The sequence below is a fragment of the uncultured Anaerococcus sp. genome (assembly GCF_963512375.1).
Taxonomy (GTDB): domain Bacteria; phylum Bacillota; class Clostridia; order Tissierellales; family Peptoniphilaceae; genus Anaerococcus.
The window spans coordinates 57672-115342 of record NZ_CAUPMI010000003.1 but is presented as its reverse complement, the minus strand read 5'-3'; the positions used below and the strand labels follow the sequence as shown (position 1 = coordinate 115342).

Sequence of the window (57671 nt, the reverse complement as noted above, 5' to 3'; positions counted from 1 at the left end):
GCCTCTCTTTTACATACGGGAATAAGAGGACTTAGAGATCTTTTCTGGATGAGTTATATTCAGTGGATAATATTAAACTTTGGAGATTTTCTTTTGTTGGATATACTTTTATTCCAAGGAAAGTACAAGGATAGGATAGTCATACCAGGCACAGAAGGGCACGAGGAGTACAAATTTGGAAATTGGATGAAACATTTGGCCATAAAGGAACATTTTATCTTGATGCCATTATTAATTCCAATAGTAGCCATAATCCAAGCCTGGCTAGTGGTGTTACTTGGATTATAAAATAAATTTGATTAAGAAATCTCGAGGAGAAAAATTTGGAAATTAGAAAAATATCAAAATCAGATTTAGAAGAATTAGCAAAGTTAATGGTAGATGTCTATAATGGTCCACCTTGGAATGATAAATGGACAGTAGAAACAGCCCTGGAATCCTTAACCGATATTTCAGATTTTCCTAAGTTTTTTGGCAATCTAATTGTCGATGGAAATAAAATAATTGGTGCAATAATTGGTCATATAAGAAGATATGCGACTGAATCAACTTTTTATATTGATGAGTTTTTTATTTCTGAAAAATATAGGGGGACAGGTCTTGCAAAAAATCTCTACCAAAAGACTATAAAACAACTTCACCAAAGAGGCATAAGCGGTGCATTTTTTACAAGTCTAAAAAACTCTCGAGCCTATAATTTTTATGTAAAACAAGGCGCTTGGGATTTGAAAGATTCAGCATGCTTCTACCATAAATTTTTCTAAAGCTAATTTAAAAAATATAAGATGTTTGGAAGCAAGGATAAGCAGGGTCGAGAGCTGGCCTTTCACCTATATTCCATTAAGCAAGCCATCGAGGAGGGCTTTATCATTGATGTCCTCCAGTCATATGTGACCTATGAAACAATGAATATGGGAGGGGGAAGCCTAGGGGCTGATAATAAGAAAAAGCTTTCTGAAATAATTGATGATATAAATGCTAGGACTGGGTTGAATCTGGATGTGGATGAGGCTTCAAGAGCTGTTATCCAGATTAGGGACTTGATGATGAAATCTGATGACCTTAGAAAGTCTGCGAGAAATAATAGCGAGGATGACTTTAGATTTTCCTTTTATTCTAATGTAGAAGATGCCTTAATTGCAGGCTTTGATCAAAATAGGGATTTTTATAGCCTGCTTTTGGATAATAAGGATATACAAAAAGAGGTCTTAGGACTTTTTATACCAGGTCTTTATAAGAATTTGAGGCAGGATAATATTTAGGAGGACTTATGAAATTAGAAGTGTGTATTGATTCTTATGATTCTATGATTTCGGCTGTAGTGGCTGGGGCTGATAGGGTTGAGATTTGTTCAGCTCTTGACCTTGATGGACTTACTCCGTCTGTGGGCCTTGTGAGGCTTTGTGAAGAATTTGATATTGAAAAATATGTGATGATTAGGCCTCGTCCTGGGCATTTTACCTATGATGGGCTAGAAATTGCCCAGATGAAGGAGGAGATTATGGCCTTTAAGGATATGAAAATCCATGGCTTTGTCTTTGGGGTCCTTGATGCTGATGGGCGAATTGATATAGAAACTATGAAGGAACTTACCTATCTCGCCTATCCAAAGTCTGTGGCTTTTCACAGGGCCTTTGATTATTCAATTGGTGGGGAAAATCAGGTTGAAGGCTTGATTAAGATGGGAGTTGAGAGAATTCTTACATCTGGCAAGAAGGCCAAGGCTGTTGATGGACTTGATTTAATTAGAGATTTGCAAGAAAAATACGGCCATAAAATCGAAATCATGGCAGGTTCTGGAATAAATTCTTCAAATATCAAGGAGATTTACGAAAAAACTGGGATTGAGTCTTTCCATATGTCAGCCAGATCCTATTACCAAACTGAAATTGATTATGATAATTTTGGAGGGGATTTTTCTGATTATTCCTATGCAAGTGGCATAGATATTGAGATGGCTAGGGAAGTTCTCGATTCTCTTTAAAATATTTTTTCCTTTTTGTGACCTAGGTCATAGTAAGTTTTTCTATTTTTGATAAAATTATTATAGAAACGATGAGTAGAATAGATTGAAAGGAAAAATAATGATTAAAGATAGTAAGATTATATTAATTGGTGATGGAGCTGTTGGTTCATCTTTTGCTTATGCTGCTACCCTTTGGGGCATCGGCAGAGAGCTTGGAATTATAGATATCAACGAGAATAAGGCTGAGGGCGATGCTATGGACTTATCTGATGTTTTAAGTTTTGCAAGACCTAAGAAGATTTATAAGGCTGACTATAGCGATTGTGCTGATGCTGAGCTTGTTGTAATAACAGCAGGTGCCCCACAAAAACCAGGCGAAACCCGTCTAGACCTTGTGGATAAGAATTTGAAGATTTTTAAGGATATGATTGGCAAGATTAAGGATTCAGGTTTTGAAGGAATCTACCTAGTAGCTGCCAACCCTGTTGATATCCTAACTTACGCTACCTGGAAATATTCAGGAGCAGACTGCAACAAGGTTATAGGATCTGGTACAAGCCTTGATACATCTAGGTTTAAGAAGGAAATAGCCAAGCTTGTTGGTATCGACCCAAGAAGTGTGGATACCTATATCCTAGGAGAGCATGGAGATACAGAATTCCCTGTTTGGAGCCATACCAATATAGGTGGCCTTCCTCTATACGAATGGGTGTCTAAGCATTCCCAAGTCGATGAGATGGAGCTATTAGCTACTTTCGATAAGGTTAAAAATGCAGCCTATGAAATTATTAATAAGAAGGGTGCAACCTTCTACGGTATAGGAGCAGCCCTAGCCCGCCTAGCCCAAGCTATAATCAACGATGAGAAGGCAGTTTACTCAACATCATCCTATCTTGATGGCGAATATGGCCAAAGGGATATCTATATAGGAGTGCCAACAGTAATCGGCAAGGATGGGGCAAAATGGGTAATCGACGTGCCTTTAACAGATACAGAGCAAGAAAGAATGGACAAGTCTGCCGCTACCCTAAGAAAGGTAATGGAGGATGCAGGCCTATACGATTAATAGGCTCGCTAGTATTTGAAAATAGCCATAGTCAAGCTATAATTGGCAAATCCCACAAATACATTTAACTAAATATTAACTATTATTACACTATTAACCCTAGCTCGGCTAGGGTTTTTTATATTTTTTTTTATAAAATCTAATTTTTTTAAAATATTTTTTTCTTGGTCTTTTGGCTTGAATTAGGACTTTTTTTCAATAATAGATAAATGTTTTTATTTTATTAATTATAAATCATATTATTTCAAAACTTGAATATTATAATGGCGGGTGTATTATATAGCCAGGACATGAAAATTATATTTCAAGATATATAAGTTAAGACCTATAATTTCTTAAAAGATGAATTTAAAATATTTATAATATTAACTTCTTAATAAAGTGCAAATAATATATTATGAATCATAACTTATTAAATGCCTTTTATTAATAGGAATATTTATAAAAGCCAATCTTAAGAAATTTTAGGTCTTAGCTTGTGACTAAATTATTTAGTCCGATTTTAGAAAGGAAGTTAGAAATGAAAAAAATATCTAAATTTATTTCCTATCATCCAAGATTAGTTTTACTTATTATGACCTTATTGCTCATTCCTTCTTGGATAGGATATAAGGCTACTGGTGTCAATTATGATATCTTATCATATTTGCCAGCTGATCTAGAGTCTACCCAGGGCCAGGAAATCTTGGATAAGGATTTTAAAAATGCTGCTACGGGCATGCTCATCCTTAAGGGGAGCGACCACGATGCGGATGTGCTTAAAAATGAAATCCTTAAGATTGATGGAGTGGAGGATGTAATTTCCAAGTCGTCTATACTTGGCGATACGGTTCCGAATGAATTTTTGCCAGATGAAATTAGGGATGCCTTTTATGCGGAGGATTCAACTCTGCTTATGGTTAAATTTTCTGAATCATCTTCATCTATAAAGACTATGGAGGCTATTGATGCCATCAAGGCTCTTGAGTCTAAGGAAAAATACCTAAGCGGGATTTCTTCTTTGGTTAAGGATACCAAGGATTTGATTGATAAGGAAACTCCAATCTATGTGGCTTTGGCTGTTGCCCTTGCCCTTGTGGTCTTATCCTTTGCCAACGAATCAACTATTATCCCATTTTTGTTTATGCTAAATATTGGCTATGCGATTTTGTATAACTTTGGGACTAACTTTTTCCTTGGGGAAATTTCCTATATTACCAAGGCTATCGCAGCTGTTTTGCAGCTAGCTGTTACTACTGACTATTCGATTTTCCTCTATCACAGGTATGTAGAAAAGAAGAGGAAAAATGAAAGCAAAAACGAGGCTATGGCCAAGGCCATCGATTCAACCCTGGCTTCAATCTTTGCCTCATCCCTTACTACCTTTGCTGGATTTTTGGTCCTCTTACTTATGCAATTAGGCCTTGGAAAGGATATTGGCCTGGTAATGAGTAAGGGCGTGCTTTTGGGTTTGATTTCAACAGTGGTTGTCTTACCACCTATGATTTTGCTGGCAGAAAAACTTGTAAATAGGTTTAACCACAAGGTCTACCTACCTAGTTTTGAAAGAACAGCCAATTTTACAATTAAACATAGGAAGAAACTTTTTATAGTATTTTTGATTTTGTTTATACCAGCTATCTACGGGGCAAGAAATACTGACCTTTACTACAACCTAGATAGGTCCCTTCCTCAAGATTTGGACTCAATAGTTGCCCTAAATAAGATGAAAAAGGACTACAACATGGCCTCAAGCCACTTTATAGTAGTAAAAGATGACCTTTCAAAGACATCTATTAATTCCATGATCGAAGAAATTGAAAATGTGGATGGGGTTAACAATGTCCTTAGCATAAATTCTATGACTGGCCTAACCCTACCTAGCGAATATTTGCCAGATAAGCTTAAGAAGAATTTTGAGCAAGCTGGCTATCAGATGATAATGGTAAATTCCAAATATCAGACAGCCTCAGATGAGGTAAATAAGCAAATTGCAGCTATAGATAAGATTGTAAAGGCCCATGATCCAGAGGGCAAGCTCACTGGTGAGGCAGTCCTTACCAAGGATTTGACAATATTATCAGACAGGGACTTTAAGATGGTAAATATCGTATCAATCGCAGTGGTATTTTTAATCATTGCCCTAGTCTTTAAGTCACTTGCAATTCCAATAGTTTTGATTGCTGCAATTGAGTTAGCTATTTTTATAAATATGGGAATCCCATTTTATTTTGGTCACACCATCCCATTTATCACATCGATAATTATAGGGGTAGTTCAATTAGGCTCAACAATTGACTATTCAATCTTGATGATGGATAGGTTCCTCTTTGAATATAAAAAGCACAGAGACCTAGAAAAGGCCCTCGACCTTTCAGTCAGGGAAACATCAAAATCAATTGTTACATCAGCCCTAGCCTTTTTTGCGGCGACAATCGGTGTTGGTATCTATTCGAAGATGGAGATTGTATCAACTATTTGTATTTTCTTGGCAAGGGGTGCTATAATTTCAATGCTTGTAATTATTATTTTCCTACCAGCAATAATTGGAATGACCCTTCCATTTATAGAAAAAACTACTAAAGGATTAAAGAAAGGAAATGAAAATGAATAAAAAATTTACAAAGGCCCTTGCAGTTTTAAGTGTAAGCGCAATCCTTGGAGGCAATATAGCTTACGCTGCTGAGCCTAAGGCTAGCAAAAACGAGACAGTTTATGTAAGCAAGGAAGCAGGGGAGATAAAAGATAAGACTGTTTCTGTTTGGATAAATAAGGATGAGAAGGCCAAGCTTAAGGATAAATCAGACCTTAAAGATATCAAAAATCTAGAGACTGATGAAAAAATCGAGGCCAAAGATGGCCAGATTGACATAGATAGTGATGCTAAAGATTTTTATTACCAAGGTAAGACTGACAAGGACTTGCCGGTGGATGTGGAAATAAAATACCAACTTGACGGCAAGGATATAACTTATAAGGACCTAGATGGCAAATCAGGTAAGCTAAAAATCACCATAAGTGCCCATAATAAAGTAAAATCCAGCCTTAAGTCAGGAAAAATTATCTATTCACCTTACCTAGTTGCAAGTGAGATGACCTTTGCTGATGACCAGGTTAAAAATATCAAGGCTGATTCTGCAAAAATTATTAAAGATGGCAAAAACCAGATAGTTACTGGCATCCTAACACCTGGAATGAGGGATAATTTCGATGGAATCCTTGATGGAGACAAGCTTGATAAGTTTAAAGATGAGATTGAAATTGAAATGGATGTTGAAAATTTCAAACCAAGCGAGGCCTATCTTGTAATTACCAATGAAATTTTCCAAGATGGCAAGACTTTATCATCCCTTGATGACCTAGACCAAGGGATAGGGGAATTAACAGCAAATGCAGGCAAACTAGTTGATGCATCAGCTAAGCTTAAGCAAGGATCAGCTAGCCTAAATCAAGGCCTAGGAGACCTTGCTGGCGGAGCTGATAAGCTAGCAAATGGTTCTCAAAGATTAAAGGCCGGCTTTGATCAGATGAATGGTGCCTTCGCAGGACTTCCAGAAAAGATTGGCCCAATGCAAGAAGCCATAAGTGCCCTAAATAATGGAGGGGCAAGGCTAAATGCAGGCCTTGGCCAATATACAGGAGGAGTTGCTGAGATAAATTCAAATATGACCGCCCTCTTAGAAGGGGCTGATGGCCTAAATCAAGGGGCCAATGACCTAGATACTGGAATTAACGAGCTTAGCCAGGGCCTTGTAAGTATGAAAGAAAAAATATCTGAGGGATCTGATGGAAATGATTTGGCAGAATTTGCTAAGGGCATCAAGACCCTAAAGGCAGGAATCGATGACTTTAGCCAAAAAATAAATCCTATGGCTGAGTCCTTAAATAAGCTAAGTGCTGGCTTAGAAGAGGCGAGCAAGTCCCAAGCTAGTCTTGCAGGAGGTCTTGAAAAACTAAATGAGGCAAGCCAAAATACCCCATCTAGCCAAGGGGCAATAGCAGGCATAAATGAAAAGGCGGCAGCCCTTGAAAATCAAATAGCAAGCCTAGAAGGGAAAAACCTTGACGGATCATTGACAGGAGAGATAGAAAGCCTAAGGGCCATCCAAAATGGACTTTATAAGGATGCTGCAAATCTTTCAGCCAATGCAAAGGTAAATGCCGGTATAATAGATGGTTTAAATCAATTAAGCGCATCATCTAACGACCTTACAGGAGGTCTAAATAAATTAAATCAAGGCTTAGCAGAAATGGCTAGTCAAGTAAATGATTCTAAAGAAGAGTTAAACCAAGCATCAGATGCCCTAGGAGCAGGACTTGCCAAGCTTGACCAAGGCTTAGAAAAAAGCGACTTGATGAAATTAGCTAAGGCCTTCGACCAACTAGACCAGGGACTTTCTAAATTAAAGGCAGGTTCTGAAAAATTAGCAGCAGGAACTAGCCAAAATAAAGAAGGTGTAGAAAAACTTGCCCAAGCCTTAAATCTCCTTGATTCAAAATCTGAAGACTTAAAGACAGGCTCAGAACAATTGGCAGGTGGCCTAAGCGAATTTAATGAAAGATCTAAGGCCCTAAAAGACCTAACATCTATAAATGACAAGGCCTTAAATCCAATGGCCCAAGGCCTAAATGAATTAAATAAAGGAATCTTAGATCTAAGAACAGGAGCACTAAAATTAAAAGAAGGATCTGACACCTATAATGCCAAATACGAGGAATTTGACTCAGGCCTTAGAAGATATAAGGAAGAAGGCATCGATAAATTGTCAGCAAAGACTGGTGATTTAGACAAGGCCAAAGAAGTCCTAGACCAAATGTCAGACCTTGCTAGGAAAAATAATTCAATCTCAGGCACAAGTGATGAATTTGAAACCAGGTCAAGGATTATAGAAAAGATTAGATAAGAAAATTAATATTGAAAAATAGGGGATTTGTTATATAATAATATCAAGAGAAGCCACCTCTTACAAAGCAAAGTATTGATGTCGTGAGTAGACTCACCAAAAAAGACCCCGGGTATGGACCGGGGTCTTTTTAATTAGTCGTTCATAGAATCTAAAATCTTGCTTGCTAGAAGCAGGATTAGACCTACAAACAACGGAAAATAAAAATTTTCCCAAAGTATTGAGGTCATTATAGACTTCACCTCCCTCCACCTAAATAGTATAGGATGTTAGGCAAGTTTATTATATCACATCTTGATAAAAGCATACAATAAGTAAGCTTGAAAAATAGGGGATTTGTTATATAATAATATCAAGAGAAGCCACCTCTTACAAAGCAGAGTAATTGAGTAACACAAACTCACAAAAAAGACCCTAGCTGGTGACTAGGGTCTTTTTAATTATTTGTCCATAGAATCTAATATCTTGCTTGCTAAAAGCAGAATTAGGCCTACAAACAATGGAAAATAAAAATTTTCCCAAAGTAATTGAGTTAACATCAACTCACCTCCCTCCACCTAAATAATATATGGTGTTAGGCAAGCTTATTATATCATATATTGATAAAAGCATACAATAAGTAAGCTTGAAAAATGGGGGATTTGTTATATAATAAGATTAAGAGAAGCCACCTCTTACAAAGCAAAGTATAAGAGTAACACAAACTCACCAAAAAAGACACCAGTTGCTGCTGGTGTCTTTTTAATTATTTGTTTATAGAATCCCAATACTTGCTTACAAAAAGCAGGATTAGACCTACAAACAATGGAAAATAAAAATTTTCCCAAAGTATAAGAGTTAGCATTATAACTCACCTCCCTCCACCTAAATAATATATGGTGTTAGGCAAGTTTATTATATCATATATTAATAAAAGCATACAATAATAAGCTTGAAAAATAGGGGATTTGTTATATAATAATATCAAGAGAAGCCACCTCTTACAAAGCAAATGATGGTAGTCGTGATTAGACTCACGAAAAAAGACACTAGGCCTAAACTAGTGTCTTTTTGATTTAATTGTCCATAGAATCTAAAATCTTGCTTGCTAAAAGCAGGATTAGACCTACAAACAACGGAAAATAAAAATTTTCCCAAATGATGGTAGTCATTATAGACTCACCTCCCTCCACCTAAATAATATAGAGTGTTAGGCAAGTTTATTATATCATATATTAATAAAAGTATACAATAAGTAAGCTTGAAAAATAGAGGATTTGTTATATAATAATATCAAGAGAAGCCACCTCTTACAAAGCAAAGCAATAAGGTCGTGAGTAGACTCACTAAAAAAGACCCCGGTCGCACCCGGGGTCTTTTTAATTATTCGTCCATAGAGTCCAAGATCTTGCTTGCTAGAAGCAGGATTAGACCTACGAACAATGGAAAATAGAAATTTTCCCAAAGCAATAAAGCCATTATAGACTTCACCTCCCTCCACCTAAATAGTATAGGATGTTAGGCAAGTTTATTATATCATATTTATATATTTAAACACAAAAAAGCTGGTTAAGATTATTTCTCTTACCAGCTTTTATTTTTTATTCTTCTACAAAGGTGATTTTGCCTTCTTCTAGTTTTGCAATTCTTGCTAGGGAATAGATATCTACGCCCATTTCTTCTACAAGGGCCCTACCATCTGAGAATGACTTTTCTACAACTATACCTAGGCCTACAGGGTTGGCGCCTGCTTGTCTGCATAGGGCTACCATGCCTTTGGCTGCTTGGCCATTGGCTAGGAAGTCATCGATCATTAGGATGTTTTCTCCTTCTTTTAAGAAGTTTTTGTCTACTATTAACTCATTTGTGACTTGTTTGGTAAAGGAATACACGCTTGAGTGGTAGACATTATCGCTTGTTGTAAGGGATTGTTTTTTTCTTGCAAATACGCAGTTTACTTCTAGTTCTAGGGCTGTAGCAAGGGCTGGAGCTATACCAGATGACTCAACAGTTAGGACTTTGTCGATGTTTTTGTCTTTAAAGTAGGCAGCAAACTCTTCTCCCATTTTATGTATAAGTTTGGCATCTATCTGTTGGTTTAAAAATGAATCTACCTTTAGTATGTTTGGACCAATAACAATTCCGTCTTTGAGAATTCTTTCTTCTAGTTCTTTCATCATATCTCCTTATCATATCAAATCAATATTGTAAGCTTTTTATAATTATAATTCTTTTCTAAAATTAGTCAATTTTTGGAAAATTATGATTGTTTTTGATTGACTTTGAATGAATTTGCTGTTATAATATTAACATGATATTAGAAAAAAGATTAGATCTTATAATTTCAACCCTCGAGAAAGAGGAGAAGGTATCAAATAAGGTCCTAACTGAAAAGCTTAAGGTAAGCGAGTCTACTCTAAGGCGTGATTTGGATTATTTACAAAAGCAAGGCAAGATAAGAAGAGTGCATGGAGGTGCAGTTCTTAATATCAATCCTAGCGAGCTAAATTATCTTGACAATGAAAGGGTCCACACCAAAGAGAAGGCAGCAATTGCCGAAAAGGCTTCAGGCCTTATAGGAGATGCCAAATTTATTTATCTAGATGCTGGTTCTACCTGCCATCAAATTCTTGACTATCTGGATATGACAATGGATATAAAGATAGTAACAAATGGTCTTATGCATGTAGAAAAGCTGATTTCAAAAAATATTCCGACCATAATTCTAGAAGGGGAGATAAAGCCTTCGACAATGGTGATAACTGGGATTAAGACCTTAGAATCGATAAGCTCTTACAATTTTGACCTAGCCTTTATTGGGGCCAATGGTTATGATGAGGAGGGATTTTATACAGCAGATACCAATGAAGCTGTAGTTAAGGCAAAGGCCATAGAAAATGCGACTAGGGCCTATGTCTTGGCAGATTCTTCTAAGGAAAATATCAAGTATTTTGCAAGGATAGCAAGAAGGGAAGATGTAGAACTAATAAGGGAGGAAGGATGATTTATACAATTACGACAAATCCATCAATTGACTATATCATGAGATTTGATAAGTTTAGTGATGGAGCCACAATCAGGGCTTATGAAGATGAAAAATATCCTGGTGGCAAGGGGATTATGGCAAGTAAGATTCTCAAAAACCTCGGAGAAGACCCAATCAATCTGGGCTTTGTGGGTGGTTTTATTGGAGAATATATAGCAAGTGGTGTAAGAGACTTGGGTCTTAAGGAAAAATTTGTAAGGATTGCTGACAATTCAAGAATCAATGTCAAATTAAAATATGACCACGAAACAGAAATCAACGCCAAGGGCCCAAATATTACTAAGGAAGAAGTGGAAGAATTTTTTGCAAGTCTTAAGGAAATTAGTGGAGATGACATAATAGTTATCTCAGGTTCCCTTCCTTATAGCCTTGATGAAGATTTTTATAAGAAGGTTATAGAGGCGACAGGGGCAAGATTTACCATAGATATAGCTGATAAGAGGGTTTTAGACTACCTAAAATACAAGCCACTTCTAATTAAGCCAAACAAGGAAGAGCTTGGTAAGATTTTTGAAACAGAAATCACCGATGAAAATATGGTGGCATATGCAAAAAAGCTAAATGAGCTTGGAGCACAAAATGTAATAGTTTCTCTAGGAGCGGAAGGGTCTATCTTTGTAGATGATAAAATCGCCCTAAGAGCTAAACCTATCAAAGGAAAGCTTGTAAATTCAGTGGGTTCTGGAGATAGTATGGTGGGAGGCTTCGTCTACGGACTTGTAAATGCTTACGATAAGACAGATGCCTATAAGCTTGCAGCAGCCTGTGGCAGCGCAACAGCATTTAGTCCTGATATAGCTGAAAGGACAATGATTAAAAATATTTTAAGGGAAGTAGAGGTAGAAGAAATTGGAAATTAGAGATTTACTTAAAAAGGATCTGATGATCCTAGATTTAAAGGCAGACAGCAAGGAAGCTGCTATCGATGAAATTGCAGCAAAGTTTTTTGAAAAAGGCTATGTAAAAAGTGCAGAAGATTTTGCTGCTGGCCTTAGAGAAAGAGAAGCCCAAGGCTCAACAGCTCTTGGAGAATCAGTGGCCATCCCTCACAGCAAAAACGCAACAGTAATAGAACCTGCAGTTCTCTTTGCTAGAAAAATTGGAGGACTCGACTACGATGCCCTTGATGGAGAGGCGACAGAAATATTTTTTGCAATAGCAGCTCCAGATGGGGAAAATAATCTCCATGTGGCAACACTTGCAGAATTATCAAAGATGATAATGAAAGATGGCTTTATCGCTGACCTTAAGAAGGTAGAAAATCCTGATGATGTCTATAAGGTAATCGAAAAATATACAGAAGCTAAAAAAGAAGAAGTCGTTGAAGCTTCTCCAGCTGATAAAAAAGCTTGCAACATCCTAGCTGTAACAGCTTGTCCAAATGGTATTGCCCACACCTATATGGCCCAAGAAGCCCTAGAAAAGGCAGCTAAGGCCAAGGGAGCAAATATCAAGGTAGAAACAAATGGGTCTGACGGAATCAAAAATAGACTCACTCAAGCAGAAATAGATGCGGCTGATGTTATAATAATTGCAGCAGATAAAAAGGTAGAAACAGCCAGATTTAATGGCAAAAAGCTTATCCAAAGACCGGTATCAGATGGGATTAGAAAGGCAGATGACCTAATTGACCAGGCCCTAGCAGGTAAGGCCAATATCTACCACGAAGAAGGAGCAAGCAGCCAAGAATATGATGAAAAGGGCCAATCCCTTGGACAAAAAATCTACGGCGACCTTATGAATGGTATTAGCCACATGCTACCATTTGTAATCGGTGGTGGAATCCTAATGGCAATCTCCTTCCTAATAGAAAGATTTGCTGGCGATGAATCAGTGGCCTTCACCTTCCTAAATGGACTTGGTGGTGATGCTTTCAATTTCCTAATTCCAATCCTTGCAGGCTATATAGCCTACTCAATAGCTGACAGACCAGGCCTAATGCCAGGTATGGTTGCAGGACTTATGGCAAGCCGTGGAGCAGGCTTTATAGGCGGCCTAATAGGAGGTTTCGTGGCAGGTTATGTAGTAAACTTCCTAAAGAAAGCTTGCAAAAACCTACCAAAGACCGTAGAAGGCTTAAAACCAATGCTCATCTACCCAGTCCTTGGCCTATTTATAGTAGGCGCAATCATGTTCTTTGTAATAGATCCAATCTTTACAGGCATAAACACAGCTATCAATAACTGGCTAACAGGCCTTGGTGGAGCAAACATGGTAATCCTTGGTGCTCTTCTAGCAGCAATGATGGCGGCAGACATGGGTGGCCCAATCAACAAGGCAGCCTACGCCTTTGCAATAGGTGCCTTCACAGATACAGGCATTGGAACTTTCATGGCAGCTGTAATGGTTGGCGGCATGGTCCCACCAATTGCCATAGCTTTTGCTACAACTTTCTTCAAGAATAAATTCAATGAAGAACAAAAGAAAACAACAATTACTAACTACATCCTAGGAGCATCCTTCATCACAGAAGGAGCAATCCCATTTGCAGCAGCAGAGCCACAAACAGTCCTTCCATCATGTATAGCAGGATCAGCCCTTGCTGGTGCTATAGTAGGATATTTCGGAGTAAGCGCTCCAGCCCCACACGGAGGAATCTTCATCCTTCCAGCAATGTCAAGCCTAAACCAAGCCTTACTATTTGTAGGTGCAGTTGTAATAGGTGCTGTAATAGGTGGCCTAATACTAGGTGCAATTAAGAAAAAACCAGAATAATAAGCTAGCTAAGATTTTAAATTATTAATAATATTGACGGATCTTTAAAAAGTCTAAGATAGGAAAAAGACGAGGAATGAAAATGTCCTCGTCTTTTTATAATGTATTTTATTTTTCGATTGTCATTGCGTTGATTTGGTCACATGCTTGCCATACTGGTGTGATGACATCGAAGCCTTTAATCCTGTTTGAATATCCTGTGTGGAATACATTTGAATATAGTGGGATTTCTGGTAGATAGTCGTTATACCATTTTTGGAATTCTTCCCACTTATCTAGGTAGCCTTCTTTGTCAGATGGATCTGTTTTCTTAAACTTGCAGTTACTTCATCTGCCTTTGGATCGTTGACCTTGCTTCTATTAAATGGTCCTTCTGATGAGTAGTAGAACCATGGGTCAAATGGTGTAGCAAAGTCTGAAGCCATTGAAAAAGCTGTATATTGTGCATCTTCTTTTGGGAAACTCAAATAATCCATTAGGGTTGAGAAGGAGCCTGCTGTCACATTATATTCCATACCAGCTTGTTTAGCGTTTGGAGGAAGTTGGTTTGAGATTAGGCTTGTTATTGGTGATTGTTCTGCTCCATATTGGTTAACAACGAGCTTGTTTCCATTTTCGTCATACCTATAATAGTCGAAGCCTTCTTGGTTTTTGTTAAATTCATCTAGTGCTTTTGCCTTATCCCATGGACTCTTGCCGTCTTTTTCGAACTTGTAAGGAGTTTTGTCTAATAATTCATTTGCCTTATCAATATTTAAAACCCAGTTTGTAAGTTTTTCTTGTAAATCTGCTCCTCTTTCCTTATACATCCATTGGCTTTGGCCATACATACCATTTGTTACTACACCATAACCACCTAGGAAGGATTGAACAAATTCGTTCCTGTCCATTAAGCTTGCTATAGCTTGTCTTACTTCCTTGTATTTAGTTGCTCCTCTGTCTGTTAAAAAGATTATATTTCCATAACCATTTCTTTCGTAAGAAGATAAGCCTATTTTTCCAGCCTCTTGTGCTTTTTTGAGTGGGGCAATTTTCCCGCCATCAGTTTCAGCTTCCCAAATGTCGATGTCGCCATTTTCTAGTAGGTCTGGACCTATATTTCTATTTACCAATTGAACTATGATGTGAGGTATGGTAGCTTTTTGGCCTTTGAAATTACCCTTATAATTTTCATTAAGGTCAAGTTTAACCATGTTATTTTCAAATTTATTGAACTTGTAAGGACCGCAAGTTACAGCAGGATTGAACCTGTAATCGCTAGTTTCTTTTATCATGGCTTCTTCAATTAGAAGTCTTGTTGGGTCAACATCTCCGCTTTTGCGAGTTTCGAGGTCTTTTTCTTTTTGATCTAATTCTTCTTTAGCTTTTTTGTAATCTTCGCTTTCCTTATCCTCTCCTTCATTGTATTTGTCAAAGTTTTCTTTTAGGAGGGCAATTTGATTATCTATAGATTTTTTGTAATTTTCCTTGTCTTTGTCAGTCACTTGGTAACCTTCTTTAACAACAAGTTTCTTGCCATCTTTTGATACAGCCAAGTTTTGACCGATATAGTGAAGAGGTGTTGGGCCTGCATTCGATAAGGCTTGGGCTTCAAAATATGGTAATTGTGAAGCATCAACTGTGATAGAGAAAGTATAATCATCAATCTTTTCTAGACCTTCAAATGAGTCTGTATCACCCTTTTTGAAAGCCTCGAATCCTTTAAGAGAATCACCACCAACATTTAAAGAGCCTGTAAGAGTGTTAAAGTCCTTATCAGATTCTAGTAGGATTCCAAAAAGATAATCATCAGCTGTAATAGGCTCGCCATCTGACCATTTCAAATCTTTTTTGATTGTGTATTTAGTAGTCATAGACCCATCTTCATTCTTGATAAGCTCAGGTTCTTTCTCTAGGGCTGCGGTATTTGTTTGGAACTGGCCATATTCATCTATAACATAGCAATTATAGCCATTGTTTCCTTCAATACCCATAAACTTTCTAACATTTACATCATTTGCGTCATTATTGAAACCTTGGATGAAGTCTCCATTAATGGTGCCAACACCCAAAACTATAGTATCATCAGCTGTCTGCTTCTCAAAATCATCAAGATTTTCTTCTTGACCATCTTGTAAAGCTTGTGCACCCTTGTTTTCCTCTTGTCCACTTGCTTGCTTTCCCACATCGTTTGTTGAATTTGAATTGGATCCACAAGCCGAAAGACTTAGGACTAAAGTCAAAGCCAATAGGGATGAATAAAGTTTTATGTTTTTCATACTAAGCTTCCTTTTTTCTATGTATATTTTTTAAATATTTAAAACTCTACTCTCATTATTCATTCGGGTCAAAGATTTGTGTATATATATTAATTTCCTTTTTTTTATTTAGTAGATTTCCGGGTGTGGCAATATCAGGATAAAGGGCTTCGCACTTTCGGTTTTTTCTTTTCCGAAAGCGTTTATATTCATCTTTTATTCGTATTCTTATCTTGGTATTTATAATATGTTTATATATAAATATATTTATGTAGATTTTTTAATTTTTAAGTAAAAGTTAATCTTGATTAATTTACTAGGTATTGTATAATGCCTATATAATAAAATTGACGTTAAAAAGAAGAGAACACAAAAACTATTATTACAGAGAGGTTTGTTTGCTGAGATTGACCATAAAAAGCTTGTGTTTATGCATCTTTGAGTCGGGTAGGCGAAAATAGTAGCTTATCCCAGGTTCGCCTGTTATAGCGAGCGGAGTTATTTGACTCCCATGAGCTTTTCTATTTATTTATAGAAAAGGAAGAAAGGTGGAAACACGATTGCACTCGTCCTTTATTTGGGGACGGGATTTTTTTTATTCAATTTATGTTGGAATGTTGCAATAAACCTCCATTAAGAGGTGAATTTATAGAAAGGTGATATATGAAATATCTAGCATTAGTAGTAGCCTTGGCCTTGTTTTTTGGCCTAAGCCTACTTAAAAAACGTGGATCAAAATTTTCCACAAGAGTAATTTTAGGATCAATCCTAGGACTTGGAGTAGGATTTATCTTTAAGGGAGAGACAGAACTAGTTGGAATCTTTGGAGAAATCTATGCCAATCTCCTCTTTGCTCTTGTAATTCCATTACTTTTGACATCTGTTATAAAGGTAGTGGTATCAAGCGAAAACCTAGCCAAGCTTAAGAGCTTGGGTCTTAAAACAGTTGGAATTTTAAGTCTTCATAATGTCTTAGGCTCTCTAATTGGTCTAATTTTAGCTCTTAGTTTTTCAATCGGAAGTGGGGCAAATATTCCTTTGCCAGAAGCGGCAGAAGCCAAGGAAGTACCAAGCTTTGCAGAAGCAGTAGTAGGTTTTTTCCCAAAAAACATCATAGATGATGCGGGAAATGGTAGGGTTATACCAATAATTGTCTTTGCAGTCCTTATTGGTCTTGCAGTTTTACAATTAATAGAACGTGGTAAGGAAGAAGAAACTAAGCCATTTGTAGCCTTTATCGATTCGTTTTCTGAGGTAATTAATAGGCTAATCGGTTTTGTCACAGACTTTACCCCATATGCAGTCCTTTCCCTAATAGCAAGGGCTGTGGCAAGGATAGACTACACAGCTATTAAGCCTTTGGTCTTTATCCTGCTTCTAACTTATCTGGCAAGTGCGATCCATTCCTTTGTGACAACTGGAGCCCTTTTAAGCATCTTTGCTAAGGTAAACCCAGTCCACTTTTTCAAAAAGCACTTCCCAGTCCAAACCATAGCCTTCACCACCCAGTCATCAGTAGGAACAATTCCTGCCAATGTCGCAAACCTTGAAGAAGAACAAGGTGTGGCAGAAGAAATAGCATCCTTTGTAGCCCCAATAGGAGCAACCATGGGCATGCCAGGATGTGCAGGCTTTTGGCCGGTAATGACAGCAGTTCTTACAGCTAATGTCCTAGGCCTTAATTGGGGAATATCAAATTACGCAAGCCTTGTAATAGTAGCCCTTCTTGTATCCCTAGGCACAGTAGGAGTTCCAGGCACAGCCACAATCTCCACAACAGCAGTCTTTGCAGCTATGGGCCTACCAATAGAAATGGTAGTAATTCTTTCCCCAATCTCATCTTTAGCAGACATGGGTAGAACTGCTACAAATGTAACAGCAGCAGCCTCCTCAGCAGTGATTGTTGCAGCAAGTGAAGGCAAGCTTGATAGGGAAAAATATAATAAATAAGAAAAAGCTATTGCGGGAATTTTAAATCCTGCAATAGCTTTTTTAAAAATTCTTAAACAATTATTAATTGAACGGCGTGTTTTTCAAGCATTTCAATAGTTTTTCTTTCAATATTATCATCAGTAATTACTATATCAATCTTATCTATATCTCCTATTTTAAAGTTGGCTGCCTTGTAAAACTTTGAAGAGTCACATACAAGGATGTTTTTGCTAGTAGATTCATTAATCATGTACTGATTAATCTCAACCTCATCCATAAGAGAAGTTGTAAGTTTTCCGTCAGGTGTAACACCCGAAATACCTATAATTGTAATGTCAGATGCCAGATTTTTAAGATTATTAATTGTAAAAGGACCAGTGAGGGCATTTTTAGGATAAGAAATCTTACCTCCAGTAAGGGTCACGGTTACGTGAGGGTCAAGGTCTAGATTAAGGGCCTTGCCATTGTTAGTAATAACATTTATTCTCTTGTTTTTTAGATATTTTAAAACAAGGAGAGCGGTAGATGAAGAATTTATAAAAATATCATCGTACTCCTTAATAAATTCGGCACATTTCTGGGCTATTCTTTCCTTTTTTTCCTCTACAATAAGGTCTTGGGGATCTTCTTCAGTGTTAACCTTAGCTCCACCATAAAACCTGTCGATTCTTCCTATAGATTGAAGGAAGTTTAAGTCTCTTCTAATAGTAATCTCAGATACATCGAACTCATCTACTAGTTCTTGGGTAGTTACTTCTTCTTTATTTTTAATATAAGCTAGGATATTATCCCTGCGCCTATCCACAATTGATTTTTTAATTTTCATAAATACCTCTTTTATTTATCTACCTATATGATATTGCTTTTCATTTAAAAAATCAAAAAAATCATATAATTATGTCTAAAAAAGTAAAAAATAACATATAATGACTGGGAACGGTCGGATAATATTGAATATTTTGACCGTTATTTTTTATGTATATTTGGAAATTAGGACTAATCAATCAAATTTTTCTAAAAACAATCAAATGATTCATAAAATATGACGGAAAAAGTCAAATTAATGCTTGACCAATCATATAGGATGTTATATTATATTATCAGATAGAAAGTTATTATATATTTTAATGAGGAGGCAACATGAGTCAAATTGATGAAATCACCAGAGAAAAGTGGATTTTGGGTGCTTTTCCTGAGTGGGGAACATGGTTAAATGAAGAAATTGATGAAGAAATAGTAGAAAAGGGAACTTTTGCTATGTGGTGGATAGGTTGTACAGGTATTTGGTTTAAGACTGAAAATAACACCAATATAGCAATAGACCTATGGTTTGGAAATGGTAAAAGAACTAAAAAAGTAAAGGAAATGGCTCCTTATCACCAAATGAGAAATATGACTGGTGGCAAGGCTTTACAACCAAACCTTAGAGCAAATCCAATAGTTTATGATCCATTCGCAGTTACAAAGGTAGATGCAGTTTTATCTACACACTATCACAACGATCATATCGATCCATTCTTCGCTGCAGCTGTACTTAAAAACTGTGCTGATGATGTTCCTTTCATAGGTCCAAAAGAATCAGTTAAGAAATGGTTATCATATGGAGTACCAGAAGAAAGATGTATAACTGTTAAACCTGGTGATGAAATAAAGATTAAGGATACAACAATAATTGCCCTTGATTCTTTTGATAGGACTTGCCTAGTAACTACAGAAGTTGGCGAGGATATAGAAGGTGTTTGCCCAACAAATATGGATGAAAAGGCAGTAAACTATTTAATTCAAATGCCTGCAGGAACAGTATATCACACAGGTGATTCACACTTTTCAATCGGATATGCAGAAGTTGGTAAGAAATATGATATAGACATAGCCTTTGGTTCTTATGGTGATAACCCTGTAGGCAACCAAGATAAAATGACCTCTATTGATATCTTAAGAATGGCTGAATCAGTAGGATGTGAAGTAGTTATTCCAATCCATCACGATGTTTGGACAAACTTCAAGGCAGATCCTAAAGAAATCAAATACCTATGGAACTACAGAAAAGACAGATCAAAATATAAATTTAAACCATATATTTGGGATGTCGGTGGCAAATATGTATGGCCAACAATGAAGGATGAGCTTGAATATAGGTATAGACCAGGATTTGAAGATGCATTCGAAAATCCAAGAAACGTACCATTTAAGTCGATACTATAAGAGAAAAATCAAAGTAGGTTGAGATTAAAGGTTATCCTTTAATCTTGGCTACAAATAAAAGAGGAAATTATGTTTAATGAAATAATTGAAAAAGGTTTATATGATTTTTGTGATGAGTTTGATTCTTGGGAAGATGCTATCAGAAAGTCATGTGAGAAGTTGATTGAGAAAAATATTGTTGATGAGAGATACCCACAACAGGTAATAGATACCGTTGAGAAATACGGACCTTACATAGTTTTAGTTCCAGGAGTGGCTATGCCACATTGTCAGGAATGTGCAGAAGGTGTAAACGATACCGCTATAGCTTTTATGAAGGTTAAAAAAGCTGTAGTTTTTGATGAGGATGATAGGGATAAGGATGCAAAGTTGTTTTTTACAGTTGCAAGCGTTGACCCAGAAAAACACCTTGAAAACATAGGCAAGTTGTCAGAAATCTTGTGTGATGAAGATGTTATCGCTGACTTAGAAAAAGTAGAGAACCTTGAAGACCTTAAAAAGGTTCAAGAAAAATTTAATATCTAGGGGGAGTTATGAATATAGTTTTAGATATTTTAATGGGTTTTGTAAAAAACGTTCTCACTAAACCAGCGTTTTTTATAGGTTTTTTAGTATTAATTGGATATCTTTTAGATGGTAGAAAATGGTACGATTCCTTGGCTGGCTTTATCAAGGCAACTGTTGGATATATGATCTTATCTGTTGGTTCTGGTGGCCTTGTTAAGACCTTTAGGCCAATACTTACTGGCCTTAAGGATAGGTTCCAGATATCAGCTACAGTTATTGACCCATATTTTGGTCAAAATGCAGTTACTGAAGGTATGGAACATTTAGGAAGGTCTTTCTCCCAGGTAATGCTTCTGTTACTTATAGCCTTTATTGTAAATATAGTACTAGTTAGGGCAAAAAACATCACAAAGATGAGAGCAGTCTTTACAACAGGTCACGTTCAAATGCAACAAGCTGCTACAGCTTTTTGGTTAGTTATATTTTGTTTCCCAAAACTTGGTCAAACTCCAATTTTGATTATAATGGCTGTTTTACTAGGTCTATATTGGGCAGTTGGTTCTAACCTAACTGTTGAAGATACCCAACAACTAACAGATGGGGCAGGATTTTGTATAGCCCACCAACAAATGTTTGGTATAAGATTTGCTTGCTGGTTATCTGATAAATTGTTCAAAAATCACAAAGAAAATAGTAAGAGCATTGATGATATTGAATTACCAGGCTTCTTATCAATCTTTAATGAAAATATGGTTGCAACAGCCATCCTTATGACAGGATTTTTTGGAATAATCCAATTAGTTTTAGGCAAAGATTATCTAGTAGCTCAAGAAGCGTTGAAATTAGAAGATAACTTCTTCTTCTATATACTAGAATCATCATTCTCATTTGCTGTAAACCTTGCTATCTTACAACTTGGAGTTAGGACCTTCGTTGGTGAATTAACAGGATCTTTTGATGGTATCCAAAATAAATTACTACCAGGAGCTCTTCCAGGAATCGACTGTGCAGCAATATTTGGTTTTGGTTCAGCAAATGCTGTAACAATTGGCTTTATGTTTGGTGCCCTAGGACAATTTTTAGCTATAGCTATACTTTTCCTAATGAAATCACCTACCCTAATAATAGCTGGTTTCGTTCCACTATTTTTCGACAATGCGGTACTTGGAGTTTATTCAGACAACAGAGGTGGCTATAAGGCAGCCTTCTTGATTCCATTTATATCAGGTCTAGTTCAGGTATTTGGTTCAGCTTTCATAGCTTCTTATACAGGACTTGCCCAATACGGTGGATATCTAGGAATGGTAGACTGGGCTACAGTATGGCCAGCTGCTACAGTAATCATGAATAATCTTGGTTACATCGGTGTGGCAATAGTTGCAATAGTATTTATTGCTATACCACAAATTCAATACAGAAAGAACAAAAAAGGTTACTTCCTAATCGCAGAAGATTACGAAGCTTATAAAGAAACAATAAATAAATAATATAAAGGAGACAAATATGAAAATTATAGTTGCGTGTGCTAATGGTGCTGGAACATCTTTAATGATGATGAATAAGATTAAGCAAGCTTTTAAAGAATTAGAATATAAGGGCAAATTGGATATTTCTCACTGCTCCTTATCAGAAGGTAAGTCTACAGGTAGGACTGCAGATGTAATATTCTGTGCTATCAACTTTATGTCTACCTTTGATGATCTAAAGGCAAAGGGCGTACAAATAGTAGGCATGAAAAATATTCTTTCAAAAGATGAAGCCAAAGAAAGAATTTTAGAAAATAATTTATTAGAAAAATAAGAAAAAGAATAAGAAGAAAAGTTAGTAGGAAAATATGTTAGAGGAATTAAAAGAAAGAGTATATAGAGCAAACTTACTTTTGCCTAAGTATGACTTAGTAAAGTTTACCTGGGGCAATGTATCAGAAATTACAGAAGATAGGAAATATATAGTTATAAAGCCATCTGGAGTTGAATATTCTTCTATGAAAGCTAGCGATATGGTAGTTGTAGATATGGAAGGAAATGTCGTTGAGGGAGATTTAAATCCCTCAAGCGACACCCCAACCCATATAGAGCTTTATAAGAATTTCCCAGAAATATCAGGCATAACCCATACCCACTCAAGATGGGCAACCATAATGGCCCAGGCTAAGCTTGATATTAAGGCATTCGGCACAACTCAAGCTGATTATTTCTATGGATCAATTCCTGCAACAAGGGATATGACAAAAGAAGAGATAGCAAGCGAATATGAGAAAAATACTGGCCTTGTAATAGTAGAAACATTCAGGCAAAGAAATATAAAGGCTGACCAAATACCAGCAGTTTTAGTAGCAAATCACGGACCATTCACCTTTGGAAAGGATGCGGAAGACTCAGTATTTCATTCAGTAGTTCTAGAAGAAGTGGCCTTTATGAATTGGCACTTAGAAGCTCTTAAAAGACATGAAGCAATGAGCCAAGACCTCTTAGATAAGCATTATCTAAGAAAACACGGAGAAAATGCATATTATGGACAAAATTAACCTAGGAATCTATGAAAAGGCCCTACCAAATGAATTAAATATCCATCAGAAACTAAAATTAGCCAAGGAAATCGGCTTTGATCAAGTTGAAATAAGCGTAGATGAGACCGATGAAAAGCTAAATAGGATATATAATGGCTTTGCCTATGACCTAGCCAAGGCTCAAAGAGATGAGGGAGTTAGAATTAGGACAATGTGCCTATCAGGCCATAGAAAGTATCCATTCGGTTCCCTAGATACTTTTAAGAGAAATAAAAGTTTATCAATGATGGAAAAAGCCATCGAATTTGCCGATATAAACGGAATCAGAATCATCCAATTAGCTGGTTATGACGTTTATTATGAAGAGTCTTGCCCTGATACAGTCAAATATTTTACTGAAAATCTAGCTAAGGCAGTGGAAATGGCAAGCAAATACGGTGTGATTTTAGCCTTTGAAACCATGGAAACAGAATTTATGGATACAGTCGAAAAGGCCATGAAATATGTAAAACTTATCGATAGTCCATATCTAGGAATTTATCCAGACATAGGCAATTTAAAAAATGCAGCCGTAAAATATGGGACAGATGTAGTAGAAGATTTAAAACTAGGCAGGGGTCATATATTTGCAGCCCACCTAAAGGAAACAAATCCTGGCATCTATAGGGACATGACCTTTGGTTCTGGTGGTCATACTGAGTATGAAAGATGCATCAGCGAGCTAAAAGACCAAGGTGTAAATCTCTATACTGGAGAATTCTGGAACCACGGTGAAGAAAATTACAAAGAAATCATAAGAGACGCTTACAAATTTTTGACAGATAAATTGAAATAAAGGAAAGAATAATGACAAAACCAAAATTACAAATAGCTTTAGATAGCCAAAATTTAGCGGAAGCTTTAGAAACTGTTAGAGAAGTAGGAGATGTAGTAGACATCTTAGAAGTAGGAACTGTTTTATGTTTGCAAGATGGCATGGAGCCAGTTAGAGCAATTAGAGCCCTATATCCAGAAAAAGATATCCTAGCTGACACAAAATGTGCAGATGCAGGTGGAACAGTAGCTAAAAACTGCAAGGATGCAGGGGCAAATATAATGACAGTAATCTGCTGTGCAACAATCCCAACTATGCAGGCAGCAAAAAAAGAGCATGATCGTCTTCAAGTAGAGCTTTACGGAGATTGGACCTTTGACCAAGCAAAACAATGGATGGAAATAGGAATAGACGAAGTAGTTTACCACCAATCTAGAGATGCCCTCTTAAGTGGTGAAACTTGGGGAGAAAAAGACCTTAACAAAATCAGAAAACTTATAGACATGGGCTTTAAAGTTTATGCTACAGGTGGCCTTGATGTAAATACCCTAGAGTTATTTAAGGGAGTAGATGTATATGCATTTATAGCCGGCAGAGGAATAGCAAAGGCAGAAAATCCAAGACAAGCAGCTATCGATTTTAAAGAAAAGATAAACGAAATATTCTAAACTTTAGCAGTGGATTTAAAATCGGGGCAATTATTTCCTAGATAAAATTCACTGCTATTTTAAAAAGCATAGAAAAGAAGGAGTAAAAATGAAATTTTTCTTAGACACAGCAAATGTAGATCAAATAAAAAGAATAAACGACCTAGGCCTATGTGATGGGGTAACAACCAATCCATCCCTAATCAACAAAGAAGGCAGAGACTTCAAAGAAGTAGTAACAGAAATAGCTTCCTTCGTAGACGGACCAATCTCAGCAGAAGTAACAAGCTATGATTACGAAAATATGGTCAAAGAAGCAAGAGATATAGCTACTTGGGCAGACAATATAGTAGTAAAAATCCCAATGACAGAAGATGGCCTAAAGGCAGTAAATACCCTATCAAAAGAAGGGATCAAAACCAACTGCACTCTAATATTTTCAGTAAGCCAAGGCCTAATGGCAGCAAAAGCAGGTGCAACCTACATATCACCATTTGTCGGAAGAATCGATGATATGGGAGAAGATGGAATAAGGCTAATAGCAGAACTTAGAGAAGTTCTAGACATCTATGGCCTAGAAAGTGAGATAATAGCAGCATCAATAAGAACCAACAAACACCTAGAAGGCTCAGCCCTAGCAGGTGCTCACATAGCAACAATCCCAGGCTCAATCTTTGAAAAACTATGGTCTCACCCACTCACAGATGCAGGCATAGCAAGCTTCAAAAAAGATTGGGAAGCATTTGAAAATAGAGGAAAATAGGTAAGAAAATGACAGCAAATAAAGACATAAAAGCCATAGCAGCCATAAGAAGCCTATCCCTAGCTCAGATAGAAAAGGCAAACAGTGGCCACCCAGGCATCTGCATGGGAGCAGCCCCAATGATTTATTCTTTATGGAATAAATATCTGAATGTAAATCCAAAAAATCCATCATACTTCAATAGAGATAGGTTTGTCCTTTCAGCAGGCCACGGCTCAGCCCTACTTTACTCAATGATCCACCTAGCAGGCTACAATCTTCCAATAGAAGATTTAAAAAACTTTAGGCAAATAGGGTCAAAGGCCCCAGGCCATCCAGAAAGACTAGACACAGAAGGAGTAGAAGTAACAACAGGCCCACTTGGTCAAGGTATAGCAAATGCTGTAGGTATGGCCCTAGCAGAAAAACACATGGCAGCAGTCTATAACAAAGAAGATTATCCAGTAATAGACCACAAAACCTACTGCTTATGTGGGGACGGAGACCTAATGGAAGGCGTATCCTACGAGGCGATGAGCCTGGCAGGTCACTTAAAATTGTCAAAATTAGTAGTACTCTATGACTCAAATGACATCTGCCTAGATGGAAAACTAAATACATCCTTCTCAGAAAATGTAGAAGCAAGAGTCAAGGCCCAAGGCTGGAACTATATAAAAGTAGAAGATGGCGAAGATTTAGAAGCAATAGGCAAGGCCATAGAAAAAGCCAACAGCCAAGATGAAAAACCAAGCCTAATAGAAATAAAAACAATCATAGGATATGGTTCAGCAAAGCAAGGCACAAACAAGGTCCACGGGGCACCACTAGGTGGCGACGACTTTGCCAAGGCCAAAGAATTTTATAAATGGGAAAACAAGGACTTTGAAATCCCAGAAGAAATTTATGAGACCTTCAAAGAAGACCTAGGCAAGAGAGGCCAAGAAGCAAATAAGGACTGGGATGATTTAATGGAAGCCTATAAAAAAGCCTATCCAGAAGCTTATCAATCTCTAATAAATGGTATAGAAAGAAAATTAGACGATAATTTCTTTGACAAGATAAGAAAATACTCAGCAGAAGATAAGGCCCTAGCATCAAGAGCATCAGGTGGAGAAATCCTCCAAGACCTAGCCAAAAATAACCAAAATATCTGGGGAGGATCAGCAGACCTCTTTTCATCAAATAAGACAGATATAGTAGGCTCACCATCCTTTAAGGATGACCCAGCAGGAAGAAATGTTTGGTATGGAGTAAGAGAATTTGCCATGGCAGCTATAGGCAACGGAATCATGGCCCATGGGGGAAGCTTCCACCATGTATCAACTTTCTTCGTATTTGTAGACTATGTAAAGGCAGCACTAAGGCTATCAGCCCTATCCAAACTACCTCTAACCTACGTCTTCACCCACGACTCAGTAGCAGTAGGCGAAGATGGACCAACTCATGAACCAATAGAACAACTGGCCATGATAAGGGCAATACCAAATGTAATCGATCTAAGACCAGCAGATGCCAACGAAGTAAGACTAGCTTGGAAAATAGCCCTAGAAAGTAAGGAAAGCCCAACAGTCATTGCCCTATCAAGGCAAAATCTAGAAAATCTAAAGTCGACAGAAAATTTAGAATCAATAGATAAGGGAGCCTACATCATAAAAGAAGCAAGCAAGGAAATACCAGATGGAATCTTTATAGGAACAGGTTCAGAAGTAGCCCTAGCCATCAAGGCTGCAGAGGTTCTCGAAAAAGAAGGTCAAGCCATAAGGGTAATATCAATGCCATCAATGACCCTCTTTAGAAAACAAGATGCAGCTTACAAAGAAGCCCTTCTTCCAAAAGAAGTGAAAAATAGGGTATCTATTGAAATGGCTTCATCCTTTGGTTGGGCAGAATGGATCGGAGATAAGGGACTAAATATTGCCATAGATGACTTTGGAATCTCAGGCCCTGGTGACTTAGTAGCAGAAAAACTAGGATTTAGCGTAGAAAATATTGTCGAAAAATATAAGGAAAAATATTTATAGGTAAATCACTCCTTTCAAAATGACCTCAACCCCAAAATCCGCAAGGCGGATGGAGGGGTTTTTCCTTTATAATGAAAAAATCTCATCCTAGCATATAATTATATAAATGAAAGAGAGGATTTATGAATAAAAGTGCAATTTTACATTTAAGTGAAAGCTTTATGGCCTATGCCATAGGTGAAGACGAACTAAATATAAGGTTGAGGGCTGGTAGGGAAGATGAAGTCGATGTAAGCCTGCTTTACACATACAAATTTGACTACCCGCACAGCTGGCAGGAAGCTAATATGGAGAGGACCTTTGTCGATGAGCTTTTTGCTTACTATGAGATAAATATAAAAATAAAAGATAAGAGATTTGCCTATATTTTCAAAATAGAAGAAGCTAATAAGACTTATTACCTAAGTGAATATGGACTCGAAGAGACTTATGATCTTGATAATTTTTACTTCACATCATTTCACATGCCATATATCAACGAGGCAGATATTTTTAAGCCAGTCGAATGGATGAGGGATGCTGTATTTTATCAGATTTTTGTCGAGAGATTTAATAGGGGGAATTTTGACAAAGATGATACCTATATCAATCAAAAATGGCTAGACTTGCCATCTCCAAAGTCTTTTGCAGGTGGCGACCTTAGGGGAATTACTGAAAAACTAGACTATATTAAAGAATTGGGTATCAACTGCCTTTATCTGACTCCGATTTTTAAGTCACCGAACAACCACAAGTACGATATAATTGATTATTTTGAAATTGATCCGCATTTTGGTGATAAAAAAGACTTTAAAAAGCTTGTCAATAAGGCCCATGACTTGGGTATAAGGATTGTCCTAGATGCAGTTTTTAACCACATGTCCCACCTAAATCCTATCTTTGAAGATGTGAGGGAAAAGGGAGAAAAATCTAAATATTACGATTGGTTTTATATTGATGGAGATAAGGCTGATATAGAAAAGATAAATTACCAGACCTTTGCCCATGTTTATAATATGCCCAAGCTTAGGACTTCAAATAAGGAGGTCCAAGATTATTTAATAAAGGTAGGCAAGTATTGGATTGAGGAGTTTGACATAGATGGCTGGAGACTTGATGTGTCAGATGAGGTTAGTCATGATTTTTGGAAGAGATTTCGTAAGGAAATCAAAAGTGCCAAGGCTGACGCTGTAATAATTGGTGAAAATTGGCACAACGCTGAGACTTTCCTAAGAGGTGATGAATTTGATTCTATAATGAATTATGCCTTTAGTAAAATAAGCCTTGATTATTTTACTAAAAAGATTGATGCAAAGAAAGCAAGTGATTGTTTTAATATGGTTCAGATGAGAAATAGAAATCAGGCAAACATGATGATGCTAAATCTACTTGATACCCATGATACACCTAGATTTATTACAGAAATAAATGGGTCTAGGGATAAACATTTGGCAGCGATAGCTTTAAGCGTTGTGTATATGGGAGCTAACTTAGTCTATTATGGAACAGAAATTGGCCTAGAAGGCAAGGGAGACCCAGATTGCAGGAGATCTTTCCCTTGGATTAGTCTAGAAAAAAACATATCCTATCTGGAAAAAATCAAGGAAATCCTAAATATAAAGGGCCACAGGGCCATAAGAGATGGTAAGATTAAAATTTCAAGCAAGGATGATATTTTATTAGTAGAAAGATTTGATAGTGAAAATAAGCTAAGCCTTGCTATAAATTTAGGCGATGATCTAGATTTTGACCTAGGCGATTCAAATATTCTAGCAGCTAATAAGTATGAGGATAAAAAGTTAGGAGAAAATTCCTTTGTAATTTGGGACTAAGGTAAAATTATTTTATTTTTTAAAAGATAGGCTTAGGCTTGTCTTTTTTCTTTGCCTAGAAAAGGTAAGATTAATAATTAATAAGATAAAAAATAAGGAGTATTTATGGAAAATGATCTAAGCCCTGATAAAATTTTACCAAGGGCGATTGATACTTATTGGAAAAAATCTCAAATGCCGATCAAGAAAACAATGATTTTATCCTTTTTTGCAGGCATCTTTATAAGCCTAGCGGCAGTGGCTTCTAGCCTTGCCTCAGCCCACTTGCTTGCAAGTTCTGAGACCTTGCCTATGGGTAAATTTATCCAAGGCCTTGTCTTTACACCAGGTCTAATCTTTGTCATGGTCGCAGGCGGTGAGCTTTTTACTGGCAATTGCCTGATGGTCTTTGCTCTCTTGGACAAAAAAACCACCCTTAAGACCATGCTAAAATCATGGCTTTTAGTTTATTTGGGAAATTTTGTAGGAGCCCTTTTTATAGTGATTCTGCTCGCCCAATCTGGTCAATGGCTACTGGGAGATGGCCTTGTTGGAGCAAGGACAATTTTAATAGCCCAGGCAAAAATAGACTTATCCTTTAGCCAGGCCCTTATCCTGGGGATTTTGGCCAATTTTTTGGTGTGCTTGGGTGTTTGGATGGGACTTGGTGCCAAGTCTTATGGGTCAAAGCTAATAGCTGGATTTTTCCCAGTGCTAATATTTGTTCTTTCAGGTTTTCAACATAGCATTGCCAATATGTATTATATACCAGCAGGAATTATGGCTAAAAATATAGAAAGTCTTGCGGCAAAATCTGGCCTAGGTCAAGAGGCTCTAGCTAGTCTTAATTTATCTAACATGATTTTTAAAAACCTCCTGCCAGTTACAATTGGAAATATTATAGGTGGGGCCATCCTTGTTGGATTTTTGTACTTTTTAGCCTATAGGAAAGAGGCTTGATATGGAAAAAGATATAAGATCAACTAGGAGATTCTACCACACAATAGCAGAACCAGGATTTTTGGAATTTAGGACCACAATTAACATCATAAAAAACCTAAAAGAAATCGGGGTCGATGAGATAAGATTTGGAAAAGAAATCCACAGCCCTGCCTACATGTACGGCAGGCCTAGCCCTAAACAAACAAAAGCCTACGCAGCCACAATAGTTGAAGAAGTAGATTTCGATATAAGAGAAATCCTAGAAGGTTACACAGGGGCAGTGGCAAAAATTTATACAAATAAGCCGGGTCCAAATATTGGCTTTCGTTTCGACATAGATGCCCTAACAATCAGAGAATCAAAGGAAGAGGCCCACAGGCCAGCAAAAGAAGGCTTTAGGTCAAAGAATGATAAGACCTGCCATGCCTGCGGTCACGATGGCCACCTGTCAATTGGCCTATTTTTAGCCAAGTGGCTTGTAGAAAACAAGGAAGACCTAAAGGGAACTTACACCCTAATTTTCCAACCAGCCGAAGAAGGCCTAAGGGGAGCAAGGTCTATGACAGAGGCAGGAGTAGCTGACAACCTAGATTATCTATTTGCAGGCCATTTGGGAATGGGAGTAGAAGATGGGAAAATCTGCGTTGGGACAGGAGGCTTTTTATCATCTATCAAACTAGATATAATATTTAAGGGCCATGCCTCTCACGCAGGTGCCCTCCCAGAAGAAGGAAAAAATGCCAACCTAGCCGCAGCAACAGCCACCCTAAATCTCCACACCCTAACCCAATTTTCAACCGGCATGGCCAGGATAAATGTAGGAGTAATAAGGGGAGGTTCAACCAGAAATTCAGTATCAGATAGGGCAGTCCTAGAAATGGAAACCAGGGGAGAGACAGAAGCCATCAACCAGACTCTGGTAAAAAGAACCTACGACATAGTAGAAGGAGCGGCCAAAGCCTTCGATCTAGCCTATGAAATAAAAACAGTAGGATCGGCCCCAGCTCTTTTAAAGATAGAAAGTGAATTTTATAAAGAAATAAACGATATGCTAGGAAAACGAGGCTACAAGACCTTCCTAAATGGCAAATTTAAAGCCTCAGAAGATGTAGTCTACTTCATAAACAAAGTAGAAGAAAATGGAGGCAAGGCAGTCCACTTCATATTCGGAAGCAAACTAGCAGCAGGCCACCATAAGGATAGTTTTGATTTTAATGAGGATACTCTGGATGAGGCCTTGGGAGTTTTTAAAGAAGTTATAAGATATTTAAACTGAGATTTATCCAAGATAAAGGGATTTTAGGGGGGGCCCTAAGACCCTTTTTTTATTATCCAAGATAATATTATTATTTACTTTAATTCTTCGTAATGTAATCTCATAATTAATTATATTTATATACTATTGAATCTTCGTAGTAAGGGGAGGCCCAAGGACCCTTTCGCATGGGTCCTCATCGGCCTCCCCTTAAACCCCTCCCCGTTACACCCCACAAGCGACTCCTTAGCGGAGTGCGGATAGTGAAGCTTGCCTTCGGCAAGCCACTCTTTTTAGACAGAACTCTTCGTAATACCTATTCTAATTCTAACTGATTTTGACATTCCGATGCCTAAAAATCTCAATCTAGTCCACATTTATGTTTTGTATATACTCTACATCTCAGTAGTTACAGAATTTTAATTTTAACTCGTGCGTCAGGAGATTTTCTTAACGGCATCTCCATTTACAAAATCTCCCGGCCTTGGGAGATTTGTTCTGTATTCTGAGAGGATATTAACGTCATAGTAGTTATTAGGCTCGTTTGCTTTCGCAAACATTGCGATAAATGGGTCTAAAATACTAATCTATTGGGAGATTTAAAATAAAAAGTCACCGTAAAGAAAATCACACTGACAGCCATACTTAAATAATAATTTTGTTAATACTAAGATGACAAGTAATTACAAAAATACAATTTGGACTAGATTGTGATTTTTAGGGGACTTTTTATTTTAAATCAGTATGAATAAAGCTAGATGAATACGAAGTAATCCACCATAATAAAGAAGATTTTTGAAAAAAATCTTCCTGTTTCGCACTCCGCTAAGGAGCCGCTTGGAGGGTGTAGCGAAGAGGGGGGGTAAGGGGGAGAGCGGTGAGGGAACATGCGGAACGTTCCCTTGGCTCTCCCCCTTTGGCGAAGTCATCAGCTTGATGACAATCATTTATTATGTGATAAAATAACGAAGAAAAACACTAAATAATAATAATTCATTAAAAAATGAGCAAAAAAGGGGATTTTAAAAGGGGCTATAAGCCCCTTTTCCTATAAATCTTTCGGTTCTTTTATTATAAATGACCCAATGATGAAGGTTGCTGATAAGATTGCTGTTGCCATTAGGGCAGTTTTTTCTCCTGCTGAATGCTGAATCATTACTATTATCTGGTAAGCTATGGTTTCTAGTATGTAAACTAAGGACCAATATACGCTCATGATTTGGGTTAGTTTTTCTGAATACATGCCCGGAATCTCTTGTGGGATTAGGACGAAGTTTGTTAGTGGTACATACATTATTGTTCCTAAAGCAAGGGCTAGGATTGTTGAAAGTGTCGCATTTGTTGAATTTATTAGGGCTATGGCTATGATTGTTGTTAGGATTCCTGATACTTTTAGGGTTGGGACTCTTTTTGTTAATTTTTTTGCTACTATTATTGATAAAAGAGTACCGATTAGGGCTCCTGTTGTAAATAGGGTTGATATTTTGCTTGCTGGTATTGGTGAAAAGTTGGTGTTTGGGAAAATATTTAGCATGACCATATATAGGGTCAAGTGGCCAAAATACATGGTTGGCATGATTATGGCTATTTTTTCCTTAAAGGCATCTTTTAGGTTAAAGTCTAGGCCATCACTTGTTTTTGTTGATGAAATTTCAAAATTTTCACCAAAGATTAGCCAGAGGGCGAAGATTATAAAAGATACGATAGCAAAGGCTACTAAAGCCCACCTACCAAGTCCTAATAATTTTATGACTGGTCCTATTAGAAGGAGGGCTAGGATTGATCCAACATTGTAGGATACGTTATTTAGGGCATTTACCACTGGTCTTTGGTCTGGGTGGAAGTAATTTACTACTACTGGTGAGAAGTAGACTACAAAAAGCGCTCCACCAAAGCCCATGATGAACCTTCCTATTAGAAAAACAGGAAAGGACTGGGATAGGGCTGCAAGCATGGCTCCTGCTGGTATTAAGAGGGATGCTAGGCCTATAGATTTTTTGGGAAATAGCTTGGCAAAGATTGTAGCAGCTATCAGGTTGCCCAAGATTTTTGCTAGGGTTACCACATTATTTATAAGGCTAACAGCGTGAGGGCCTTCCACATTAAAGGCATTTAGGATATTGGGTGTAAGTTTTGAACCTGCTATCCAGTTGACTGCAAAAAATGCGTAGGCTAAGAACATAAGTCCTTCAATAATTACTGATTTAATTTTTAAATTTTTTTGCTCATTCATTTTTAACTCCTTATCAAGATAATTATACCCAATTTCAAATGAATTTTATCGGTCTTGCCGTATGATAATTTTATGATGAAAATATATAAAGAATTTAGTGAAGATTTAATAAAATTTATTGACGCATCTCCTCTAAACTATTTCGCAGTTAAAAATGCTAGCGAAATCCTAGAGGGGGCTGGCTTTAAGAGACTTTCTGAAAAAGAAATTTGGGAATTAGGAAGGGGAAAATATTATGTAATTCGTGATGATTCCGCTCTTATAGCCTTTGAAATTGGAAAGGACCCAAGGGAAGGCTTTGAGATAATAGGATCTCACACCGATAGCCCTGGTTTTAAAATCAAGTCTAATCCTGAAATAGGAACAAATGGCTATTTAAAGCTAAATATCGAACCTTATGGTGGCATGATTCATTCAACCTGGCTTGATAGGACCCTATCTCTTGCTGGAAAGGTTGCCTACAAAGATGGTGATGAGATTAAATATTCTCTTGTAAATATTGACAGGGACCTTTTAACAATTCCAAATGCAGCCATCCACATGAATAGGGAAATCAACAAGGGTTATGGTTATAATCCTCAAGATAAGCTTTATCCTCTTGTAAAAACTATAGGGGATGCTCTTGAAGCGGATGGATTTATTCTTAAACTTCTTGCTGAGGAGCTTAAAATAGATGAGGATGCCATCCTTGACTTTGACCTTGGTCTTTATGATAGGCAAGCTGGGGCTATTATTAACGATATGATCCAAGTAGGAAGGATTGACAATCTTGGTTCTGTCCACGCCTCTCTTAGGGCTCTTGTGGATTCTAAAGAAGGGACCAATAAGATGATTATCTTAAATGACAATGAGGAAATCGGATCAAGGACTAGGGGAGGAGCGGCTTCTAATTTCTTAAAGGTTGTGCTTAAGAGAATTGCCCTCAAATCTGGACTTGATGAGGAAGGCTACCAAATTATGGTGGAAAATTCTATGCTTATTTCAGCCGACCAAGCCCACGCCATTCACCCATCTTATCCAGAGTATTCTGACCCAACTAATATTGTAAAGATGAATGAGGGCCTAGTAGTAAAAATTGCTGCAAATGGGGCCTATGCTTCCTTTGTGGAAACTAAGGCAAGGCTATTTGACCTAGCAAATAAATTGGGTCTTAAGCTACAGACCTTTCACAACAGGAATGACAAGACAGGTGGGTCAACCATTGGGCCAATCACAACTACAGTTCTTGGCCTAAAGACCATAGATGTTGGAATACCAATGCTTGCCATGCATTCTATTAGAGAGCTTTGCGGCATGAAGGACCATTACGAGGCATACGAAATTTATAAGGGATTTTTTGAGGAGATTTGAGATGGCAATAGTAGAAGTAGCCCTTGTGCCACTTGGCACCAAGGAAACATCAGTTAGTAAATATGTAGCAGAAGCTGAAAAAATCCTAAAGGATGAGGGTCTAAAATATAAGCTAAATCCTATGGGAACAGTAATTGAGGCAGATTGTGACAAGGCCTTTGCCGCCATTAGAAAGATGCAAGAATCAGTCTTTGCTAAGGGAGCAGATAGGGTTTACACAGTCATAAAAATTGATGATAGACGTGATAAGAAAGCCTCTATGGAGCAAAAAATAAAATCAGTTGAAGATAAGCTGTAAAAAGAGCCTTGCAGATTTGCAAGGCTTTTTTAGACTTTAAATTAGATTTGGCCAATCATCTTTAAAATGATTTGGGCAATAATAGCTGAACCTATGTAGGTACCCAAGATTACAAAGATAGAAAGTAGGATAATTTTTGGTCCGGTTTTCTTTAGATTGTCTAGATTTTCACCAGTGTAGATACCTGCGTAGGCAAGGATTGGTGTACAAAGGGTTGTAAAATCTACATTTCCTGTATGGTAGCTAATAAAGCTTGATAGGGGAAAGGCTGGGATTGTGACGATTGTCGCTAGGGTTACTATATAGGCAACAGCTGGGATTTTGCCAGGCATGATTTCTGCTATTCCTATGCCAGCTACAGAAATAAGGGCTAGGATTAAAACTCCAGGTATACCTTGGAGGGGGCTGATGCCAGGGCCTATCCAGTTGGCTATGACTGATATGGCTGCTGTTATCAGGAGGATATAAACTTTTTCTTTAAATTTCATAGCTATTTTCCTTTCTTTTTGAAGACTTTGTATAATTTTTCTGCAAGCGGTAGGGCTAAGAATACTGACATATAAATTCCATCAAGACCTGATAAGAGGTTAGAGGCAGCTCCGAAGGCTGTAATCTTATCTGCCATGTCTGGAAATAATTCTACCAAGGATCCTACTGAGGCTGTCATCATTGATGCAGATCCTACTCCTGAAGCCATAGCTAGAGATAGGGGATGGAGAGGTGTTGATGTAGCTAGGATTGAGGCAATTATTCCCATAAAAATTGTACCAAATACTGTACCTACTATATAAACTCCGAGTACTCCTTCGCCTTCTGGACTATCAAGGCCGTATTTTTCAGCGATTAGGGCTACGTTTGGCTCCCTGGATATGGAGTGGGCCCCGCCTATAACTTCTCGATTTAGGCCTAAAAGTATACCAAGAGGGACACCAAAAAATACTGTTCCTAAGTTACCAAATTCTTGGAGAATTAGGGCTGGGGATGATTTTATAACTGTATCTATGGTTGGGCCTATGGTTGTGCCGTATTTGGCCATCAAAAGCATGAGGGTTATAGAAATTAATTTGCCAGCCTGGCCCATCTCTTCTTTTTTTGAGATGTTTAAAAATTTTGGTGTAGTTAGGACACCGATAATTAGGGCAAAGAGCATAGGAAGGAGGACTATAGTTCCTATTCCTATATCAAAGCTGTGTTTACCAATTAATTCTGCCACTAGGACTACTCCTAGGGCTATGATGTGCAGTTTAAATTTTTTCATTTTTTTCCTTCTTTCAAATACCTATAAGCAACTTCTGCAAGGATGCCTGTTCCTATATAAAATGTGCTTTCTTCTACGTCGAATTTTGAATTGTGATGTGGATAGATTTTGCCATCTTTATTTTTTTTAAGGTTGTTAAGGGATAGGAAAGTACCTTTGGCTTCCTTTAGGAAAAAGGCAAAGTCTTCGCCACCCATAGATGGATTTGCTATCTCAATAACTTTATCTTTACCAAGTAAATCAGTGGCAATATCTTTAACATATCCTGTAAAGTCATCGTCATTTATAAGGCTTGGGTAAAATCTCTTGTATTCGAGGATTCCCTCGCACCTAAAGGCCTTGGCTATATTTTCGACAATTTCTGCCATTCTTTTTTCTACAAAGTCCCTGGTTTCTTCATTGAGATTTCTAACTGTGCCCTCCTCCCAAACCTCATCTGGTATGATATTTTGGCAGGTACCGCCGTGGATTTGGCAGATAGAAATGAGGGCGGACTGGGTTGGGTCAAGCTCTCTTGAGATAATCTTTTGCAGACCCAAATTAATTTCACTAATGGTTGCAATCGGGTCAATAAAAGAATCCGGTCTTGCCCCGTGGCCACCGTGGCCCTTCACCCTGATGATAAAGGCATCCATAGAGGCCATCATTGGGCCTTTTTTGTAGGCTATAGTGCCTTGGGGTAGATTACCAAAAATTCCGCCTTCATGAAGGCCAATTACCCTGTCTACCTTAGGATTTTCCATACATCCTTCATCAATCATTGGCTTGGCGCCGCCAGGAATTTCTTCACCTGGTTGGAAAAATATCTTGACTAGGCCATCAAGCTTATCTTCATTTTCCTTTAGAAGCCTGGCAGCCCCAAGAGCCATGGCTGTGTGGCCATCGTGACCGCAGGCGTGCATACAGCCTTGGTGGGTCGATTTAAAATCAAGGCCAGTTTCTTCTGTGATTGGTAGGGCGTCCATGTCAGCTCTAATGGCTATACATTTGCCCTTGTAAGTTCCAATTTCAGCCACTAGAGCATTGCCATTTACCAATTTTTTGTATGGGATGCCTAGAGATTTTAGTTCTTCTTCTACGTAGGCCACTGTCTTTGGTAAGTTTAGTTCAAGCTCTGGAATCTTATGGAGATTCCTTCTATCCTTGATGATAGTTTCTTCAATTTCTTTGGCTAGGTCTAAAAAATTCATACAAGCTCCTTATAATTAATTAGTATACACCCTTTTTTATATTAATTCAATAAAGTGATATCTTGTCATTGTGACTTTAAAATTGAAATAACTTAATTAGCGATAAAAATTAGCATTAAAATTATATTTAAGTATACTGTCCATAAGACATTGGAAATTTTTTTTAAAAAACATTGTTAAAAAAATATCCATGTGTTATAATAGTAATAAATAATTTTCCTAAGGAGGAGAAATGAAAAAATCAAAAACACTTATCGCTTTAGTCCTAGCAGGTCTTATGATGACCTCTTGCGGTGGTAGTAAAAACGGCGACGATAAGGAAGAAACAAAGCAAGCAGCCGAAAGACCACTAACAGTAGCTATGGCTACAGAGATAGATTCCCTTGACCCATTTAAGACTACTGCAGGGGACACAAAAACAATGACAGATCAAATCTTTGATGGTTTGGTAGATGTGGATGAAGATGGTAATCTTGCTCCAGATTTGGCAGAGTCTTATGAGATTTCTGAAGATGGACTTACATATAACTTTAAGCTTAAAGAAGGTGTCAAGTTCCACGATGGATCAGATTTTTCTGCAGATGATGTATATTACACCTTGGATAAACTATCAGGTCTTACAAGCGGTGAGCCTTTGAGCAGTAAATTTACTGGAATTGTAGAGATGAAAGTTATTTCACCTACAGAAATCACTGTAAAATTAAAGGAAAGAGATAATAGTTTTATCTACTTATTAACCCAAGCTATGGTCAAAAAAGATTATGAAGATAACCAAAATAAGCCTCTCGGTACAGGCCCTTACAAGTTTGTATCCTATACACCAGGTGAAGGCTTAATTTTGGAAAGATTTGATGATTACCATAGAAAAGACCACGTAGCTAAGATTAAGCAAGTAAATATAGTTAGAATAGCCGATAACCAAGCTCTAGTAATGGCATTAAATAACAAGGAAGTAGATCTTGCTTCAAAGCTTACAGCTGATGAGCTTGAGCAAGTAAAAGAATCAACAGATTCATACTCTCACCCACAAAACTTAGTTCAAGTACTTGGAATAAACAATGGAGTTAAACCGTTCGACGATATTAGAGTAAGACAAGCCATAGCCTATGCTATAGATAAGGATGAAATAATAAATTCTGTAGGTGGAGGAAAGGCCACAAAACTTTATTCTTCATTCTCACCAGCCCTAAAAGATTATTATAATGAATTTGATGAGTTTTACCCAACAGATGTAGAAAAGGCTAAGGAATTATTGAAAGAAGCCGGATATCCAAATGGCCTTGATATCAAAATAACAGTACCAAGCGATTACAAGTATCATATGGATACAGGAGAATTAATCCAAGCCCAACTTAAAAAAGCAGGTATAAATGCGACAATAGATCCGATAGAATTTTCAACCTGGCTTGATAAGGTTTATAAGAAAAAAGATTTTGAAACAACAATAGTTGGATTTATTGGCTATATAGACCCAATTAGAATATTAGACAGATATGTGTCATCTAGCGAGAAAGATTATATCAATTATAAATCTGAAGCTTTTGATAAGGCAATCGAAGATGCAAAATCAGCTGTAAATAGGGATGAACTTATCAAAAATGTTAAAGATGCCCAAGAAATCATAGCTAAAGACTGCGCATCTGTATTTATACAGGACCCTAACGACAACATAGTCCTAAATAATGGCTACACAGGTCTTAAGACCTACCCAGTCCAAAAACTAAACCTTGAAGATGTAACTGGCAAGTAATGACTAAGGCAATAATAAAAAAGATAGTTTCGCTTATCATGACTTTGTTTTTTGTCTCACTTCTTATATTTTTTGTATTTCAGATAATAGGGGGCAATCCCGCTGAGATAATCTTAGGAACTGAGGCAGATCCACACCAACTCCTAGCTCTTGAAAAAGAGCTAGGTCTTGATAAGCATATCTTTGAAAGATACATAAATTGGATTTTAGGACTTTTTAGACTTGATATGGGCATGAGCATCAAATATCAAATGCCGGTGAGCGAGCTTTTTTTAAAAAAGCTACCTGTAACCATGTGGCTTACCTTTTATTCATTGATTTTATCAATAATAATAGCCATTCCCCTATCAATACAAATTACAATGAAGGCTGATAAGTGGTATGCATCTATAATTACTGCAGTGACCCAACTTGGTATATCAATTCCTTCTTTTTGGTTGGCATTTTTGCTAATTCACGTATTTGCAGTAAGACTCGGCCTATTTTCAACCCTGTCTTTTAATATAATGGGCGGAAGCTTCTTGGATAAGCTTAAGAATTTCTTCCTCCCATCCCTTGCTATAGCAATACCAAATGTGGCAACCATAATTAGGTACATGCAGGCTGCCCTTCTTGATGAAATCAACAAGGACTATGTAAGAACAGCTAGGATGAAGGGGATGGAACTAAGGGAAATCTTATACAAGCACGTTTTAAGAAATGCCTTAATTCCAGTAATTACAGTAATTGGAATGTGCCTAACATCAGCAGTTGGCGGGTCACTTATAGTGGAAAATGTATTTTCCCTACCAGGAGTAGGTTCTCTAATTGTGGCCTCAATTAGCTCTAGAGATTTCCCACTTATCCAGTCGGTAGTACTTGCGGTGGCATTTTTGGTAATCTTTATAAATCTTATAATAGATATAATTTACGGCCTAGTTGACCCAAGGATTCGAGGTGGCAGATGATTAAAGAAAATAAAAATTCGATAAGGATTGGCAAGGCAATCATTGGCCTTTATTTTATAATCCTTATTATTTCAATATTTTGGACGCCTTATGACCCAAATAAGGTAGATACATCTATGAAGCTCTTATCACCAAGCCTAGCCCATCCTTTTGGCACAGACAATATGGGAAGAGATATCCTATCACGCCTTATGGAAGGGTCCCAATACGCCCTCATCCTTTCCTTTGGAACAGTATCCTTGGCCCTTTTCCTAGGTTCAATCATAGGGGCAAGTGCTGGATATTTTGGAGGAGCTATTGATGAAGTTTTGATGAGATTTATAGACTCACTCATGGCCTTTCCAGGCATACTTTTTGCCATGATGCTTGTAACTGTATTTGGGGCAGGGATTGTCAATACAATTCTAGCCATTGGAATTATGTCAGTCCCATATTTTGCAAGGGTTGTAAGGAGTGGATTTTTGCAGGTTAAAAATGCTCAATTTGTAAAATCTGCAGTTGTAAAAGGGGCTAGTCCTCTTTATATTGCCATAAACCACATCCTTCCAAATATCAAAAACCAACTCATGGTAGCTATTGTCTTATCAGTATCTCAGGCCATCCTTGCCGAAGCAGGCCTTTCCTACCTAGGCCTTGGAGTTAGGCCACCAAACCCATCTTGGGGCAGGATGCTAAAAGAAAGTCAAGCCTATTTTAACCAGGCACCTCACTATTTCATCTTCACAGGCGTTTGCCTAAGCCTAGTAGTATTGGGCTTTACCCTTTATGGAGAGAAATTCAGGTCAGAAAGATTGAAAGAGAAGGCAGCAAGATGAAAAAAATCCTAGAAGTAAAGGACTTAACAGTAGCCTTTAATACTGTTAATGGAGATAAAAATGCAGTTAACCACATATCCTTTGACCTTTTTGAAAATGACTTTGTAGGCCTTGTAGGCGAATCTGGCTGCGGAAAGACTGTAGCAACTCAGACAATCTTAGGTATTCAATCAAAGGATGCTATTATAAAGTCAGGTTCATGCAAGCTTCGTGACATAGAAGTCCTTGGCCTATCTGATAAGGATTGGAAAAAATACAGGTCTAGAAATATAGCCACAGTCTTCCAAGAACCAGGCTCAGCCCTAAATCCCCTAATGAAAGTGGGGGCCCAAATCGAAGAAGTCCTAAAAATCCACTATGATTTTGACAAGAAAAAACGCCAAGACCTTGTCTATCAAACCATGAAAAATGTAGGTCTAAGGGATGTAGAAGACCTATATGATAAGTATCCCCACGAACTATCAGGCGGCATGCAGCAAAGGATAGTAATTTGCATGGCCCTAATTGCAAACCCAAATGTCCTCATAGCAGATGAGCCAACCACAGCCCTAGATGCCAAGGTCCAAGCTCAAATCATCGACCTTTTTAAGGACCTAGGCCAGATCTATAAGGGAGCAATCTTATTTATAAGCCACGACCTAAACCTAATCGATAGGATTTGTAAGAAGGTCATGATTATGTATGCAGGAAGATTGGTTGAAAAGGGCGAAACAAGGGATGTAATAGATAAGCCCCTTCATCCTTACACCAAGGCCCTTTTAAAGGCTGTGCCAAATTACAAAAAAAGGGGAGAGACCCTATACAATATCAAAGGCCATGTCCCAGATTTAAAAAATAGGTCAAATGAGGGTTGTCCATTTGCAGATAGGTGCGACCACACCATGGATATTTGCAAGAAAACTTATCCAGCAGCCTACATCAAAGACAATCATGAGGTTCATTGCCACTTGTACGGAGATCAAAATGACTAGTATCTTAAAAATAGAAAATATAAGCAAAATCTATAAAGATAGCGCCATCCTCTTTAGGAAAAAGGACAACCTAGCCCTAGATAATGTAAGTTTTGACATAAAAAGAGGAGAAATCTTTGGCCTAGTCGGTGAATCCGGCTCAGGCAAGACCACCCTTTCAAATATCATCCTAAGACTAATAAAAGAAACATCCGGCAAGGTATATTTTGAAGATAAGGACATAACAAGCCTAAGCAAGGAAGAGCTCTTAGCTTACAGGAGAAAGCTTCAAGTAGTATTTCAAAATCCCTACCAAGCCCTAAATCCCAAAAAGACCATAGGCTTTTCCATCAGGGAAATCCTAAAAATCCACAAGGTCTACACAGAAGAAGAAGGGGAAAAGAAGATAAGGGACATACTTGAAGAGATAGAGATGGAAAGCGATGTGCTAGATTATTATCCAGGCAACCTATCAGGCGGCCAAAAGCAAAGAATAGCCATAGCCTGTGCCCTAATAATAGAGCCAGAGTTTTTAATCATTGACGAAGGAGTATCCGCCCTAGATGTATCAATCCAGGCTCAAATCCTAAACCTAATTAAAAAACTTCAAAAAACCCACAACTTCACCTGCCTCTTCATTTCCCACGACCTAAACGTAATAGCCTATCTCTGTGATAGGATAGGCGTCCTTTATAAGGGTAGGTTAGTAGATCTATTCGAAACCAAAGACCTAGCAAGCTCAGACAGGGATGACTACACAAAAGAACTTTTTAAATCGATAAAAATATAAAAATTAAGCCTCCGATTTTGGAGGCTTTTAAAAACCCAGCCATAAAGCTGGGATATTTTTATTTAAGTAAGTTCATCCTCTTTGCTGCTTGGTATAAAAATATGCCAAGGATTGCGTTTATTAGCATGGCTACTAGGACTACTGGGTAGGATGGGATGAAGAGGTTTAGTTGTTTGGTCATGCTTAAGGCTATGGTTAGAAACATTGTTCCTGAAACCATTGTTCCTAGGGCAAAGATTAGGATTATCTTTGGGATTGAGAAGTTTTTATTCATTGCCTTTATTAGGTAGAAGACTACTAGGCTTGTGATTATCTTTTCGATGAAGTTTGGGATTTGGCCGCCTGGAAAGCCTGTTGTGAGCGCACTCATGATTCCTCCGGCGACTCCTAGAAGTAGGGCTTCTTTGACATCTCCTACTATCATTAATGATATAAACATCATTGATAGGAGGAAGTCTGGCTTTACTCCAAAAAAGATTCCTGGCACCATGAAGTGGAGGACTAGGCCTAGGGCCATGAAGACTGCTGATATGGTTAGATTTCTTGTTTTGATTGAATTTTGTTTTTGCATTATTTTACCTTTCTTTTCTTTTAATTAGGGGAATAAAAAAAGCTCACTCCTAATATATAGGAGCGAGCCTTAGCCCACGGTGCCATCCCTCTTGTCTAAAATTAGACATCTTTAGATACATACATATCCTATCCCTGTAAGGTGAGAAGCACCCGCTGGCTACTATTTTGATTCACCATTGATCTGCTAGATCCATTCACAAAAAATCTTACCCTGCAATTCTCATCTACCATTTACTTTCTGTTGGCTTAATTATTTGCTACTATTTCTAACTACGATTTATATTGATACTATAATACACTAAATTTATAATCTTGTCAAGCCTTAGATCATATATCTTATTAAGAATATGATTGCTAGGACATACATTACCCAGCTTACTTCCTTGTATTTGCCTGTTAGGACCTTGATTAATACGAAGGAAATCATTCCGAATGCTATACCTTCTGCTATTGAATAAGCTAGTGGCATCATGAGGATGGTCATGAAGGCTGGGAAGGATTCGGTGATATCTTCAAAGTTTATTTCTACTACTGTTGATAGCATGAATAGTCCGACTACTACTAGGGCTGCTGATGTGGCTTGGCTTGGTATTAGTGAAAATACTGGGAAGAAGAAGGCTGCTATTGCAAAGCATCCTGCACAAGCTATGGCTGTTAGTCCAGTTCTTCCTCCTTCTGCAACACCTGCAGAGCTTTCTACGAAGGTTGTGACTGTAGATGTACCTAATAGGGCTCCGAATGTTGTTCCTACTGCGTCTGCTAGTAGGGCCTTTGATGCGTTTTCTAGGTTGCCATTTTCATCTAGCATTTTTGCCTTGGTTGCTACACCTGTAAGGGTGCCAAGGGTGTCAAATAAGTCCACAAATAAGAATGAAAATAGGACTGAGAACATTTCTAAGCTAAAGACATTTGAGAAGTCTAGCTTAAAGGCTATTGGTGAGATTGATGGAGGGAGTGATACGAGTGATCCTTCTGGAAGGCCTGTTACTCCAAGGATTAGGGATAGGATTGTTGATACCAAGATTCCCCATAAGAGGGCTCCCTTTACTTTTCTTGTTGTTAAGACTACCATCACGATTAGGGCAAAGAAAAATACTATAGATTCTTTGCTTGAAATATTTCCTAAGGATAGGGCTGGTTCTGCTTTTTCTATAATGCCTGCATTTAATAAACCAATTTCTGCGATAAATAGACCAATACCTACTGATACAGCCTTTTTGAGTGTAGATGGGATTGAGTTAAATATTGCCTCTCTGACACCAAATAGGGATAAAATCATGAACAAAATACCTTCAAAAAATACAGCTGTCAGAGCAAATTGCCAAGGGTGGCCCATTTTCATAACGACTGTATAGGTGAAGAAAGCATTAAGCCCCATACCAGCTGATAGACCGAATGGAAGATTGGCATAAAAGCCCATCAAAAGCATTGCGATAATGGATGCTAGGATTGTAGCTGAGAATACTGCACCGTAGTCCATACCAGATTCTGATAGGATTTGTGGGTTGACAGCTAGGATATAGGACATTGTCATAAATGTGGTTATACCTGCCATTATCTCGGTCTTGATATTAGTATCATGTTTTTTAAGTTTAAAAGTTTTCTCTAAAAACGAAACTTTTTCCATAATTGCCTCCTTTTATTAATGATACGAGTCCATTATATTGTAAATTTTGTTTTTGTCATTAAATTTATATAATTTTTAACCTTTATTTTTAGCTTGATAAATATTATAATAGAAGTATGAAACTATCAATAGTTTATTAGACAAGGAAGGTATATGACAAGTAAAAATATCATACAATTAATAGTAATAATTATAGGAGTGATGATGAGTGCTTTTTTCTCATCAAGTGAGACGGCCCTGACATCGCTTAATGTATTTAAAATTAGACAATTAGAAGAAAATGGGGTGAAGAATTCATCCCTGGTTAGAAAGCTTTCAGATAATATCGGCAAGGTCCTAACGACCATCCTTATCGGCAATAATATCGTAAATATAGGGACAACTACTGTTGCAACCCTGTTTTTTACAGATCTTTTTGGTCCATCAGGGGCCTTAATTTCAACAGTTGTCCTTACAATTGTTATTCTAATTTTTGGAGAGGTTTCTCCTAAAAATATTGCCGCAGCTAATAGCGAAAAGCTTGCCCTAAAGGTTGCAAGGCCAATAAGCTTTTTAAATGTTATCCTAAAGCCGATATCTTTTATCTTGCAGGCTATAACTGGGGTCATTACTAAGTCCTTTATTGGTGATGATCAGCAAAGTGGAGATCAGGTGACAGAAGAAGACCTTAAGACAATTGTGGATGTTTCTGAAGAGCAAGGGGTAATCAACCTTGAAGAAAGTGAGATTATCAATAATGTATTTGCTTTTGGGGATAGCGATGTAGAAGATATAATGACTGCAAGGACCAATATGGAGGCTATTTGTGTCGATATAGAACAAGATGAATTAAAGGAATTTTTAAGAAACTCTATCCATTCTAGGATTCCTGTTTATGGCAAGTCTATCGATAATATCCTTGGCATCCTCCATATGAAGGACATCGTAGCCTTCATTGCAGAAGATAAGGACCTTGATATAGAAAAGATGATCAGGCCAGCCTTTTATGTTTATGACAATATGCACACCTTCGACCTCTTTAAGGCTATGCGTGGGGAAAATGTCTCCCTTGCCATTGTCACAGACGAATACGGCGGCACAAGCGGAATTGTCACAATCGAAGACATAGTAGAAGAGCTAGTAGGTGAGATTGAAGATGAGTATGACACATCTCACGATAAGATATATAAGATAAGTGACAAGGAATATTTGGTCAATCCATCAATCCACATAAATGACTTCAATGATTATTTTGATACAGACTTAATTCAAATCAAAAATGACTCTATAGGCGGCTTTGTAATCGACACCCTAGAAAAAATTCCAAAAGAGGGCGATGAAATCGAAATTGAGGGTATAAAGATAACAGTAATCAAAGTAGATAGATACAAGATAGAAATGTTAAAGGTAGAGTTTTCTTAAGGAGGAGAAAGTGAGAGAAACAGTTTATATCACAGGCCACAAGAAGCCTGATACAGACTCTATTATGTCAGCCATAGCCTACGCTGACCTTAAAAATAGGCTAGGAGAATATGATGCAATTCCTATAAGACTTGGTAAACTAAGCCAAGAAAGCCGCTTTGTACTTGAATATTTTGGTGTAAGGCCACCAGAAATCAAAGAAACAATGAAACTTACTGTAGGGGACCTAAACATAGATAAGGGCAATATTATCGACCCATCTATTCCAATCAGAAAGGCTTGGGATACCTTCCAACACGGAGCTACCAATTCCCTAACAGTAGTAGACTCTAAGGGAGAGATAGTAGGTATAGCATCCCTATCAAATATTACAAAATCCTACATGGATATATGGGATGATAAGATCCTCGGCAGGTCAAGTACTCCAATTGATAATATCATAGATGTTCTAGCTGGTAATATCATAAACCTACCAAAAGAGCCTAGAGAGCTTTCAGGAAAGATGGCAGTGTTTGCCATGAGTGGGGATGAAAAGGACCTAGAGGGTGTAGTCCTTGAAAATGACATAATCATATCAGGAAATAGGTATGCCTATTACAAGTATCTTCTAAATCAAAAGATATCACTTTTAATCCTAACCAACGGGGCAAGGCTTGATGATGAGGCCCTAGAAGTGGCAAAAGAAAACAAGGTTACAGTTATATCTACAGAATATAACTCCTTCATGGCTTCAAGACTACTTCCACTTACAATTCCTGTAAGCCATGTAATGACCACAGACAATCTAATTTATTTTAAAACCGACGATACCCTAGATACAGTTAGGGAAGTGATGGCCAAGTCTAGATTTAGGTCATATCCTGTAGTAGACCCAACTGATCAAGTAGTAGGCTCAATTTCTAGGTATCACTTGATTTCTTCAGATAAGAAAAAGCTAATCCTAGTAGACCACAACGAACGCAACCAATCAATAGATGATATAGATGAAGCAGAAATTGTGGAAATAATCGACCACCATAGGGTAGCAAATATCCTAACAACAGGTCCAGTCTTCTTTAGGGCAGAGCCAGTAGGATCAACTGCTACAATCATTTCAGAAATGTATTTAGAAAGTGGTATTAGACCATCTAAGCAAATCGCAGGTATCCTCTGTGCCGCAATAATTTCAGATACCCTTCTCTTTAGGTCACCAACTACAACAGATGTTGATAGGAGAATCCTTGATAGGATGAGCAAGATTGCAGATATCAACCCAGAAGAATTTGCAGACAGGATGTTTAGGGCAGGCACATCTTTAAAGGGTAAATCAGCCAAAGACCTAATCGAAGGAGATATTAAGACCTTTACAATCGGCTCTTCAACAATAAGAGTAGGCCAGGTAATGACCATGAATCCAGAAGAGCTAGTACCAATTATGGATGAGCTTAAAGAGCTAATGGCAGCTAAAATCAAGCAAAGGGGAGAAGATACCTTCGTCCTAGTCCTAACAGATATCTTTAACCAAAGAAGTGAGCTTTTAGTCGTAGGTGAATTCTATGATGCTATCCAAGAAGAATTTGGAGAAGTCACCAAAAATGGCACAATAAACGCTGAGGGAGTTCTCTCACGTAAGAAACAAGTAATACCAAAACTAACAGCAGCAATAGTCAAGAAATAACAAAAGTCTCTAGCCTAGCTAGAGATTTTTACTTAGGAGATAGGATGGAAATATTAGATTTATACGATAGGTACAGGAGAAAAACTGGCAAGACCTACATTAGGGGCGATGTCATGCCCCCTAATACATATAGGCTCATTGTCCATGTCCTAATCTTTGGTAGGGACGGGAGATTGCTCATCCAACAAAGAAAGGCAGAAAAGTCCATGGGCGGCCTTTGGGATATAACTTGCGGTGGGGCTTGTCAAAGTGGTGAAAACACTGATCAGGCAGCAAGCCGTGAGCTTTATGAAGAGCTAGGCATAGCCTTCAATTTTAGGGGCTCAAGACCAATCCTTACAGCCAATTTTAAGTATGGCTTTGATGATTTTTATATGATTCACAAAAATGTAAGGCTAGAAGATTTAAGACTTCAAGAAGAAGAGGTGTGTGATGCAAGGTGGGCATCCTATGATGATGTAATTGACCTGATGAAGAGAGGGAAATTTGTAAAATACAAGAAATCTTTTATAGATTTGCTCTTTGACCTAGAAAAAGATAAGAGATTTATGGAAATATAAAAAAGCCCGGAAATCCGAGCCTTGTATCTATAGGGAATTAAGTTGATCAAGCATGTAGTCAGGGTCCATACCATGAACCATGCAAGCTTCTTCAAGAGATTCATATAAAGATGTTGGACATGCTATGCAGCCCATACCGCTCATCATAAGAACGTTGATAGCTTCTGGCTTTGCTTGAATTATATCGCCTATAATCATATCACGAGTGATAGTTACTTTGTTTGTTTCTTTTGTATTTTCGGTCATAAAAATTCCCCCTTTTATAGGAATATTTTACTACTTAAAATATAATAATCAAAGTAAATCACTAGGATATAGGAGAAAATATGGAAAAGTATGAATTGTTAGAAAAAAAGAAAGAAGAATTAAGAATATTACAAGAAAAAATCAACAAGGGACCACAAAATAGCTTTTTAAAGACCTTCCTAGGCCCACTTGGCCTAGCCTTTCTTGGCCTTAGCCTTGCGATTTTTTTAAAAATGACAGATGTGCAAAAAATTGGCATATTCATAATAATATTTATAATTAGCCTTAGTATTTATACCTTAAGGACTCAGAAGAAAAATGAAAGGGAAAAGAAAAGGCAAATAGCAGAAAGACTTGCCCTCCAAAAGGAGATAGTAAGCTTAAGTAGGGAGATAAAAAATGAGAATAATTAAATATAGCAAGTCTGAAGAAGCCCTAAATATAGCTACCCACATCCTAGGCTTCATCTTGAGTCTAATATTTTTTATACCAGTAGTTGTGGGAGCCTACCATGGCAAGGACTTGCTTGGATTTTTGGCCTGGCTAATTTATTTTATAGCCATAGCCATCATGTTTTTGGCATCGAGCCTCTACCATTCCATGACCAATCCCACAGCAAGGACCATCTTTAGGGCCATAGACCACGGGGTAATCTACCTGACAATAGCAGGGTCTTACACGCCGATAATCTTAATTGGCCTCAGGTCAAGCCTATCCATAGTCATCTTTGTTATAGTTTGGATTCTGGCCCTAGGAGGAATAGCTATGAACATCATAGCCTTCGCCACAGCTAAGGAAGATAAGATAAAAAAGCCATCCATGATCATCTATATGGCCATGGGTTGGATATCCTTAATCTTAATCTACCAAATTTATAAGTATATTGGCATGTCCTATATTTTATTTCTAGTAATAGGCGGCCTGTCTTATACCCTAGGGGCCATTTTCTATTCCATAAAGAAAATCCCCTACAATCATGCCATCTGGCATATTTTTATCCTTGTGGCAGCCTTTGTCATGTTTTATGGCAACTATAAATTTTTAGGATAATTGCAAGAAAATAGAAAGTAAGTATAATATTAGCAGTCGATTAAGAAGACTGCTAATTTTATTTGGAAAATGATTAGGAGGATTAGCAATGAGACAAGAATTTAAGGCAGAAGCCAAAAAAGTCATGGATTTAATGATCCATTCAATTTATACAAACAAGGAAATATTTTTAAGAGAGCTAATATCAAATGGATCAGATGCCCTCGATAAGCTTTATTTTGAAGACCTAAAGTCTGATACAACTACAGAAAAGGATGACTACTTTATAGAAATCATTCCAAATAAGGAAAAAAGAACCCTTACAATCAGGGACACAGGTATTGGCATGAATGAAGAGGACCTAACAAATAACCTCGGCACAATTGCCAAATCAGGTACAGAAGCCTTCAGAAATTCTGTAGAAAATGCTGATGCCAAAGACCTTATAGGACAATTTGGTGTAGGTTTTTATTCAGCCTTCATGGTTGCAGAAAAAATCGAAGTCCTATCCAAAAAGCACGGCCAAGACAAGGCATATTTATGGACAAGTGAAAATGCCGATGGCTTTGAAATAAAAGAAGCAAAGAAAGATGAGCCAGGCACAGAGATAACACTCTTCTTAAGAGAAAATACCGAAGATGAAAACTACGACATTTACCTAGACCAAAATACAATCAGGGGACTGGTCCGTAAATATTCAAACTATATCAGATATCCAATTAAGATGCTAGTAACTAAGATAAAAATCAAGGAAGGATCTCCAGAAGATAAGCCAGAATATGAAGATTACAAGGCCTATGACATCCTAAATTCAGATAAACCAATCTGGAAAAAGGATAAAAAAGACCTAAGTGATGATGATTACATCAATTTCTACCAGGAAAGCCACTACGGATTTGATAAGCCCCTAAGCTGGCTCCACTTCTCAGTTGAAGGCCTGGTCGAGTTTAGGGCCCTTCTTTATATACCAGAGAAGGCACCATTTGATTATTATTCCAAAGATAGGAAGACTGGACTAGAGCTTTACTCTCACGGAGTAAAAATCATGGATTCTTGCGATGAAATCCTAGATGATGCCTATTCCTTTGTAAAGGGAGTTGTAGAATCAGATGATCTTACCCTAAATATTTCAAGAGAAACCCTCCAACAAAACAGGCAGCTAAGAGTAATTTCTAAGCAAATCAATAAGAAAATTAATGCTCATCTCAAGGAAATGATGGAGAAAAATAGGGAGGATTACGAGAAATTCTACAAAGAATTTGGCAACTCAATCAAAGTTGCAATCTACGAATCCTTTGGGGCAAACAAGGAAGAACTCCAAGACCTCTTACTCTTTTACTCTAGAAAAGAAGATAAGCTAATAAGTCTAAGAGAATATAAGGAAAAGGCTCCATCAACTGCAGAATTTATCTACTATGGAACAGGAGAATCAATTGAGAAAATCAAAGCTTCCCCAGCTTTAAAACTAGTAGATGAAGATGTCGATGTCCTCTTATTAGATGAAAGATTAGACGAATTTTTAATCAAAATGCTAGAAGAATACGATGGCTTCAAATTTAAGTCCATATCAGCAGAAGATGAAAAAGATGAAGAAGACAAGGAAGATAGCGAGCTAATAAGCTTCATCAAAGAAGCTATGCCAGATGATGTGGTAGATGTAAATATCTCAGACAAGCTTGATGACATACCAGCCATCATCAAGCAAAGGGGAGAAGTCTCAATAGAGATGGAAAAGGCCCTCAAAGATCAACCAAACGCCTTTGGCATCAAGGCAGAAAAAGTCTTAGAAATCTCAAACAAAACCAAGGCCTACGACCTCTTAGAAAAAGCCTACAAGGATGACAAAGACAAGGCAAAAATGATAGCAAAAGTCTTATTAGACCAAGCCAGACTAATAGAAGGCCTAGAAATAGATGATCCAGTAGAATATGCGAAAAATATTTGGAAACTAATTTAATAAATAATTTTAAAGGAAAGTGCTGAAAAATGTGCTTTCCTTTTTCTTTACATAAAATTATCCTTGTGAGGGATTGGGTATATTTGGGGTATAAAAATATAAAAATGAGAGGGGGGCTATATACATGATTAAGTTTTTAGAACAAATAAGGTCTGTAGAAAAAGATATTCCAACTAGCAGGAAAATTATTAATACAATACTTATATTGTTTCTTGGTCTATCTTTAGGGACCTTTTCAAAGTATTTAGATTATAAGCAGGCTGACCTACCTGGCCTGCTTATGAATATAGACGAGGCCTTGGACCTTACTAATTTTCTAGGAGAATTATCAATTTGGTCCTTACTTGCCCTATGTATTTCAATTTATAGCAAGTCACCAGCAAGGGCAAGCTTTAATGTTTTTGTTTTTTTCCTTGCCATGGTTACAAGCTATTATCTCTATTCAAATTATGTTGCAGGATTTTTCCCCAAGACTTATGCCATGATTTGGTTTGCCCTTACCATCATATCTCCAGCCTTTGCCTATATTTCATGGTATGCAAAAGGCAAGGGTAGGTGGTCCTTTATTATAGCAAGCCTGATTTTAGGAGTTTTATTTATCATGACTTTTGCATTTGGCCAGTGGTATATAGACCTAGTATCAGTCTTAGACTTGTCAGTATTTATTATTGGCCTTATTGTCTTAAGAAGGGATTCGCTTAAAGATACTATCTCAATGGTCCTAATTAGTATTGGCCTTGCAATTATGATTAATAATTTTTTTCCTTTTGTTAGATGAAAATAATAATCATGGAGAATTTATATGGACAATTTTAAACGATACCAAGTAGAAAATTATAATAAAGATTTCATACATATAGGCCAAATAAAATGGGATAGTGAGGGGCTAAAGATTAACTTAGAAGCTCAAAAGAATTCTAGTAAAATTAGCTTGATTTTTGCTGATACAGTCTATCTTTATATGAATACTTTAGAATCCTACAAGCCAAGCTGGTGTATAGAGTCAGGAGAAGATTACTACCCATTTTATTATGCAGCAGATTCAGAATATATTAGTAAGTTAAGGGAGGAAGTAGATCATATTGAGGGTGATAAAATAATACACTTTGTAATAATTGGTGTAGATAATGTTGTCGATGTCTTAGCATCAGATTTTCCTAAAATTAATATAGGGTAAGATTCTTTAGATGAAATAGATAAGTTATTTAAGGATAAAAAAGAGGATTATCTTTTAAAAATTATAGAAACTTATTAGGAAGTTTTGTTACAAAGGCAAGCGGGAAGAAAAATTCTACTTGCCTTTTTTACTATAATTAACAATTGTTTTAAGGTATTATAATTGAAATCTTGTCACGGATATGATACAATATCCGTGACAAAGGAGGATTGTAATGAGTTCATATATGGAAATAATATCAGATAAAATAAATGATTTTGACTCACATAAAGTATTTTTTGCAAATGACTTTTTAGATATTGCATCTAATGCTACGGTTAGACAAATATTAAAAAGATTAGCAGATGAAGATAAAATTAAGCGTATCATTGATGGCTTTTATTACAATCCAAGATATAGTGAATTAATTGGAGAGTACGAAGCAGTATCAATTCACGAATTAGCACTTGCTATAGCAAGAAAATACAATTGGAATATTGCACCATATAATAGCACAGCCTTAAACTTATTAGGACTTTCAACACAAGTTCCAACTCACTATAAATATATATCTAGTGGCAGATATAAGGAATATAAAATTGGAGATACAATTTTAGAATTTAAAAAAGTAAATCCAGGAGAAATTGCTAATATGTCTTTGAAGACAGCGACTGTAATTCAAGCAATTAAATCTTTGGGTAAAAAAAATATAACTAACGAAGTTATACAAAAGATAAGAGAAAACTTAACGGAAAAAGAAAAAACGGGCTTAATGAACGAGTCAAAATCAGTGCCAGCATGGATATATGAAGTAATAAGAGAAATTTGTGAGGGTAAAAATGAATAAGTTTTATAGAGAAAACAAAGAAGACTTAAGAGTTTTATAGTCAATACTGCAAGAAAGAAAAATATATCTGAAGCAGTAATTGAAAAAGACTATTGGGTTACTTTTATCTTAGACTATCTATTTAATGAAAATAAATGGAAAGAATATTTTACTTTTAAAGGTGGCACATCACTTTCAAAGTGCTTTGGACTTATAGAAAGATTTTCTGAAGATATAGATCTAATCTTAGATTGGCGAGTATTGGGCTATGAAGAAAAAGAACCGTGGATAGAAAGATCGAATACCAAGCAAGATAAATTCAACAAAGAAGTTAATGAAAAGACAGAAGTATTTTTACGAGATGAATTTTTAAAATTTTTAAAACAAGATTTAAAGAACTTAGGTTTTGAATTTTCTATAGATAGTATAGATCCACAAACAATTCTCTGTAAATATCCTAAAATTTTTGAATCTAATTATTTGACACAAAATATAAGACTTGAAATAGGAAGCCTTGCAGCATGGACACCTGCAATTGGAGTTAAAATTTCACCAATAATTAGTGAAACATATCCAAATGTATTTAAAGAAAAAACTAATATAAGGACAGTATCAGCAGAGAGAACCTTTTGGGAAAAGGCAACTATACTTCATCATGAAGCAAATAGACCAGAATCTTCTCCTATGCCACATAGGTATGCAAGACACTTTTATGACCTATATAAAATAGCAAATTCAGATTTTAAAAACAAAGCCTTAGAGGATAAAGAGTTATTAAAGAAAGTGACTGAATTTAAAATGAAATTCTACCCTAGAAAGTGGGCAAGGTATAAAGATGCATTAAATGGTAGATTAAAGTTAGTTCCAAGAGAGTTTCGATTTTCTGAAATAGAAAAAGATTATAAGGCGATGTCAGAAATGATTTACGGAGAATATCCTAGCTTTAAACAAATAATAGTAGTTCTCAAACAACTAGAAATAGAAATTAATGAATAAAACTTCTGGTTCACTTCGAAACTCATAATTTTATATAAGCAAAAATGATAGGAAAGTTTTACTAGACCAAGCAAGACTAATAGAAAGCCTAGAAATAGATGATCCTGTGGAGTATGCAAAAAAATATTTGGAAACTTATTTAATAAATGATTTTAAAGGAAAGTGCGGGAAATGCGCTTTCCTTTTTCCTTGAAAAATTTTTCCTTATTAGGAATTGGGTGTTTTTTGGGTATAAAAAATAAAAGATATTTACCAACTGGAAGGAATTCATATGGACAATTTTAAGCGATACCAAGTAGAAAATTATAAGAAAGATTTCATACATATAGGCCAAATAAAATGGGATTTTGAGGGGCTAATGATTAACTTAGAAGCTCAAAAGAATCCTAGAAAGATTAGCCTAATTTTTGCTGATACAGTCTATTTTTATATGAATACTTTAGAATCCTACAAGCCAAGTTGGTGGATAGAGTCAGGAGAAGATTACTACCCATTTTATTATGCAGTAGATTCAGAATATATTAGTAAGTTAAGGGAGGAAGTAGATCATATTGAGGATGATAAAATAATACACTTTGTAATAATTGGTGTTGACAATGTTGTAGATGTTTTAACAAATGCTTTTCCTAAAATTAATATAGGATAAGATTTTTCAAAATTTTAGTTGATTCTTGCCTGTTAAGATTAGAGTTTTTAATAAATCAAAGGAGGAAAGATTATGAAAGGTGGTTTTAGAATTTTTTTTGCTATAATGATTTTATTTTCATTAACAGGATGTAAAGGAAAAGCAGATGGAGATATTACAATCGACAAAGGTGATTCAGCTAAATTTAGCGAAGAAGAAATAGATTCTGCAATTAAAGTAGTAAAGGATAATTTTTCATTCCCGGGCTCAAAATTAAAAGCAGTTTTCTACGATGAAGGTAAATCTGAAGATGAGATTAAAGCCTTTATGGAATATGGAAAGGGCAAGGGCTCTGATATAGATCCAAATAATATTATCGTACTATTTTCAGAATTTGATGTAATCGGAAAAAATCCTGTATTAAGCAAGGGAGAGTACAAGGATTACAGCTGGACCTTAGTTCGAGTAGGCAAAGATAGGGAATGGAAGATAGAAGATCAAGGTTATTAAAATGTAAAAGTGAGCCGAAAAGCTATCGAGTAGAAAATATGACCTATCACATATTGACGAGCAAATAAACTTAGGAAGTTTAGATCATATCGCCTATGAGTTTGAGATTAGTGGCAGTGACTACGAAGGATTTGTCCTAAATTTAAAAAACATGACCTGCCCTGGTGGAGTTTATTATTCAGTAATTATAGAAGAAGATGGGGAAATAATTTATAACGTAAGCTTTGATTCAGATTCTATATTAAAGCTTGAGGCACAAAAGGGAAGTGCTTATATTGTCACTGTTTGTAATGAGTCTAACAAAAATTTATCGGGAGAAGTAAGGATAGATTCTTATGCAAGATAAGGAGAAACTTATGAAGTCCAAAAAAAAGATATTTCGGATATTATTTGCAATTTTTCTTATGATAAATTTAAGCTTGTATGGTGTGTTTGGGGAATATAAGCCATTAGCTATAACAAATGGATTTATCCAAGTTATTATTTTAGACAAAGAATATTACGAGATTCAAGAATATCCTAAAATTATGATTGCTAATAAAGATACGAATTTGCTTGCTTACATGAAAGATAAGGGTCGGAAATATGTAGAAACTAGTGACGAAAATAAGTTAGTGATGGAAAATATCCATGAATTTAAATATAAAGATCTTATTCAATATGTGGAAGTTACAGACCATAAAAATTATTATATTTGGAAATGGAGAGAATAAGATTATTGATATTGGAGTTAAACAAAATTATATGAGGAGGTAAGAAGTGAAAAGAAGATTTACTCTATTAATAGCAATGATAATGCTATTAAGTACAATTACAACAAATGTTTTTGCTTCATCAGCAAATAATAACTCAGAAGTCAGCCCTAAAGAATGGCAAGAGTGGTTTAATGGTCTAAGTAAAGAGGAACAATTAGCAGTTAATTATGTTCCTGCATCGTTGCAACAACTTAGTTTTACAGATAGAGATATTGAGTGGCTAAACTGGTATAATTCACTTTCAAAAGAAGAACAATTAGCAGTTAATTATGTTCCTGAATCGGTGCAGCAAATTAGTTTTACAGATGAAGATATTGAATGGTTAAAATGGTATGGTTCTCTTTCAGAAGAAGAAAAGTTGGCAGTTAATTATGCTCCAAGTCAAGTTTTAAAAGTATTAAGTGATATAAATGTACCGAAGGCACCATCAGATAGTTTAAGCTCAAAAGAAGATAAGAACAAAAAAGCTAACAAACCAGCTAAGAAAGCAGGCAACAACGCTAAAACAGGTATCACTGGTATAGCTGGGGTAGCTGGAATCCTTGTGGCAGCATCAATTGCTTACGGAGTAAGTAAAAGAGACTAATTAATAACTTGGATAGTAAAATTAAGCTAGATACTTTTAAATGATTTTAATTTCTAAATTAACCTAGAGAGAATAGAGATTGTAAAATACGGAAGAAGACCCTTCTGGTACTTATAAGCTTTATCCTTGCCCTTACCCTTTCTTTATGTGCCTTTGCCAATGTGATCGACCTAAGCTAAGATAGAGTTGACGTCCAAGGCGTAGAGGAAAATAATTTTGAGGTTAGTAATGGTGATAGGGTGCAAACAATAAGTAATGTGTAGAGAGGAAATAAATTTATGAAAAAGAAGGTTGTTTTTTCAATAATTATGCTGATAATGGCAGCAACAA

At 36.8% G+C, this 57671-nt stretch carries 53 protein-coding genes, 2 pseudogenes and 1 other annotated feature (2 of these 56 cut by a window edge); of the genes and pseudogenes, 45 read left to right on the top strand and 10 right to left on the bottom strand.

From position 1 onward, the window contains the following. From RRB46_RS02540 to RRB46_RS02510, 7 genes are all read left to right on the top strand, one after another. Positions 1–288, top strand: partial view of a hypothetical protein gene (locus RRB46_RS02540; RefSeq protein ID WP_311537356.1) — the 3' portion only. The gene continues 216 nt to the left of window position 1, outside the view; only the last 288 of its 504 coding nucleotides appear in the window; its start codon lies beyond the left edge, outside the window; its stop codon occupies positions 286–288. 35 nt (positions 289–323) lie between these two features. Next, on the top strand, positions 324–764 hold the full coding sequence (locus RRB46_RS02535; RefSeq protein WP_311537355.1) for a GNAT family N-acetyltransferase: 441 nt from the start codon (positions 324–326) through the stop codon (positions 762–764). 21 nt (positions 765–785) lie between these two features. Continuing rightward, positions 786–1262: a hypothetical protein gene (locus RRB46_RS02530; protein ID WP_311537354.1), complete on the top strand. Its 477-nt coding sequence runs from the start codon at positions 786–788 to the stop codon at positions 1260–1262. An 8-nt stretch (positions 1263–1270) separates the two neighbouring features. Then, positions 1271–1984 (top strand): copper homeostasis protein CutC, encoded by a 714-nt coding sequence (locus tag RRB46_RS02525; protein ID WP_311537353.1) that lies wholly within the window; start codon positions 1271–1273, stop codon positions 1982–1984. A 103-nt stretch (positions 1985–2087) separates the two neighbouring features. Next, positions 2088–3032 (top strand): L-lactate dehydrogenase, encoded by a 945-nt coding sequence (locus RRB46_RS02520; protein WP_399529818.1) that lies wholly within the window; start codon positions 2088–2090, stop codon positions 3030–3032. Positions 3033–3552: 520 nt separating this feature from the next. Then, positions 3553–5625 (top strand): MMPL family transporter, encoded by a 2073-nt coding sequence (locus RRB46_RS02515; RefSeq protein WP_311537351.1) that lies wholly within the window; start codon positions 3553–3555, stop codon positions 5623–5625. Beyond that, positions 5618–7915 (top strand): hypothetical protein, encoded by a 2298-nt coding sequence (locus RRB46_RS02510; protein ID WP_311537350.1) that lies wholly within the window; start codon positions 5618–5620, stop codon positions 7913–7915. Before RRB46_RS02515 ends, RRB46_RS02510 begins: the two co-directional genes overlap by 8 nt. 1580 nt (positions 7916–9495) lie before the next feature. Here RRB46_RS02510 and RRB46_RS02505 read toward each other — a convergent pair. Further along, positions 9496–10071, bottom strand: a complete 576-nt coding sequence (locus tag RRB46_RS02505) for a xanthine phosphoribosyltransferase (RefSeq protein ID WP_296128707.1) — start codon at positions 10069–10071, stop codon at positions 9496–9498. 134 nt (positions 10072–10205) lie between these two features. On the opposite strand from RRB46_RS02505, the gene RRB46_RS02500 reads away from it, so the two are divergent. Genes RRB46_RS02500 through RRB46_RS02490 form a run of 3 tightly spaced genes read left to right on the top strand, consistent with a single transcriptional unit; the run spans position 10206 to position 13655 of the window. Then, positions 10206–10898: a DeoR/GlpR family DNA-binding transcription regulator gene (locus RRB46_RS02500; RefSeq protein WP_311537349.1), complete on the top strand. Its 693-nt coding sequence runs from the start codon at positions 10206–10208 to the stop codon at positions 10896–10898. Continuing rightward, positions 10895–11800 carry a 1-phosphofructokinase gene (gene pfkB, locus RRB46_RS02495; protein ID WP_311537348.1) on the top strand — a complete coding sequence of 302 codons (906 nt, stop codon included), beginning with the start codon at positions 10895–10897 and terminating at the stop codon, positions 11798–11800. Before RRB46_RS02500 ends, pfkB begins: the two co-directional genes overlap by 4 nt. Continuing rightward, positions 11790–13655 carry a fructose-specific PTS transporter subunit EIIC gene (locus RRB46_RS02490; RefSeq protein WP_311537347.1) on the top strand — a complete coding sequence of 622 codons (1866 nt, stop codon included), beginning with the start codon at positions 11790–11792 and terminating at the stop codon, positions 13653–13655. The genes pfkB and RRB46_RS02490 overlap by 11 nt, the downstream gene beginning before the upstream one ends. A 108-nt stretch (positions 13656–13763) precedes the next feature. Here RRB46_RS02490 and RRB46_RS02485 read toward each other — a convergent pair. Next, a pseudogene (locus tag RRB46_RS02485) lies at positions 13764–15913 on the bottom strand (ABC transporter substrate-binding protein). Between the two features lie 323 nt (positions 15914–16236). Further along, positions 16237–16469, top strand: a binding site (T-box leader). 86 nt (positions 16470–16555) lie between these two features. Here RRB46_RS02485 and RRB46_RS02480 point away from each other — a divergent pair. Then, on the top strand, positions 16556–17842 hold the full coding sequence (locus RRB46_RS02480) for a dicarboxylate/amino acid:cation symporter (RefSeq protein WP_311537346.1): 1287 nt from the start codon (positions 16556–16558) through the stop codon (positions 17840–17842). A 52-nt stretch (positions 17843–17894) separates the two neighbouring features. Here RRB46_RS02480 and RRB46_RS02475 read toward each other — a convergent pair whose 3' ends face one another. Then, positions 17895–18650 (bottom strand): DeoR/GlpR family DNA-binding transcription regulator, encoded by a 756-nt coding sequence (locus RRB46_RS02475; RefSeq protein WP_296128692.1) that lies wholly within the window; start codon positions 18648–18650, stop codon positions 17895–17897. 314 nt (positions 18651–18964) lie between these two features. Between RRB46_RS02475 and ulaG the strand changes: the two genes are divergently transcribed. The 12 genes from ulaG to RRB46_RS02415 all read left to right on the top strand — a co-directional run bounded on the left by ulaG (position 18965) and on the right by RRB46_RS02415 (position 31277). Further along, positions 18965–20029: an L-ascorbate 6-phosphate lactonase gene (gene ulaG / locus RRB46_RS02470; protein WP_265215065.1), complete on the top strand. Its 1065-nt coding sequence runs from the start codon at positions 18965–18967 to the stop codon at positions 20027–20029. Positions 20030–20098: 69 nt separating this feature from the next. Then, on the top strand, positions 20099–20554 hold the full coding sequence (locus RRB46_RS02465; RefSeq protein ID WP_296128685.1) for a PTS sugar transporter subunit IIA: 456 nt from the start codon (positions 20099–20101) through the stop codon (positions 20552–20554). Positions 20555–20562: 8 nt separating this feature from the next. Then, a complete protein-coding gene (locus RRB46_RS02460; protein WP_311537345.1) occupies positions 20563–22023 on the top strand; it encodes a PTS ascorbate transporter subunit IIC in 1461 nt (486 codons plus the stop codon). Between the two features lie 16 nt (positions 22024–22039). Then, the gene (locus tag RRB46_RS02455) at positions 22040–22336 is read left to right on the top strand and encodes a PTS sugar transporter subunit IIB (RefSeq protein ID WP_296128675.1); all 297 of its coding nucleotides are present in this window, start codon (positions 22040–22042) and stop codon (positions 22334–22336) included. Positions 22337–22370: 34 nt separating this feature from the next. Then, on the top strand, positions 22371–23063 hold the full coding sequence (locus RRB46_RS02450) for an L-ribulose-5-phosphate 4-epimerase (protein WP_311537344.1): 693 nt from the start codon (positions 22371–22373) through the stop codon (positions 23061–23063). Beyond that, on the top strand, positions 23050–23880 hold the full coding sequence (locus RRB46_RS02445) for an L-ribulose-5-phosphate 3-epimerase (RefSeq protein WP_311537343.1): 831 nt from the start codon (positions 23050–23052) through the stop codon (positions 23878–23880). Before RRB46_RS02450 ends, RRB46_RS02445 begins: the two co-directional genes overlap by 14 nt. 11 nt (positions 23881–23891) lie before the next feature. Then, positions 23892–24527: a 3-keto-L-gulonate-6-phosphate decarboxylase UlaD gene (locus RRB46_RS02440; RefSeq protein ID WP_311537342.1), complete on the top strand. Its 636-nt coding sequence runs from the start codon at positions 23892–23894 to the stop codon at positions 24525–24527. Positions 24528–24615: 88 nt separating this feature from the next. Beyond that, entirely contained in the window at positions 24616–25269 is a 654-nt protein-coding gene (gene fsa / locus RRB46_RS02435; RefSeq protein WP_311537341.1) for a fructose-6-phosphate aldolase, read from the top strand. A gap of 8 nt (positions 25270–25277) precedes the next feature. Further along, positions 25278–27269 (top strand): transketolase, encoded by a 1992-nt coding sequence (tkt, locus tag RRB46_RS02430; protein ID WP_311537340.1) that lies wholly within the window; start codon positions 25278–25280, stop codon positions 27267–27269. A 122-nt stretch (positions 27270–27391) separates the two neighbouring features. Then, positions 27392–29080: a glycoside hydrolase family 13 protein gene (locus RRB46_RS02425; protein ID WP_297687704.1), complete on the top strand. Its 1689-nt coding sequence runs from the start codon at positions 27392–27394 to the stop codon at positions 29078–29080. 105 nt (positions 29081–29185) lie between these two features. Beyond that, positions 29186–30019, top strand: a complete 834-nt coding sequence (locus tag RRB46_RS02420; RefSeq protein WP_311537339.1) for a formate/nitrite transporter family protein — start codon at positions 29186–29188, stop codon at positions 30017–30019. Between the two features lies 1 nt (position 30020). Further along, complete coding sequence (locus RRB46_RS02415) at positions 30021–31277, top strand: amidohydrolase (RefSeq protein ID WP_297687708.1); 1257 nt, start codon at positions 30021–30023, stop codon at positions 31275–31277. 1027 nt (positions 31278–32304) lie between these two features. On the opposite strand, the gene RRB46_RS02410 is transcribed toward RRB46_RS02415, so the two are convergent. Then, positions 32305–33489 carry an MFS transporter gene (locus tag RRB46_RS02410; protein ID WP_311537338.1) on the bottom strand — a complete coding sequence of 395 codons (1185 nt, stop codon included), beginning with the start codon at positions 33487–33489 and terminating at the stop codon, positions 32305–32307. A gap of 72 nt (positions 33490–33561) precedes the next feature. Here RRB46_RS02410 and RRB46_RS02405 point away from each other — a divergent pair, with 72 nt between their 5' ends. Further along, entirely contained in the window at positions 33562–34839 is a 1278-nt protein-coding gene (locus RRB46_RS02405) for a M18 family aminopeptidase (protein ID WP_296127310.1), read from the top strand. 1 nt (position 34840) lies between these two features. After that, positions 34841–35137: an MTH1187 family thiamine-binding protein gene (locus tag RRB46_RS02400; protein WP_265237538.1), complete on the top strand. Its 297-nt coding sequence runs from the start codon at positions 34841–34843 to the stop codon at positions 35135–35137. 41 nt (positions 35138–35178) lie between these two features. On the opposite strand, the gene RRB46_RS02395 is transcribed toward RRB46_RS02400, so the two are convergent. The 3 genes from RRB46_RS02395 to RRB46_RS02385 are packed head-to-tail and all read right to left on the bottom strand — an operon-like array spanning position 35179 to position 37585. After that, entirely contained in the window at positions 35179–35625 is a 447-nt protein-coding gene (locus tag RRB46_RS02395) for a DUF340 domain-containing protein (RefSeq protein WP_296127304.1), read from the bottom strand. 2 nt (positions 35626–35627) lie between these two features. Beyond that, positions 35628–36395, bottom strand: a complete 768-nt coding sequence (locus RRB46_RS02390) for a DUF3100 domain-containing protein (protein ID WP_296127302.1) — start codon at positions 36393–36395, stop codon at positions 35628–35630. Continuing rightward, entirely contained in the window at positions 36392–37585 is a 1194-nt protein-coding gene (locus RRB46_RS02385; protein ID WP_311537337.1) for a M20 family metallopeptidase, read from the bottom strand. The genes RRB46_RS02390 and RRB46_RS02385 overlap by 4 nt, the downstream gene beginning before the upstream one ends. A 232-nt stretch (positions 37586–37817) precedes the next feature. Here RRB46_RS02385 and RRB46_RS02380 point away from each other — a divergent pair, with 232 nt between their 5' ends. Genes RRB46_RS02380 through RRB46_RS02360 form a run of 5 tightly spaced genes read left to right on the top strand, consistent with a single transcriptional unit; the run spans position 37818 to position 42837 of the window. After that, positions 37818–39335, top strand: a complete 1518-nt coding sequence (locus RRB46_RS02380; RefSeq protein ID WP_311537336.1) for an ABC transporter substrate-binding protein — start codon at positions 37818–37820, stop codon at positions 39333–39335. Beyond that, entirely contained in the window at positions 39335–40282 is a 948-nt protein-coding gene (locus RRB46_RS02375; RefSeq protein ID WP_311537335.1) for an ABC transporter permease, read from the top strand. Before RRB46_RS02380 ends, RRB46_RS02375 begins: the two co-directional genes overlap by 1 nt. Next, on the top strand, positions 40279–41097 hold the full coding sequence (locus tag RRB46_RS02370; protein WP_311537334.1) for an ABC transporter permease: 819 nt from the start codon (positions 40279–40281) through the stop codon (positions 41095–41097). Before RRB46_RS02375 ends, RRB46_RS02370 begins: the two co-directional genes overlap by 4 nt. Next, positions 41094–42068: an ABC transporter ATP-binding protein gene (locus tag RRB46_RS02365; RefSeq protein ID WP_311537333.1), complete on the top strand. Its 975-nt coding sequence runs from the start codon at positions 41094–41096 to the stop codon at positions 42066–42068. Before RRB46_RS02370 ends, RRB46_RS02365 begins: the two co-directional genes overlap by 4 nt. Then, positions 42061–42837 (top strand): dipeptide/oligopeptide/nickel ABC transporter ATP-binding protein, encoded by a 777-nt coding sequence (locus tag RRB46_RS02360; protein WP_311537332.1) that lies wholly within the window; start codon positions 42061–42063, stop codon positions 42835–42837. The genes RRB46_RS02365 and RRB46_RS02360 overlap by 8 nt, the downstream gene beginning before the upstream one ends. A gap of 58 nt (positions 42838–42895) precedes the next feature. Here the strand turns inward: RRB46_RS02360 and RRB46_RS02355 are convergent, their stop codons facing one another. Together RRB46_RS02355 and RRB46_RS02350 are read right to left on the bottom strand one after the other, a co-directional pair. Further along, a complete protein-coding gene (locus tag RRB46_RS02355) occupies positions 42896–43408 on the bottom strand; it encodes a tryptophan transporter (RefSeq protein WP_311537331.1) in 513 nt (170 codons plus the stop codon). 324 nt (positions 43409–43732) lie between these two features. Next, entirely contained in the window at positions 43733–45037 is a 1305-nt protein-coding gene (locus tag RRB46_RS02350; protein ID WP_311537330.1) for an NCS2 family permease, read from the bottom strand. 153 nt (positions 45038–45190) lie between these two features. Here RRB46_RS02350 and RRB46_RS02345 point away from each other — a divergent pair, with 153 nt between their 5' ends. From RRB46_RS02345 to RRB46_RS02335, 3 genes are read left to right on the top strand one after another with little or no spacing between them, the layout of a single operon-like run. After that, positions 45191–46438, top strand: a complete 1248-nt coding sequence (locus tag RRB46_RS02345; RefSeq protein ID WP_311537329.1) for a hemolysin family protein — start codon at positions 45191–45193, stop codon at positions 46436–46438. Positions 46439–46448: 10 nt separating this feature from the next. After that, entirely contained in the window at positions 46449–48095 is a 1647-nt protein-coding gene (locus RRB46_RS02340; protein WP_296127275.1) for a putative manganese-dependent inorganic diphosphatase, read from the top strand. Positions 48096–48139: 44 nt separating this feature from the next. Further along, complete coding sequence (locus RRB46_RS02335) at positions 48140–48655, top strand: NUDIX domain-containing protein (protein WP_311537328.1); 516 nt, start codon at positions 48140–48142, stop codon at positions 48653–48655. Between the two features lie 27 nt (positions 48656–48682). Here the strand turns inward: RRB46_RS02335 and RRB46_RS02330 are convergent, their stop codons facing one another. Further along, positions 48683–48901: a DUF1858 domain-containing protein gene (locus RRB46_RS02330; protein WP_106461732.1), complete on the bottom strand. Its 219-nt coding sequence runs from the start codon at positions 48899–48901 to the stop codon at positions 48683–48685. A gap of 80 nt (positions 48902–48981) precedes the next feature. Here RRB46_RS02330 and RRB46_RS02325 point away from each other — a divergent pair, with 80 nt between their 5' ends. The 12 genes and pseudogenes from RRB46_RS02325 to RRB46_RS02270 all read left to right on the top strand — a co-directional run. Continuing rightward, positions 48982–49314 (top strand): hypothetical protein, encoded by a 333-nt coding sequence (locus tag RRB46_RS02325; protein ID WP_296127270.1) that lies wholly within the window; start codon positions 48982–48984, stop codon positions 49312–49314. Further along, a complete protein-coding gene (locus RRB46_RS02320; protein ID WP_311537327.1) occupies positions 49301–49951 on the top strand; it encodes a hemolysin III family protein in 651 nt (216 codons plus the stop codon). Before RRB46_RS02325 ends, RRB46_RS02320 begins: the two co-directional genes overlap by 14 nt. Positions 49952–50039: 88 nt before the next feature. Then, the gene (htpG, locus tag RRB46_RS02315; RefSeq protein ID WP_311537326.1) at positions 50040–51887 is read left to right on the top strand and encodes a molecular chaperone HtpG; all 1848 of its coding nucleotides are present in this window, start codon (positions 50040–50042) and stop codon (positions 51885–51887) included. Between the two features lie 124 nt (positions 51888–52011). Beyond that, the gene (locus RRB46_RS02310; RefSeq protein WP_311537325.1) at positions 52012–52665 is read left to right on the top strand and encodes a hypothetical protein; all 654 of its coding nucleotides are present in this window, start codon (positions 52012–52014) and stop codon (positions 52663–52665) included. Positions 52666–52689: 24 nt separating this feature from the next. Beyond that, on the top strand, positions 52690–53064 hold the full coding sequence (locus RRB46_RS02305; RefSeq protein WP_311537324.1) for a hypothetical protein: 375 nt from the start codon (positions 52690–52692) through the stop codon (positions 53062–53064). 214 nt (positions 53065–53278) lie between these two features. Beyond that, positions 53279–53890 carry a DUF6088 family protein gene (locus tag RRB46_RS02300; protein WP_311537323.1) on the top strand — a complete coding sequence of 204 codons (612 nt, stop codon included), beginning with the start codon at positions 53279–53281 and terminating at the stop codon, positions 53888–53890. Further along, positions 53883–54865: pseudogene (locus RRB46_RS02295) on the top strand (nucleotidyl transferase AbiEii/AbiGii toxin family protein). Before RRB46_RS02300 ends, RRB46_RS02295 begins: the two are co-directional and overlap by 8 nt. A 271-nt stretch (positions 54866–55136) precedes the next feature. Then, positions 55137–55511 (top strand): hypothetical protein, encoded by a 375-nt coding sequence (locus tag RRB46_RS02290; protein WP_311537322.1) that lies wholly within the window; start codon positions 55137–55139, stop codon positions 55509–55511. Positions 55512–55583: 72 nt separating this feature from the next. Beyond that, positions 55584–56000, top strand: coding sequence for a DUF4829 domain-containing protein (locus tag RRB46_RS02285; RefSeq protein WP_311537321.1), 417 nt, complete (start codon positions 55584–55586; stop codon positions 55998–56000). 356 nt (positions 56001–56356) lie between these two features. Further along, positions 56357–56713 (top strand): hypothetical protein, encoded by a 357-nt coding sequence (locus RRB46_RS02280; RefSeq protein WP_311537320.1) that lies wholly within the window; start codon positions 56357–56359, stop codon positions 56711–56713. A gap of 46 nt (positions 56714–56759) precedes the next feature. Then, positions 56760–57341: a hypothetical protein gene (locus RRB46_RS02275; protein WP_311537319.1), complete on the top strand. Its 582-nt coding sequence runs from the start codon at positions 56760–56762 to the stop codon at positions 57339–57341. A gap of 278 nt (positions 57342–57619) precedes the next feature. Further along, positions 57620–57671 carry the 5' portion of a hypothetical protein gene (locus RRB46_RS02270; RefSeq protein ID WP_311537318.1) on the top strand. 524 nt of this gene lie beyond the right edge of the window, so 52 of the gene's 576 nt are visible here — the first part of the coding sequence; its start codon is at positions 57620–57622; its stop codon lies off the right edge, out of view.

What these genes read in the sequence shown, in the direction of transcription:
- RRB46_RS02525 (WP_311537353.1), top strand. Translation starts at nt 1,271, where the DNA reads ATGAAATTAGAAGTGTGTATTGATTCTTATGATTCTATGATTTCGGCT.
- RRB46_RS02380 (WP_311537336.1), top strand. Translation starts at nt 37,818, where the DNA reads ATGAAAAAATCAAAAACACTTATCGCTTTAGTCCTAGCAGGTCTTATG.
- RRB46_RS02290 (WP_311537322.1), top strand. Translation starts at nt 55,137, where the DNA reads ATGGACAATTTTAAGCGATACCAAGTAGAAAATTATAAGAAAGATTTC.
- RRB46_RS02415 (WP_297687708.1), top strand. Translation starts at nt 30,021, where the DNA reads ATGGAAAAAGATATAAGATCAACTAGGAGATTCTACCACACAATAGCA.
- RRB46_RS02515 (WP_311537351.1), top strand. Translation starts at nt 3,553, where the DNA reads ATGAAAAAAATATCTAAATTTATTTCCTATCATCCAAGATTAGTTTTA.
- RRB46_RS02345 (WP_311537329.1), top strand. Translation starts at nt 45,191, where the DNA reads ATGACAAGTAAAAATATCATACAATTAATAGTAATAATTATAGGAGTG.
- RRB46_RS02330 (WP_106461732.1), bottom strand. Translation starts at nt 48,901, where the DNA reads ATGACCGAAAATACAAAAGAAACAAACAAAGTAACTATCACTCGTGAT.
- RRB46_RS02285 (WP_311537321.1), top strand. Translation starts at nt 55,584, where the DNA reads ATGAAAGGTGGTTTTAGAATTTTTTTTGCTATAATGATTTTATTTTCA.
- RRB46_RS02440 (WP_311537342.1), top strand. Translation starts at nt 23,892, where the DNA reads ATGACAAAACCAAAATTACAAATAGCTTTAGATAGCCAAAATTTAGCG.
- tkt (WP_311537340.1), top strand. Translation starts at nt 25,278, where the DNA reads ATGACAGCAAATAAAGACATAAAAGCCATAGCAGCCATAAGAAGCCTA.
- RRB46_RS02445 (WP_311537343.1), top strand. Translation starts at nt 23,050, where the DNA reads ATGGACAAAATTAACCTAGGAATCTATGAAAAGGCCCTACCAAATGAA.
- RRB46_RS02335 (WP_311537328.1), top strand. Translation starts at nt 48,140, where the DNA reads ATGGAAATATTAGATTTATACGATAGGTACAGGAGAAAAACTGGCAAG.
- RRB46_RS02505 (WP_296128707.1), bottom strand. Translation starts at nt 10,071, where the DNA reads ATGAAAGAACTAGAAGAAAGAATTCTCAAAGACGGAATTGTTATTGGT.
- RRB46_RS02465 (WP_296128685.1), top strand. Translation starts at nt 20,099, where the DNA reads ATGTTTAATGAAATAATTGAAAAAGGTTTATATGATTTTTGTGATGAG.
- RRB46_RS02500 (WP_311537349.1), top strand. Translation starts at nt 10,206, where the DNA reads ATGATATTAGAAAAAAGATTAGATCTTATAATTTCAACCCTCGAGAAA.
- RRB46_RS02455 (WP_296128675.1), top strand. Translation starts at nt 22,040, where the DNA reads ATGAAAATTATAGTTGCGTGTGCTAATGGTGCTGGAACATCTTTAATG.
- pfkB (WP_311537348.1), top strand. Translation starts at nt 10,895, where the DNA reads ATGATTTATACAATTACGACAAATCCATCAATTGACTATATCATGAGA.
- RRB46_RS02375 (WP_311537335.1), top strand. Translation starts at nt 39,335, where the DNA reads ATGACTAAGGCAATAATAAAAAAGATAGTTTCGCTTATCATGACTTTG.
- RRB46_RS02530 (WP_311537354.1), top strand. Translation starts at nt 786, where the DNA reads ATGTTTGGAAGCAAGGATAAGCAGGGTCGAGAGCTGGCCTTTCACCTA.
- RRB46_RS02355 (WP_311537331.1), bottom strand. Translation starts at nt 43,408, where the DNA reads ATGCAAAAACAAAATTCAATCAAAACAAGAAATCTAACCATATCAGCA.
- RRB46_RS02510 (WP_311537350.1), top strand. Translation starts at nt 5,618, where the DNA reads ATGAATAAAAAATTTACAAAGGCCCTTGCAGTTTTAAGTGTAAGCGCA.
- RRB46_RS02475 (WP_296128692.1), bottom strand. Translation starts at nt 18,650, where the DNA reads ATGAAAATTAAAAAATCAATTGTGGATAGGCGCAGGGATAATATCCTA.
- RRB46_RS02360 (WP_311537332.1), top strand. Translation starts at nt 42,061, where the DNA reads ATGACTAGTATCTTAAAAATAGAAAATATAAGCAAAATCTATAAAGAT.
- RRB46_RS02320 (WP_311537327.1), top strand. Translation starts at nt 49,301, where the DNA reads ATGAGAATAATTAAATATAGCAAGTCTGAAGAAGCCCTAAATATAGCT.
- RRB46_RS02280 (WP_311537320.1), top strand. Translation starts at nt 56,357, where the DNA reads ATGAAGTCCAAAAAAAAGATATTTCGGATATTATTTGCAATTTTTCTT.
- RRB46_RS02310 (WP_311537325.1), top strand. Translation starts at nt 52,012, where the DNA reads ATGATTAAGTTTTTAGAACAAATAAGGTCTGTAGAAAAAGATATTCCA.
- RRB46_RS02420 (WP_311537339.1), top strand. Translation starts at nt 29,186, where the DNA reads ATGGAAAATGATCTAAGCCCTGATAAAATTTTACCAAGGGCGATTGAT.
- RRB46_RS02480 (WP_311537346.1), top strand. Translation starts at nt 16,556, where the DNA reads ATGAAATATCTAGCATTAGTAGTAGCCTTGGCCTTGTTTTTTGGCCTA.
- RRB46_RS02385 (WP_311537337.1), bottom strand. Translation starts at nt 37,585, where the DNA reads ATGAATTTTTTAGACCTAGCCAAAGAAATTGAAGAAACTATCATCAAG.
- RRB46_RS02390 (WP_296127302.1), bottom strand. Translation starts at nt 36,395, where the DNA reads ATGAAAAAATTTAAACTGCACATCATAGCCCTAGGAGTAGTCCTAGTG.
- RRB46_RS02370 (WP_311537334.1), top strand. Translation starts at nt 40,279, where the DNA reads ATGATTAAAGAAAATAAAAATTCGATAAGGATTGGCAAGGCAATCATT.
- RRB46_RS02425 (WP_297687704.1), top strand. Translation starts at nt 27,392, where the DNA reads ATGAATAAAAGTGCAATTTTACATTTAAGTGAAAGCTTTATGGCCTAT.
- RRB46_RS02395 (WP_296127304.1), bottom strand. Translation starts at nt 35,625, where the DNA reads ATGAAATTTAAAGAAAAAGTTTATATCCTCCTGATAACAGCAGCCATA.
- RRB46_RS02405 (WP_296127310.1), top strand. Translation starts at nt 33,562, where the DNA reads ATGATGAAAATATATAAAGAATTTAGTGAAGATTTAATAAAATTTATT.
- RRB46_RS02350 (WP_311537330.1), bottom strand. Translation starts at nt 45,037, where the DNA reads ATGGAAAAAGTTTCGTTTTTAGAGAAAACTTTTAAACTTAAAAAACAT.
- RRB46_RS02365 (WP_311537333.1), top strand. Translation starts at nt 41,094, where the DNA reads ATGAAAAAAATCCTAGAAGTAAAGGACTTAACAGTAGCCTTTAATACT.
- RRB46_RS02410 (WP_311537338.1), bottom strand. Translation starts at nt 33,489, where the DNA reads ATGAATGAGCAAAAAAATTTAAAAATTAAATCAGTAATTATTGAAGGA.
- RRB46_RS02325 (WP_296127270.1), top strand. Translation starts at nt 48,982, where the DNA reads ATGGAAAAGTATGAATTGTTAGAAAAAAAGAAAGAAGAATTAAGAATA.
- RRB46_RS02305 (WP_311537324.1), top strand. Translation starts at nt 52,690, where the DNA reads ATGGACAATTTTAAACGATACCAAGTAGAAAATTATAATAAAGATTTC.
- RRB46_RS02460 (WP_311537345.1), top strand. Translation starts at nt 20,563, where the DNA reads ATGAATATAGTTTTAGATATTTTAATGGGTTTTGTAAAAAACGTTCTC.
- RRB46_RS02450 (WP_311537344.1), top strand. Translation starts at nt 22,371, where the DNA reads ATGTTAGAGGAATTAAAAGAAAGAGTATATAGAGCAAACTTACTTTTG.
- RRB46_RS02400 (WP_265237538.1), top strand. Translation starts at nt 34,841, where the DNA reads ATGGCAATAGTAGAAGTAGCCCTTGTGCCACTTGGCACCAAGGAAACA.
- RRB46_RS02300 (WP_311537323.1), top strand. Translation starts at nt 53,279, where the DNA reads ATGAGTTCATATATGGAAATAATATCAGATAAAATAAATGATTTTGAC.
- ulaG (WP_265215065.1), top strand. Translation starts at nt 18,965, where the DNA reads ATGAGTCAAATTGATGAAATCACCAGAGAAAAGTGGATTTTGGGTGCT.
- htpG (WP_311537326.1), top strand. Translation starts at nt 50,040, where the DNA reads ATGAGACAAGAATTTAAGGCAGAAGCCAAAAAAGTCATGGATTTAATG.
- fsa (WP_311537341.1), top strand. Translation starts at nt 24,616, where the DNA reads ATGAAATTTTTCTTAGACACAGCAAATGTAGATCAAATAAAAAGAATA.